Genomic DNA, 57,671 nt, shown 5'->3' with positions numbered 1-57,671 from the left:
TGTTTGTGAATGTCTCATCGTCGAAGATGGCGACCCAGCAGGAATTCGGATATTGTGTCCACAATAGCTCGTCTTTTTCGTAAGAGCTGCTGTTCGAACCTCCGGATTCGGTTTTTACCAAATCTTCGTTGCCCGGCAAGATCCATTTCCCGTTTCCGTCTTTTGTCCCGTACTGGCTTAACCCCATCGGTACGGCTACGCTATATATCTTGCTGTTGTGTTCCAAAATGCCTGCCAATGTTACATATTCTCCGTTGCCTAAGAAGTTTTCGGACAGGTAGGCTTCGTTCTTCGTGTCGTTGTCCGTTTTTGTCTCGGCGGCAACATCCAAAAGGGACACTAAGAATGACTGGGGAACGTAGCCGTTCTCGTCTGCCCATTCCGTCGGGCCGTCACCCGAAGAGAGGGTCATGATATACTTGTCGTAGATGCCGTGGGTCGTAAATCGTTTGATCTTATAGCTTTGCGGGCGTGTTTCGAGTTCGCCGTCCGCGTTCAGGATATACGAGCGTGTGTCTCCGGCGTTTCCCTGATTGTAGGTCAAGCCATACAAATACTGGTCTTTATAGAAAACCCATTGTGTGGCTCCGTCATTCACGAGGCCGTTGTTCAATGTCGTGATGGTCCCATCGTCCACGCTTTCGGCAGTAAGCAGAACGTTGGTCGTATTTCCGGATGCCGTTGTAGAGGCTGGGATTACGAATGTGTTTTTTGTTTCGCCTTTCCCGCCATCGTCAGGTGTCGGGATATCGTTGTCACTACAGGAAGCAAACAGCCCACCCGTCAGCATGGCTGCGGCAATGCCAGTTAATAAATGATTCTTTTTCATCTTGCAATAAATGTATTTATATTTAGAAAATGTATATATATAGAAACCATGATCGTCGGTTACGTTAGTTCCCGAAATAGACTCTCACTTTGCCATAGAAGGCACGTCCTGCCCTTTGCAGGCTGAAGTTGTCGAACAGGTCTTCATTCGTGAAGTTGCGGCATTCGAACGACACGTTGTACCGTCCGTTCTGAAGGCTGTAGGAGAGAGCTAAATTGTGAGAGAACTGGTTCGGTACGACATAGTCGTTGTTTTTCGATCCGATAGCAGACGAATAGTACGTAAAGCTATGCAGGTATTGATTGTCGTAGGTCACGGTCAGCACATTGCCTTTTTTCCAGAGATTACGCCAGTAGAACGACAGGTCGGAATCCGCAAACCGGTAGGGAAGGTTCGGCATCCGTTCTCCGTAGGCCAGGTTTTGAGCGCTGCCGGTAATGGACGTCTTCATTCTGTCGCGGACGTCCATTTGAGTAAAGTTGCCGCCTGCGCTTATCCAGTTTGCGAAGTTGTAGCGGATGGACAAGCTGAAGCCTTTTGTCTCGACTTTACCGTAGTTGATATAGGTTGCTGCTTGCTTGCCGCCGCTCAGATCCGTGATGTTGCGCTGTATGTAATCTTTCGTGTTGCGGTAGACCACTCCGCCTTCCACATACAAGGTATGTTTCCCGAATGTCTTGTTGTAGCTCAGGTTGAAGTTCAGATTGTCGCTATTCTCCGGCCGGATGCTCAGTTCACCCATTTCCAGGTCTTCGTTGCCAAACATTTCTTCGATGGTCGGCAGGCGATAAGCCTTTTCGTAAGACAGCTTTGCTTGCAGGTCTGCCAGGATGAAGTAGGTTCCGGCTGCCCCGTATCCGAACGAGTTGGCTGAGCGTGTTTTGCGTACATATTCGTCCTGCGTGCTCGAAGTCGCCATCGGGCCTGCTACAAATTGGTTGTAGTATTTTCCGAAAGCGGAAAAGTTCCAGTGTTCGGACGGCATCAGCCGGTAGGAAAGGCCCGAAATGTTCTTACGGGTTTCTTTGGCGATGGCGCTTTTCATCTCTTCGGCTGCGAGCAGGGAGGTGTTGGAACGGTGGAAGGAGTTCAATACGTGGTTGAAGGTGAATGTGTGCATTTTGCCAACCCGGTAATTGAATGTCAGCGTGCCGTTCCAGTTGTTGTTGTCTGCCCGTGAATGCAGCCTTGACTGTTCGCCGGCGGAGTTCATCAGGTGTTTTTCCCCACGCCAGTTATATTCATAAGAAGATGTGTCCACGTTGGTCGTGAGGTTCTTATTGTAGTTAGCAGTCAGCACCATGTCCAGCCCTTTGGTGAACAGGTCTCGTTTGCCATATTCCAGCGAAGGCATCAGCGAGTGTCCTTTGCGGTGCTTTTGACCGTAAACGATCTCCTGGCGCACACCGGTCTGTATGTCCTGGTACATATTGGAATAGGTGAAACCCAGCAGCAGGCGGTCCGCCCATCTTTTGTCAACGACGCCCAGTTTGCCGATGACGGCTTCGTTGTGGTAGGTGTCGTTGAAACGTTTCACGCGTTCTTTCTTGCTTCTGTCGATGCTTCCGGTCTCGAAGTTTTCCACCGGAGCGTTCACGTAGTAATCATTGTCTGAATAGTTCTGGAAAGCATTGATCTCATATGTGAATCCGTTTTTGAACGTCTGCCCGAAGTTCACGTACGATTTGTGTGTGTTGAAAGAACCATAGGAATAGGAGGCATCCAAAAACCATCTGTTCCGTTTCTTTTTGGTGATGATGTTGATCACACCCCCGATCGCATCCGTGCCGAAGCCTACCGGGACCACGCCTTTGTAGATTTCGATGCGTTCGGCAAAGTTGACCGGGATGTTGTTCAGCCCGAACGAACTACCCACACCTTCCTGCGGCACGCCGTCGATAAATATTTTCACGTGCTTGCCACTGAAACCGTCCAGCGTAAGTTGCATGTCCGAACCGACGCCGCCCGATTCACGCACCTTCATCCCCGGCGCTTTAGCCAGTGCCTCGCTCAGGCTTCTGTTGGAGTTTTGCAATTCTTTCGTGTCGAGCGCTACGGCGTTGAATGCCGAACGCTTCAAACGGGTGATTCCGTTTGAAACAACGACCACTTCGTCCAGTTCCGTCGATTGCGGAGTAATGGTGATATTCAGTTTGGTTCTTTCTCCGCCGGTAAGTTTCACCGGTTTTTCGACTGTCTTGTAGCCGATGGCGGATACGACCAGCGTATAGTCGCCGGCCGGAGCTTTCAGATGGTAAATTCCTTGTTCGTCGGTTGTTCCGCCATACGTGGTCCCTTTCAAGTAGACCGTGGCGAAATCAACGGTTTCTTTTTCCGTAGATATGATCTTGCCTGAGATCGTCGCTCTGTCCTGTGCAGAAACGGATATTGCAAACAGGAGAAAGAACAGGCAGCTGATTTTTAGAATTGGCGCTTTCAATTTATAAGAATTTTGTATCGTTAGTAAAACGTTGCAAAGGTCTTTATAAAGAGAACGCGCATCAATCGCGGATTATAGGTAATTTTTTACCCTGTAATTGCTATTCTGGCAATGCCGCTAACTGTATGTAGGTATTTTTATCTTTAAGGAGAGGTTTGTCGAAACATGCTTGATAAATAGCGTTTATTGAAAAACGGTGTTTTGCTTGGATACGCCGTTATGGATCAGTTCTCTTTTTTAGGAGTGACAAAAGCCGTGTATAGCTGGAGTAAAGCTGAAATGGTCAGGCAGATCACCCATTCTTTCCGTCCGCTGAACATCAAGGTAGAAGCGAATATGCACAGCAATCCGGCAAATATATTGTAGCGATGCAGTCTGCGCTGGCGAAAATCCATATCCTTGGTAGGCATTGTCAGGTAACTGACCGCTATGCCGGCAGCCCCGACGGCAAACAGGTAAGGAGCCACAACCGGCAAGGCCAGATATAATCCCGCACCGGCGAGCAACAGCAGGGCGGAGATATTAAAAACGATTGTTCTTGCTTTTTCGTTCATTTATTTATTCTTAATAATGAATACATCTTCGTTTGGCTTTTTCATGAAATATTCTTCACGGGCAAAGCGTTCGAGGCCTTCCTTGTCCGTATGCAGGTCGTTCAGTTTTTTACTGTTGATTTCGATTTCCTTCTGATAATGTTTGATCTCTTTTTCCAGGCTGCGAATCTTTTCGTCATAGGTATAACGCTTGTACAGGCTGCTATCGCCCATTACAAAAGTCAAGGCGAAGAACACGATGGTTACCAGCCAGTAGGCATTGACCCTGGATAGATACTTGTTGTAAAAGTCTTTTATGCGTGACATAGGAACTCCATTTTTGCAAAGATAAATGAATTATTTTGTATATCTTTGTCTTGTTAATAAAAAAGCAAAGAATGGATAATTATATTGTATCGGCAAGGAAATACCGTCCTTCTACTTTTCGTAGCGTAGTAGGGCAGAAGTCCCTGACAACCACACTTAAAAATGCAATACAAAGTAACAAGCTGGCTCATGCCTACCTCTTTTGCGGTCCCCGTGGAGTGGGCAAGACTTCTTGTGCCCGTATCTTTGCCAAGACGATCAATTGCCTGAATCCGACTGCCGACGGGGAAGCCTGTAACGAATGCGAATCCTGCAAGGCTTTCAACGAGCAGCGTTCTTATAATATCCACGAGCTTGATGCTGCCTCCAATAACTCGGTCGACGACATCCGTTCCCTGATCGACCAGGTGCGCATTCCGCCTCCAATCGGAAAGTATAAGGTCTTTATTATCGACGAGGTGCATATGTTGAGTTCGGCGGCTTTCAATGCGTTTCTGAAAACGTTGGAGGAACCGCCCCATCATGCCTTGTTCATTCTCGCCACGACGGAGAAACACAAGGTGTTGCCGACCATCCTGTCCCGTTGCCAGATATATGACTTTTCGCGTATCTCGATTGCCGATATGGTGGAACATCTGGAATACGTTTCTTCTTGCGAAGGGGTGACGGCTGAACCCGAAGCCTTGAATGTGATTGCCCAGAAAGCGGATGGCGGTATGCGTGATGCGTTGTCCATCTTCGATCAGGTGGTCAGCTTCACGAATGGCAATATCACCTATCAGGCTGTTATCGATAACCTGAACGTCCTGGATTACGAGTATTATTTCCGACTGACGGAGGCTATGCTTTCCGGCAATGTCCGGTCTGCCATCCTGATCTTGAATGATATATTGAGCAAAGGATTTGACGGGCAGAATATCATAACCGGTTTGGCATCTCATTTTCGTGATCTGCTGGTATGCAAGGATGAGTCTACATTGATCTTGTTTGAGGTCGGAGCTTCTATCCGTGAACGCTATAAGGAAATGGCGAAGCGTTGTTCCGACGAATTGTTGTTCAAGGCGATCGAACTGGCAAACACATGTGACCTGAATTACCGGGCCAGCCGGAACAAACGCCTGTTGTTGGAGCTTACGCTTATCCAGCTTTGCCAGCTAAGCAATGCCGGACAACCGGCCGGTGATAAAAAAAAAGGGCTGATTGAACCGATCGCATCCAACGGGCCGGGCCAGGCTCCGGCTCAATCCGGACAGGGTGCCGCGGCTCAGGCGTCGTATACTGTACAATCCGCTCCCCCTTTGCAACGTCCGGTACAATCTCCACAGGAAATGACCGGCGCGACTCCGCGTCAGCAGGTCGTCTCCACCCATGTGCCGCCTTCTTCAACTCATATTCCGCAGGCTCCTCCGGCCTCGGCGCCTAAGAGAGTGGCGCGTCCGCCCCAGTTCGGTACATCCATTAAGGAGATAGGCATAGAGCATCCGAAAGCGCAAGCTGCGACGCAGACTGCTACCGGTGCGGTACAGGAAATGCAGAATCCTTTCAGCCAGGAAGCGTTGGTGCACTACTGGGACGCTTATGCGTCTGCGATTGATAAGAAGGTATATCTGAAAAATACGATGATCAATTGTAAGCCGGCCTTGCAGGATAATTATTATTTTGAAGTCTGTGTGCATAACCCCGGCCAGCAGGATGAGTTGACGAATAATTGTATCGATATATTGGGTTATCTGCGGGTGCGGTTGAAGAATACCCGTATTCAGATGCGTGTCCGTATAGATGAAACAAACCAGAAGCATTTGGCCTATACGTCGGCAGAAAAGTATGAACACTTGCTGAATATAAATCCGGTTTTGGCCAAGTTGAAGGATGAGTTCAATCTAACGCTCGACTAAATAGTTGAAAGTGGAAAGTTGAAAGGTGAAAGTTTGATTTATATTTCTTTTCACCTTTCACCTTTCAACTGAATTTACATTTCCCTGATCCAAATATTACGGAAGCTGATCGGTTCGCTGGGGTCTCCATGAGACTGCAAACGGATCGGGCCTGCACCATGTTTTTTGACTTTCGGGAAACCGATATATTCCGTAGTACCCAGGATAGTCGTATTGTTCTGCAATACGATACCGTTCTGAATGACCGTAACGCGTGGCGGAACACGATAAGTTCCGTCTTCCTTGAAGATAGGAGCGGAATAGATAATGTCGTAGACATTCCATTCACCCGGTTTACGCATGGCGTTTACCAGAGGAGGTGTTTGTTTGTAGACACTTCCGGTCTGTCCGTTTACATACGTTTCGTTGTTATAGCAATCCAAAATTTGAATTTCATACATATCTTGCAGGAAGATACCGCTGTTGCCACGAGCTTGGCTTGTACCGGTGATGTTTTTGGGTACGCACCATTCGATATGCAATTGGAAGTTCTCGAATTTTTGTTTTGTCAGGATGTCGCCTTTCTTCTTGTCCACAGTGAAAACACCGTCTTTTACGATCCATTCGGCCGGTCCGCCCTTAGCGCTTTGCCAAGCGGAAAGGTCTTTTCCGTCAAACAAGACGATGGCGTCGGAAGGAGCGCTGTTTGTTTTGATGTCACCCGGAGTAACTACTTTCGGTTGCGGAGTCCAGTATTCGGACATTCCCGGTTTCATTTTTTCCTGTTCAGGATACTGTTTTTGTGCGCTTGCACTGATACAGGCCGTACAAGCCAGAGCTACCAAGGCAGTCTTCATTGTAATGCTCTTGTTCATGGTCTAAATTGTTTTTATGTAGGTTTAAAATTTACTATTTGCAAAGGTAATGGATAAATTAAGACTATAAAATCGAAAATGGGAAATTAAGAAATAAAAAATAGATGCAAGTGTATTTTGTTTCCGGCGTTGTCGATCATATTTTCGACATTGCCGTGTATATTCTTGACATTGCCGAATATGTATTCGACGTTGTCGAGAATAAAATACACTTGCATCTAAATGCAAGTTAATGTGCTATGAGGAAAAAGGCAATGCGTGCCTTTTTTATTTCGTATGATGGTTGAAAAGCCGTTGTTCGGCCAACTCTTCATATTTAGTGCCCGGCCGGCCGTAGTTGCAGTACGGGTAAATGCTGATGCCGCCGCGCGGAGTGAAAACACCGGTTACTTCGATATATTTGGGGTCCATCAGGCGGATAAGGTCTTTCATGATGATGTTGACGCAATCCTCATGGAAGGCTCCGTGATTGCGGAAGCTGAACAAATATAATTTCAGGCTCTTGCTTTCCACCATTTTCACATCGGGGATATAGTCGATGTAGATGGTGGCAAAGTCCGGCTGCCCGGTGATCGGGCAGAGGCTTGTGAATTCCGGACAGTTGAAGCGCACCCAGTAGTCGTTTTCCTGATGCTTGTTTGTAAACGCTTCCAGTACCTCCGGTGCATAATCCTGCTTGTATACGGTTGAACCGCCTAACAGGTGCAGTTCGTTTTCTTCTTTTCTTGTATCCATGATGTCTTTTTGTTATTCTTGTAAAGGATGGTTTAGCGGCGTCTTTTTAAATATTTCTCCAACCCTTCGCGGCGCAGTTTACAGGCAGGGCAATGGCCGCAGCCTTCAGCCATGATGCCGTTGTAGCAGGTGAGGGTTTGGGTCCGTACGAGGTCGAATACGCCCAGTTCGTCGGACAGTTCCCACACTTCGCTTTTGTCCCGGTCCATTAGGGGCGTGTGGATCACAAACTGCTCGTCCATCGCCAGGTTCAGGGTGACGTTGAGGGAACGGACAAAGGTGTCGCGGCAATCGGGGTAACCGCTGAAATCGGCTTCCGATACGCCGGTTACCAGGTTGAAGATTCCTTTGCTGCGTGCCAGGATGGCGGCGAAGGTCAGGAATACCATGTTACGCCCCGGGACGAAGGTGTTCGGGTAGCTGTCTGCCGGTTTTTCCTGGTCCATTGAAATTTCGGTATTTGTCAGCGAACAGTTCGGATCGAGCTGGCTGATCAGCGACACGTCCAACAGTTGGAACGGGACGTGGGCGTCGGCTGCAATTTTTCGTGCAACCTCTATTTCCAGGGAATGTTTTTGCCCGTATGTAAAGCATACGGCCTCTACGCGAGAAAAGTGCTTCTTGGCCCAGAACAGGCAAGTCGTGGAGTCTTGTCCACCGGAGAAGCATACCAAAGCGGCTTCTTGATGTTTCATATCTTTCTTGTTTTTAATACGTGGTTTAGCAAGCACACGGAAAAGGAAACGTTCCTTTTCGGACGCAAAGATACCGTTTTAATTGACAATTGTCAATTGGTAATTGACAATTGGAATGAATAAATATTGCACAATATGTGTGATTTTGTGCGGCACATTTTGTTGAAAAATGTGCAATATTAGGGAAAAGTGTTTATCTTTGCGACCGTTTTGTAATCAAGAAAAGTAAAACATGAAGAAAAAAGTAGTATTAGGTGCGGCATTGATGATGATGCCTTTGGTTTCTTTCGCTGGTGGATATTTGACGAATACGAATCAGCATGCAGCCTTTTTAAGGTCACTTTCGCGAGGTGCTGCAATCGATATAGACGGTGCTTTGTCTAACCCGGCGGGTCTTTCTTTCTTGCCGACAGACGGTTTTCGCGTTGGGGTGAGTATTCAAAGTGCTTTCCAGACCCGGGATATCGATGCCTCTTTCGGTACATATAATGGTTTCGACCCGGTGAATAAAGTGCCGACAGTAAGCGCCTATAAAAAGTATTATAAAGGAAAGGCAGCCGCTCCTGTGATTCCGAGTGTTTTTGCGGCTTACAAAAAAGGAGATTGGACCATCTCCGGCTTCTTCGCCATTACGGGCGGGGGCGGCAAGGCTTCGTTTGACGATGGCCTGCCGATGTTCGAATCGGCTGCCATGGCCGGCATATTCCAGGAAAGCATGTTGAAGTATATAAAGACTGGCGGTCAAAGTCCCATCGTCACGCCGGATATGTATACTATCAACAGTGCGATGGACGGTAAGCAGTTTATTTATTCTCTGCAACTTGGCTTGGGATATAAAATCACGGATTGGCTTTCGGCCTTTGCCGGAGGTCGGATGAACTATTTCTCGGGAAACTATGACGGATATCTGGAAGCGAAGCTGAAGCAGAATCTGGGCGGATCGGAATTGATGGCGTTGGCTTTGGATTGCGATCAGACAGGTTGGGGGTTGACTCCGGTTCTGGGTATCGATGTTAAATACGGGAAATTCAATTTCGGGGCTAAATATGAATTTAAGACGAACCTGAATATTGAGAACAATACCAAGAAGCTGGATTATCCCGACAGTGCGGAAGACTTGATCGGCCCTTACAAGCACGGTGTGAACACGCCGAACGATATTCCTTCCATGCTTTCGGTCGCTGCTTCTTATCGGTTTTTACCCATGTTAAAAGCTTCTGTGGAGTACCATTTCTTTGATGACAAGAAAGCGGGCATGGCCGGTGGAAAGCAGAAAGAACTGGAAAGGGGTACGAATGAGTATCTGTTTGGAATAGAATGGGACGTGGTCAAGAGGCTGACCATTAGCGGCGGTGCCCAAATAACAGATTATGGTTTGTCTGATAGCTACCAAAGCGATGTCAGTTTCTCCTGCGATTCTTATTCATTGGGCTTCGGTGCCAAAGTGATGTTGAGTGAAAAAATGGCTTTGAACGTAGGTTATATGTGGACTACTTATCATGATTATACCAAGAAGATGGACAATTACTGCGGCACGGGACTTCCTGGACAGAATGTCTATAGCCGTACCAATAAAGTGTTTGGTTTAAGTTTGGATTACGCTTTCTAAACCTAAAAAACTGTATCAGCTTGAAAAGGGGAGTCGCCTGTTGTGCGGCTTCCCTTTTTTTGAATATGCTGTCATTCAAACGGACTGTATGGAACCCATTTGGTTATAGTCCGTAACCCTATTGGTTAATGCTCGTAACCCATAGGGTTAGCCACTGTAAAGCATAGCTTTGGTATCGGCATAAAAAAAGAGGGTGTGTTCATACACTCCCTCTTTTTTGAGTATTTGTCTTGCTTGTGTCGATTACAACTGGATCCAGCGAACGAAAGCGAAGTCCATGCGGTGAGGCAATTCTTTGTTTACAGGGTAAACGCGGAAGCCCATCTTGTGGAGGCCGGCTTCACTCGGTGTTGTTTTCAGTTCGAAGAACAGTTTGGAGCCTTCTTCTTTCATCAACTTGAACTGTTCTGTAGCCAGCAATTCCAACTGATGATTATCCGGATTCTCTTTCGTAACGACCATTTCGACACCTAACATGCCTTGCAGTTCGTGGCGGTCGATAACCAGATTGAACTTATATTCCTTGCCGACAACCGGGCCGTCGATAGCCAGATCCTGGCTGCATGTAAACGATTCCACCTGGAAGTTATCCCAATGTTCAGCCACTTCTTCTTTCCAAGCAGCGATTGATTTGGCTTCGGCAAAGCCGTTTTCGCGCAAGTGAGCGGAACGGGTTGCCAACTTGTTGTAGAAACGGTTGATATAGTCGTCCAACATACGTTTCATCGTATAGTCGGGAGCGATTTCGGACATTGAGTTCTTGATATACTGAATCCATTCGGGAGAGTAGCCCTTGCTGTTCTTTGCATAATAAGTCGGGATGATCTCTGTTTCCAGTATATGGTAGATAGTAGCGGCATCCAACTGGTCCTGATACTGCTGGTTTTCGTAAGTGCGCTTGTCGGTCAATGCCCAACCTGCACCCTGCTTGTAACCTTCGTACCACCATCCGTCCAATACGGAGAAGTTCAGGACACCGTTCATCTCTGCTTTTTCGCCGGATGTACCGGATGCTTCCAGAGGACGGGTCGGCGTGTTCAACCAAACATCGACACCTGCGATCAGGTGACGAGCCAGACGCATGTCGTAGTTTTCCAAGAAGATGATCTTTCCTAAGAATTCAGGACGGCGGGAGATTTCGACAATGTGCTTGATCAGGCCTTGTCCGCCACCATCGGCCGGGTGGGCTTTACCGGTGAATACGAACTGGATCGGATATTGTTCGTTGTTTACGATCTTGGCCAAACGATCCAAATCGGTGAACAGTAGGTGAGCACGTTTGTAAGTAGCAAAGCGGCGACCGAAACCGATCAGCAAGGCGTTCGGGTTGATCTTATCCAAGACGGAAACAACCTTTGCAGGATCTCCCTGGTTTTTCAACCAGTTTGTCTTGTATTGGCTCTTGATGTATGTGATCAGTTTGTTCTTCAGAGCTTTGCGGATGTTCCAGATGTCATCGTCCGCAACATTTTGGATTGCTTCCCAATATTTCTTGTTGGATTGATCTTTGAAGAACTTCTTGTCGAAATGTTCAGCAAAGAAACGTTTCCATTCGGTAGAAGCCCAGGTTGGCATGTGCACGCCGTTGGTGACATATCCTACATGCAGTTCATCGGGGAAGTAGCCTTTCCATACCGGAGCGAACATACGCTGGGATACTTTTCCGTGCAACCAGCTGACGCCGTTTGCTTCCTGGCAAGTGTTCAATGCGAATACGCTCATGGAGAACTTTTCGTTTGATCCCGGGTTTTCACGTCCCATGTCGATAAATTCCTGCCAACTGATACCCAATTTGCCGGGGAATTCGCCCATGTAACGACCGAACAGGCCTTCGTCGAAGTAGTCATGGCCTGCCGGAACCGGTGTGTGGACGGTGTACAAAGCAGAAGCGCGTACGACTTCCAGAGCCTGGTTGAATGACAAGCCGTCGTTCTGGATGAAGTCTACCAAACGCTGTGCGTTGATCAAAGCGGCGTGGCCTTCGTTGCAATGGTAAATCTGTTTCTTGATTCCTAATTTGTTCAGCATCAGGATACCACCGATACCCAACAGGTATTCCTGCTTCATACGGTTTTCCCAGTCACCGCCATACAGCTGATGAGTGATGGAACGATCCCATTCGCTGTTCTGAGGAATATCCGTGTCCATCAGATATAAAGGAACGCGACCTACGCTTACTTTCCAGATGTGCGCATAAACGGTACGGCCGGGGTAGGGAACTTCCAATACCATCGGTTCGCCGTTCGCCTGCATGACCTGTGTAAGGGGCAGCGCGTTGAAGTTTTGCGGTTCGTAATTGGCAATCTGTTGTCCGTCCATGGACAGAGACTGTGTGAAGTAACCGTAGCGATACAAGAAACCTACCGCTGTCAGGTCGATGTTGCTGTCGCTGGCTTCTTTCAGGTAGTCGCCTGCCAGCACGCCCAGACCGCCGGAATAGATTTTCAGCACGTTTGTCAAACCATATTCCATACTGAAATAAGCGACAGACGGTTTTGTCTGATCCGGTTTGACATTTACATAATCCTTGAATATCGAGTATACTGCTTTGATTTCGGCCATCAGGACGTCATCAGCCAGAATTTCCTCAATACGCTTGTAGGACAGGCTTTGGAGTAAAAGAACAGGGTTGCCTTCTGTCGAAGCCCAAAGTTCAGGATCGATCTTACCGAATAATTTTGCTCCTTCATGGTTCCATACCCACCATAGGTTTGTTGCCATTTCATATAACGGCTGTAATTGCTCGGGGAGCATAGAATGAGAATAAACATCTTTCCAAATCGGATTGTTTGCGTTATTCGCTTTGATTTTCATTATCGTGAAGTTTAAAATGTTTCAATTGTTATTTTAATATCGTATAATCTGTCTTTTTGCCTAAAACGTTGCAAAGATAGACATTATCTGTTTTATTATGAGCGTATTTTAATTATTTCTTTTGTTTGCATGCTCCAAGGCGATCTTGAAAGCCTCTTCGTAGTAGACAATGAATTTGCTCCATTCGGCTTTTGCCGCCAGGCGGAAACTGTGCTTCTGGATCTCTTCCGCTTCCTTTTTATCCTTTCCGGTGAGCGTCAGGATCGCGGACGTGATGGCATCCGCTACTTCGAAATAATTAAAATCGTCGCGGTTCACGACGGCTACACCCTCGTTGATGTTGTTGCCTGTCACATGCTTCTTAGCCCATAGACCGAAACCGGCAAGGTTGGTGGTAATGGTCGGAATCCCGAATGCGATACTTTCCAGCGGAGTGTATCCCCAGGGTTCGTAGTAGGAAGGATAGACGGTCGCATCCATACCGATCAGCAGATCGTAGTAGGGTTTGTCGAGGATGCCGTCGTGTCCGTCCAGGTAGCAAGGTACAAAAATGATTTTCAGTTTGTCGGCCGCCGAATTGGTGAAACCGGCGTGGGTGATGTAGTTCAGCACCTTGTCCTGTTCCATCAGGTTCAGCCAGTGTGTGACGAATGGCATTTGCATAGGAGAAGTGGTGCGGATATTCTTGTCAATGACTTCTTTCAGGTCAGCGCGTGCATCGCGCACCCAAGCGGGAACCATGATGAAGGCGACAACTTCGCGCTGAAGCCGGCCGGAGGTGCGTACCCGGTTCATCGCTTCGATAAAGACATCGATCCCTTTGTTGCGGTATTCGTAGCGGCCACTGGTGGAGACCAGGAATGCATCCGGTGAGATGGGGCATCCGAGCAGTTTCTCTGCTACATTGAGCAGGGCGCGACGGGCTGCCGTACGCTTCTTGTCGTATTCCTTGCCGGCCGGGACGAAGTTGGGTTCGAAGCCGTTCGGCGTGACGATGTCCGGAGCTTTGTCTAACAATTGTTTACACTCGCGAGCCGTGATGTCACTCACAGTCGTGAAGCAGTCCACATGCAAGGCGGTCTGTTTTTCCAGCGAATGCTTTGCCTCCATATTCAGTTCCCTTGCCATCTGGTCGCCGTTATAACCGTCCATGTAGGCATAGAGGGCCTTGTTGTTTCCGGCGATAGAGCGGCCGATGGAAGTGGCATGTGTCGTGAAGAGCGTTGCGATGGCCGGTATTTGTTTCTGGATGTAAAGTGCACCCATTCCTAACATCCATTCGTTGAACAGGGCGGCGACTTTTTTATTTTCCAGCTTGTAAAAATGATAGAAACTTTCGATAACCTTGCCTACCGCGTAAGCGAAGATGCAAGATTCGTCATAGTCACCGTATGCATGGATCGAGTCCACACGGAAACTTTCCCACATCGAGTAGAAAAAAGAATCTCTTTCTTTGAAGAAAGGCTTGAAATCAACCAAGATAACAGGCGGTGTCCCCGGAACATTCCATCGGCCTACTTTTACTTTTAGATTATCAGTGGTCTTCGCATGAGTTTTCCAGTCAGTAAACAGAACATCATCTTCAATAAAGTCGGGAGCGTTTGTGTTAGCCCACACATCGGGTCCTATAAAGATCAGTTTATCTTTAAAAGACTGTTGTAACGTATGTGCTTTCGTTGAAAGGACGGTGTAGATGCCACCTACTTTGTTACATACTTCCCAACTGCTCTCGAAAAGATATTCTGGCGTTGTTGTTGTATTATCCATAAACGATTTTGTTTATAATCAGATATTTTGAGGGGCAAAGATATGAATTTTTATCTTTTTTTCAACTATAGAGCTTGTTTAATGAATGAATTATGTAGATTTGTAGATATTTTAATGTAAACGATTATGGCAAAAAGAAGAATTTTAAAGAAAGACATCAGCTACGTGGCTGGCGATTTGTTTTCAGAAACATTGTTTTGCAAGCTGTATCTCCCTGGTGTCGATTCGGAGAAAGCCGATGTGGTGATGGCGAGAATACTCGATATGCAGGACGAATTTATTCGCCGTGCCAACTGTCCGGACGGAAAAGAAAACAAAAAACGGGTGAAAGAATATTACCGCAAATTACGTGCGGACCTGCAAACGGAAGTAAACGCAATCGCAACTGAAATCGGAGAGTTGAGCAAATAGAAAGTAAAGAATGAAGAAAACTATAAGTAAGGCACTTCTTCGCCTGGCCGGTTGGAAACTGGGACCGGTGGTCGAAGATGTGCCTAAATGTGTGATATGCGTAGCGCCGCATACCAGTAACTGGGATTTTATCGTAGGAAAACTGTTTTATACCTCAATCGGCCGTAACGCTGGTTTCTTGATAAAAAAGGAATGGTTCTTTTTCCCGTTGAACTTGTTGTTTGATTGGTTGGGCGGCGTGCCTGTGGATCGCCATAAACGGACCTCGGTGACAGACCAGATGGTGGATCAGTTCAACCGGCGGGAAGAATTTCAGTTGGCCGTGACTCCCGAAGGTACACGCAAACGGGTGGAAGACTGGAAAAAGGGGTTTTACTATATCGCACAAAAAGCTAACGTGCCTATCCTGATGGCCTATTTCGACTACAAAAAGAAAGAAGCTGGTTTTAAAGGAGTATTCTATCCTACGGGCAATGCGGATAAAGATATCCGTGAGATCCGTGAGCATTACAGAGGTGTGACAGCTTGTCATCCGGAAAACTTTGTTCAAATTTAATATTATGGCAGACAATTTGCGTATCAGTATGGTCCAGTCCCATATTATTTGGGAGGACAGAGATGAAAACCTGGGTTATTATGGAGAACTGCTCCGGCGGGTCAGCGGCAAGACGGACATAGCCATTTTGCCGGAAACGTTTACGACGGGTTTCTCTATGGAAGTGGAAAAACTGGCCGACACGATGGACGGCCCCACTATCCCTACCATAAAAGGATGGGCGAAGAAATATAAGCTTGCTGTGGCAGGCAGTTTCATCGCTAAAGAAGACGGGAAATATTTTAACCGCGCTTTTTTCATCACGCCTGAAGGTGAGACTTATTTGTATGACAAACGGCATTTATTCCGGATGGCGGGCGAAGACCGGCATTTCACCGCCGGAGATAAACGGACGATCGTACGGTATAAGGACTGGAATATCTGTTTGCAAGTCTGCTATGATCTTCGTTTCCCGGTTTGGAGCCGTAACGTGGACAACGAATACGATCTGCTGATCTATGTCGCCAACTGGCCCGAAGCGCGTAAGAAAGTTTGGAAGACGCTGCTCCAGGCGCGTGCATTGGAGAACATGGCGTATGTCTGCGGGGTGAATCGTGTGGGGATCGACGGCAAAGGTTTCGTCTATCGGGGCGACTCCATGATCTTCTCTCCTAAAGGCAAAAAGCTGGCAGATGCCGGCAAGCGCGAAGAGGTCACCCGCACGTGTACGCTTACCCGCGCCGACCTGGAAGATCTGAGAACAAAATTCCCCGCATGGAAGGACGCAGATCTGTTTGATATCAAAGTCAAGCCGTAATGAAACCTCGGTAAACAGGCTGCAAAACCTGATTATCCATCAGGATTTTTCCAAAAAACAAGACTGTCCCAATGACAGGACTCTATTCAGACCGTATGGAGTCCTATCATTGGGACAGTCTCTTATCAGCCGGTCGGCCTGGCTATATCCCGTATCGGGTATGGACCATATCCCAATAACGTAATTTATAAAAGTCATTGATAATACGAAAGAATCATGCCAAAATGCAGGTGTGATGTGAAAGGCCATTCAACAGATACCCCATCTTCTGATAAAGGAATGTTTAGAGAAAACCACATGCGATTATTTTTTCTTCTGTAGTTCTTAGGGAACAGTGGCATTTATTAGATAAAAAATTAACAATCACTCAGGCTTTTGTCGTTTGTGATCGCAAACATACACTCAATGGATACCCATCCAGTATTTCCTCTTCAATTAGGCGATTTAGGAGTAGTTGTTTCGGAGACGCTTACGATTTTTTCATTGACTGATGTTTTATTATATTGTCGTTATTAATAAATACCTTTGTGTGGAAATATAAATCAAGGAAAATGGAAGATATTGTAAATAAGCGTTGTGGTTGGGCCGGAACTGACGGCTTGTATGTGAAATATCACGATGAGGAATGGGGGAGATTGGTTACCGAAGACAAAACCCTATTCGAATTTCTTGTACTGGAAAGTGCGCAGGCAGGATTGGCCTGGATTACGATTCTTCGTAAACGAGAAGGATATAGAAAGGCATTTTAAATTTCGATGTAGAGAAAGTGGCCGCAATGACCTCGGACGATATCGACCGGCTGATGCTTTTTGATGGGATCGTTAGGAATCGGATGAAGATTGCATCCACGATCACAAATGCCAGATGCTTCATTGCGATTCAGAAGGAATTTGGTAGTTTCTATCATTATATGTTATCGTTTTTTCCCGGACAGAAGCCGATTGTAAATAATTTTAAATCGTTAAAAGAAATTCCTGTAACGACTCCGGAGTCGGATGCGATGAGCAAGGATATGAAGAAACGAGGATTTAAGTTCTTTGGCTCTACTATCTGCTATGCTCACATGCAGGCGACAGGGTTTGTAAATGATCACTTGGAAGGCTGTCTTTGCAAGGAGAAGATTCTTACGGATGGACCTGTTTAGCCAATTTTTTGAGGCGGTAATAGCCTTTATGAAGCGACATCTGGTCCCGGATCACGATCCTATTTTTCCTGTCTTGATAAGAAAAAAAAGACAATTTATTAAGTGATATAGTTGTTAGTCCGATTAATAGTGTTATCTTTGAGTCAGAGTTTGAGTTACGTATTATTAGCGTATAGTTCTTCTTTATTATTAAGTAGGCCTCTCCATTAATTTTCCTCCTCATTCCCTATTAGTATTTATTAAAAACGAAATTTTAAATGAACATTTACATTACAGGCTTAAATTATAGCATTAATGATGCTGATTTAAATGATCTATTTGCAGAGTATGGAGAAATTACGTCTGCAAAAGTTATCATGGACAGAGAAACAGGAAGATCCAGAGGATTTGGTTTTGTCGAAATGATAAACGAAGAAGATGGCCAAAAAGCGATCGATGCTCTTAATGGAGCTGAATTTGAAAAAAAAGTAATCTCGGTAAGCGTTGCTCGTCCTCGTACCGAAAAACCTTCAAACGGCGGATACCACGGAAGAGGCGGGTATAATAATTCCAGACGTTATTAATCTCCTGATATATGGAGGTGTGCCACCTGCGTTCCATTTCCGGTTTTGGCACACCTTCATCGCTCTCCTATAGCTTTAGTTAGCTTCTGCTCTTCAGTGTAATAGTAAGAATTTTTTTATCCGACGTTTCCATATTTCGGAAATATCCTGGTATTCCACTCTGCATACATGATAGATTGATTATTAATATAAATAAATATAGATAGATGGCAAAATCCATAACATACAATAAACGAGAAAACGAAAAAAAGAAACAAGCTCGACGAGCAGAAAAACAAAAAAAGAAGGAAGACAGAAAGCTTCTTGGCAAAGCAAATGGTTTTGATGATATGATAGCTTATGTAGATGAAAATGGGGTAATAACATCAACTCCTCCCGAATTGAATCCTAATCGGGAAGAAATTAAGCAGGAAGAAATTCTCATCTCAACCCCTAAAAAAGAGGGTATAGAAATACCTACCGTATTGAAAGGGCGGGTTGATTATTTTAATAGATCGAAAGGTTATGGTTTTATCAAAGACCTTGATAATACTGAAAAGTATTTTTTTCATGTCAGCAACAATACGCTGACCGATATTTCGGAAAGTGACATCGTTACCTTTGAGCTTGAACGAGGTCTGAGAGGCATGAATGCAATTAATATTCGTGTTGAGAACGAATCTTGATGATATTGGAAACCCGGGAAAACATTTTTCGGGTCATGATTTTATTATTCAAGAAGCTCACGATGTAGCCTGTGATACAGGCTGCTATCAGAGAGCCTTCTCTGACTCCTTCGATCCGTTGCGTGAAGATCAGTGATAAGACAATAGCGACTGTTACTAAGGTGAAATCGAAAACGACCTTGAATTTGCCGAACTCTTTGTTGTAACGGCGGGCGGCATAGTTGACGAATCCTTCTGCACTCATCATCGCAACCTGGGGCTTGATCTCTAATACTACCCCGATAGACTGGATGAAGCAGCCGAACAACAACAGCACAATCGACATGATATAATTGGAAGGGTGCAGATCTTCAGTGAGCGCCATATTGAAGTCGATGAATGCGGAAAATATGAACGAGAAAGGTATTTGTAGTAAAATAGATATCTGATCCTGACGGCTTTTCGTTCCCCGGATCAACCAAAACTGTCCCAATATCAGCAATACGTTAAGAATAAAAGTACAGGTTCCTAAAGAAAGAGGACTGTTGAGGCTTAACACATAATTCACGCTTGAAATAGGAGTGGTTCCTAAAGCGGAATGTATAATCAAGACGATTCCTGCAGCTAAAAAATATAATCCAATGACAAAGACCAAATATTTTTTTAAAATTGTTTTTATATCCATATCTCCCGACAACATTTAGTGTCACTTTCTTGCTTGGAACAATATAAGTGTATGCAAAGATCGCTATTTTTTTCGTGAAGGGATTCCGAATTAGTATAAAAAAACGTTATCCATCGAGGCGATTGTTACTATTTGTCAGATGGTAGTTTGGAAATATTTTGTACTTTTGGGCGGTTAAAAATAAGTTCTATGTTTGAAGGTTTTGATTTTCAGCAAACTATTAGCGCGTTTATTGTGCTGTTTGCAGTGATTGATATTATTGGCTCCATTCCAGTTATTATCAATTTGAAAGAAAAAGGGAAGGATGTGAACGCTATGAAGGCGACGGTTATCTCTTTCTTGCTGATGATCGGGTTCTTTTATGCAGGCGATGTTCTGCTACGGCTTTTTCATGTAGATATCGAATCGTTTGCGGTGGCAGGTTCGTTTGTCATTTTTCTGTTGTCACTGGAAATGATTCTCGATATAGAAATTTTTAAAAATCAAGGACCGATAAAAGAAGCGACGCTGGTTCCGCTGGTCTTTCCACTACTGGCCGGCGCCGGTTCGTTTACCACATTATTGTCTTTGAGGGCGGAGTATGCCAGTGTCAATATCGTGATTGCTTTAATATTGAATATGATATGGGTCTATTTTGTCGTTCGTATGACTGCCCGTATCGAACGTTTTTTCGGAAAAGGCGGTATCTATATTATCCGAAAGTTTTTCGGTATTATTTTATTGGCGATATCGGTCCGCTTGTTTACCGTTAATATCAATCTTCTGATAGAAGCTCTGCAAGGACATTGAAAAGAGGATTTTACAAAGCTTTCTTTTCACTTTCCGTCTGTCCTTAGTTTTTGTTGGTGGCAGGTGAATAGCTGTAGTCGCCTTCATGCTGATGAGGCATTAGTTCGACGGGTTTTACAGCGATTTTGTTTCCTTTTTTAGTGATTATCAGGCATTGGTTATTAAGTTTTCGTTCTTGCAGGTCGAATACCAGATTCGGATTGAAGTGTTGTCCGTTTACCCGTACTTCGAAATGAAGGTGTTCGGTCGTTGCTCTTCCTGTTCGTCCGGTCAGTGCGATCGGTTGTCCGGCTTTTACATAATCTCCCGGTTTAACCAGATTCTTCGAATTATGGCTGTAGACTGTTTCCAATCCGTTGTAGTGGCGTACGACAATCACATTTCCGTATGCATAATAAGGTTTAGCTAAACGGACGATTCCATCGAATGCTGATATGATTGTGTCATGGGCGTGGGTTTTCAAGTCCACACCCGAATGATGTTTTCTGCGTCCGGCATATAAGGAGATTACTTTAGCGCCGGGTAAAGGAAAGGCATAGTCTTCTTTTTGTATCAGACCTAAATCGATAAGCATCGTGTTTTCTTCGGCCATCAGGAGTGGATCCGTTACAGCGATATCATTTTTTTCTCTGCTGGAGAAATTTTCCGTTATCTGTTTACGGGGAGATGTTTGTTTGTTCAGTTTGGGTTCTTCCGGAAACAGAAAAGCGAAATCTGTGTTGGGAAGAGGGATGTCCAGTGTCGGCAGGATCAGAATTGAATCCTGTTGTGAGGCTGGTTGTGTTTGGGCTGTCCACAAAGAATGGCATGCGCTTAACACGATTAATAGAATGATTGACAGTATGCAGTAGTGCGTTTTAGACATTTTATGAAATTATTATAGCACTACAAAAGTAGGGAAAAAAAGTGAAATAGGAGAGACGTAAAATAAAAAAGGCGCCCGAAAATGAATCGAACGCCTTTTAATTGTCAAACTATTTGGATTACTTGTCTACTTGAATAAAGAACGGGCAATACCCAGTTCTAGACCACGCAATTCAGCCAAACTACGCAAACGACCGATACAGGAGTAACCGGGATTGGTTTTTTTGTGCAAATCATCGATCATCTGATGACCATGATCCGGACGCATGGCGATTGAGCAACCGCGTTCTTGCTCGATTTCGAGGAGAGCTTTCATAACTTCATAAACATTCACATCGCCTTCCAGCAGATTTGCTTCGAAGAAGTTTCCGGCTTCATCACGTTTAGTACTGCGTATGTGGACGAAGTCGATACGGTCACCGAAACGCTTCATCATACCGGCCAGGTCGTTGTCTGCACGAACACCGAATGAACCGGTGCAGAGACATAAGCCGTTACTTTTGTTTGGTACGGCTTCGATCAGCTTACGAAAATCTTCTTCTGTGCTCAAGATACGAGGTAAACCTAAGATCGAGTAAGGAGGATCGTCCGGATGGATAACCATACGTGCACCAACTTCGTCAGCAACCGGGGTGATTTCTTTCAAGAAATAGATCAAGTTTGCGCGGAGTCTTTCTGCATCGATGTCTTTGTAACGATCCAGTTCTGTACGGAATTGATCTAATGTGAAACTTTCCTCGGAGCCGGGTAGGCCGGCGATCATATTGCGTACCAGCAACGCTTTGTCATCTTCGCTCATTTCGTCAAGGCGAGTCTTTGCAATCGCTTTTTCTTCGTCTGTATATTCCTGTTCTGCAGCAGGGCGTTTCAGGATGTAGAGATCGAAAGCCATGAAAGCTGCACGTTCGAAGCGCAATGCTTTGGAGCCGTCCGGCATGGTATAGGCTAGGTTTGTACGGGTCCAGTCCAGAACCGGCATAAAGTTGTAAGTGATCACACGGATGTCGCACGCTGCCAGATTACGGATGCTTTCTTTATAGTTATCGATATATTTCTGAAAATCTCCGCTCTGTGTTTTTATATGTTCGTGTACAGGTACACTTTCCACTACGCTCCAGCGCAAGCCGGCAGCTTCAATCATATCCTTACGTTTTTGGATTTCTTCGATAGTCCATACTTCTCCGTTCGGGATATGGTGCAAAGCATTTACAATTCCGGTAGCTCCGGCCTGGCGGATATCGGAAAGACTAACGGGATCGTTCGGGCCGTACCAACGCCATGTTTGTTCACATAAATACATAATGTCTTGTTTTTAAAGTGGAATTAAATAGAGAATGCATCAAAACCACCATCTACGATTGCGATTGTTCCGGTTACGAATTTGGATGCGTCGCTGATCAGATACTGAATTGTTCCAAACAATTCATCCGGTGTGCCCAGACGTCTGAACGGCGTGTGTGCAATAACAGATTCGGCACGCGGAGTGTAAGATCCGTCCGGATTTGTCATCAAAGTGCGGTTCTGTTCCGTCAGGAAGAATCCAGGAGCGATCGCATTTACACGTAAACCTTCTCCGAATTTGATTGCCAGTTCGCCTGCCAGGTATTTAGTCAGGTTGGAGATAGCTGCTTTTGCGGCACCGTAACCGACAACGCGAGTAAGAGGACGCAAGGCAGATTCGGAAGAGAAGTTGACGATAGCGCCTTCTTTCTGCTTGGCCATTACATCTGCAAATACCATTGTCGGGAGAACTGTTCCGAACAGGTTCAGATCTACCACTTTGCGGAATGCATCGATGTTCAGGTCGAATATCGTACTGTCCGGTCCGATAGTCGCACCTGCCATATTTCCTCCGGCTGCATTCAGCAACGCGTCGATACGACCGTATTTGGCCAGGATATCTTTTTTGTTTTGTTCCAGAATTTCTTGGTTTAATACGTCAGTCAGGAAGAAGCTTGCTTCTCCGCCTTTAGCTTTGATGTCGGCTACGATTTGTTCACCAACTTCGGCAGCACGGTCGAGAATGACGATTTTAGCTCCTTCTTCAGCCAGGTGGCCGGCAATGCCTCTGCCCAGGATTCCGGCTCCGCCGGTAATAATGACAACTTTGTCTTTAACGCAAAATAAATTAGCCATAATTTTATTTTTTAGATTGTGATAATTTCATTGTTACTATCTCATTGTGCTCGCGCACACTTCGGGCACAAAAGTATAGTATTTATTTATCAAACAAAAAGAAAATCGGGAAAAAATATCTTTTTATGTTTTCAAATATAATTGTTATAGTATTTGATATTCTCTTTCATTAGAATATCGATCGGCATATAATTGATCTGTTCGACCTTTTCCTTGAGGACCAGATGACGGAACAATGCCCGTATGCAATTGAAACCCTGTACTTCCGGCCGTTGGGCGATCAGATGGGTGATGGAGCCGTTATTCAGATAAGTGATATTCGGGTCAATCACATCATAGCCGATCAACCTGAATCTCTCTCCTTTGTCGCGGAAGTATTTTCCAAGTAAATGGGCACGGGAATTGAATATGATACCGGCGCTCACCTCCTTATGTTCTTCCAGAAAAGCATTCAGGATATTATTGTTCTTTTCCGGTTCGTCTGCATGCAAATGAATGGAATAGATGCGTCCGTCGTAGTTTTTCTCGGTCAGATAAGTTCTGAAGCCTTCTTCCCGCTTCATGACCTGGGTTATTTGCATTTCCCCTTTGCGGAAAAAACGGAAAATTGCAATGTCTTCGGCCGGGTTGATTTGTTCGTATAACAGTCGTCCGGCAATATATCCGGAATCGTACGAGTTAGTTCCGTAATAGGCCACGCAATTGGTGTTTTCAATAAAGGCGTCTATCAGAACGTAAGGTATCTGTAACTGATCCAGTCGGGATGTCAGCTTGATGACGCTGTCGTGGAATTGTGTTGCGATTACAACCCCTTGGCAATTGGTTGCTTCAATCCGGGGAATGAGCTCATCGAAGCTACTTTTGTCGTATTGGTTGAAACATATGCGTTCGACTTCTACGTTGTAGCTGAAAAGTTCCTGTTCAGCTTTGTCTATTCCTTCGCAAAGCTTATCCCAATATTCGCCTTTTGCAAAAGAAGGAATTAGTGTGATGAAATGATAGTTCTTTTTTAGTGCAAGGGAACGAGCTATCAGATTCGGGTGATAGTCTATTTCTTTTAAAACTTTTTCTACTTTTTTCTGTGCCTCCTCGGATACTTTACCACGATTGTGTAATATGCGGTCGACAGTTCCAGTCGAAACGCCGGACATCTCTGCAATGTCTTTGATTCTATATGTTTTTCCCATAGGTTGGAAAGCTATACAGCCCGCAGAATTTTTATTTTTGCGGGCTGTTGTCTGTTTTATTTATTTAATTTATTGTAGTTGTTGTACTTCCTCTTTAGAAATTGTATTTAATTTTCTGAACGTGTAGCACTGCATCATGTAGATAAGAGGGACTGCCACGAAAACTCCGACGAGGAACAGTATACAGCCGATAATCATGATGCCGATCATGACCAATGCCAAAAGGAGTAGAGGCATGGTTTGTCCTCGCGTCAACTCCCAGCTTTTTTGCAAGGATTCGATAATCCCGCAATCTTCTTCAACGATGAGAGCTGAGAAAAATTGCAAGCGGAGATATAGATAGATGCCTGGAATGATTAGAAACGCCAAGCCGATGCAGACTATGATACCGAACAAAATGCATGTAATGAAATACGTGATTATTTTGCGGGATTGTTGTCCATAAGCAGAAAATTGAGGTTCTTCTCCGTCAAGAGTCTGGAACAAATTCTTGATATACCCAAGCATGAAAGCGCATGAAATGAGCAGGCTGACTATATTGACAATGACTTGTCCGGTAATCGAACCTTGCGCCGGCATACCGAACAAGGAGACAATCATTGACAAGATGACAAATCCGATATACAGTCCTACCAGTACCCAAATCTGAGATTTTGTGTACTTCCAAGAAGTGCTGAACACTTCCGATATCATAAACTTTGGTTCCATATGAATTGATTATTTAGGTTATATAAGCCGTAAAATTAGAATAAATTATTGAATAAACAAATTTTTGTTTAAAAAAGTATGTTTCGAGTGTTTTTTCTGTCATGTTCAGTCAGATAGATCGGTCTGTATAAACAATTTTTTAGTATAAAAAGATTGTATAAACGAGAAAAGAACAATAAAAAGATTCTACATTTGTACTCTTTTATGAGGAATAGGCTACGAACCCATAAATTTTGAACAGCATCGTTATGGAATATTTACTATGGCGCAGTGGATCTCACCTGCTGCAATGTCTTTAACGGCCTTGCTAATGACTAAAAAAGAAATAGATAGAATATATATAAATAATGAATATGAATAAACAAATGTTGAGAACTACTATTACCCAATTAAGGCAAATAGCATTGTTTGCAGTAGGGGTATCTTTATTGACTGCTTGTGGAAACAGCCAAAGCGGTATGAAGTTAGGAGATAATGAATTTACTGTTCTTACTGTCAATTCGACAACGAGCGATCTGTCAACGTCCTATCCTGCTACGATCAGAGGAACGCAGGATATCGAGGTGCGTCCTCAGGTTTCAGGTTTTATTGTTAAGTTATGTGTGGATGAAGGAGCAACTGTACGTAAAGGGCAGGCTTTGTTCCAGATTGATCCTACCCAGTATGCAGCAGTGGTGGGACAGGCGAAAGCGGCAGTCGAGATGGCAAAAGCCAATGTTGCAACTCTGACGTTAACCGAAAAAAACAAAAAAGCTTTGTACGATCAGAAGATTATCAGTGATTTTGAGTACCAGACAGCAATCAATCAACTTATGTCTGCCAAGGCAAGTTTGGCACAAGCGGAGGCTTCTTTGGTAAGTGCGAATCAGAATCTGTCTTTCTGTACGGTGACAAGCCCGTCGAACGGTGTTGTCGGTACATTTCCATACCGTATCGGAAGTTTGGTCAGCCCTTCTGTATCACAACCGTTGACAACCGTATCTGAAATCAATGACGTGTATGTCTATTTCTCTATGACGGAGAAAGAGTTGTTGCGCCTGACAAGAGCCGGAGGCACTTTGAAGGAACAGTTGGAAAAGATGCCGGCAGTCCGTTTGCAGTTGTCTGACGGCACTACCTATCAGTCGGAAGGAAAGATCGATGCCGTTAGTGGCGTAATCGACCAGTCGACCGGGTCTGTCAGCATGCGTGCTGTTTTTCCGAATGACAAAAATATTCTGAGAAGCGGTGGTACAGGCAGTATTGTATTCCCGTACACGATGGATGGAATCATTATTGTCCCTCAGTCTGCTACTGTCGAAATTCAGGATAAGAAGTTTGTTTTCGTTTTGCAGGCGGATAATTCCGTGAAAAATACGGAGATTCAGATTTCCAATCTGGATGACGGAAAGAATTATCTGGTGACAAACGGTTTGAAATCCGGCGACAAAATTGTGATTGAAGGCGTACAGAACCTCCGTGACGGCCAGGTTATCGAGCCGATCACCCCGGAACAACAGAAAGCGAAATATGATCAAGCTTTGAAAGATCAGAACGAAGGTAATCTGAAAACCGCTTTTAATTAATAACTTCCATTTGTTCATTAACAAAGATAAAATATGAAATTAGATAGATTTATAAACCGCCCGGTGCTTTCAACGGTGATCTCCATCTTGATTGTCATACTGGGTATATTAGGCTTGCTGTCTTTGCCTATTACCCAATATCCGGATATCGCCCCTCCGACCGTTTCGGTGAGAGCTACTTATACGGGTGCAAACGCGCAAACAGTATTGAATAGTGTGATTGCGCCGTTGGAAGACCAGATCAACGGTGTGGAGAACATGATGTACATGACCTCTAATGCATCCAACAACGGATCTGCCGATATTTCCATTTATTTTAAGCAAGGAACCGATCCCGATATGGCTGCCGTAAACGTGCAGAACCGTGTTTCTATGGCGCAAGGTTTGCTGCCTGCCGAAGTAACCAAGATCGGTGTGACGACTCAGAAGCGTCAGAACTCCATGTTGGTCGTATTCTCACTCTATGATGCCGATGACCGTTACGACCAGCGATTTATCGAGAACTATGCCAAGATCAACTTGATCCCGGAAGTACAGCGTGTACCCGGTGTGGGGGATGCGAATGTGTTAGGAACCGACTATTCCATGCGTATCTGGTTGAAGCCGGATGTGATGGCACAGTATAAACTGGTTCCGAATGACGTCGCAGGTGTCTTGGCCGAGCAGAACGTGGAAGCCGCTCCGGGTTCGTTCGGAGAACAAGGAAATCAGAGTTTCCAGTATACGATTCGTTATAAGGGGCGTTTGCAGGAGGTAAACGAATTCGAAGACATGGTTGTAAAAGCCTTGCCGGATGGAGAAGTTCTCCGTATGAAAGATATTGCCAATATCGAATTAGGACGTCTGACTTATAGCTTTGTCAATAAAGTAAACGGTCATAATGCTGTAACCTGTATCGTTTATCAGATGGCAGGAACCAATGCGACGGAAACCATCAATAATATCCAGGACCTGCTGGAAGAAACAGAAAAGGTATTGCCTCCGGGCTTGAAGATAGATATCAGTATGAACGCCAACGATTTCTTGTATGCCTCTATTCACGAAGTGCTCAAAACGTTGATCGAAGCCTTCCTTTTGGTATTTATCGTTGTGTATATCTTTTTGCAGGATTTACGTTCAACTTTGATTCCGGCTATCGCGATTCCAGTTGCTTTGGTCGGTACGTTCTTCATGCTGTCGCTGATCGGCTTTAGTTTGAACTTGCTGACCCTTTGTGCTATGGTGCTTGCCATTGCGATTGTGGTCGATGATGCGATTGTGGTTGTCGAGGGTGTCCATGCCAAGCTGGATCAGGGATATAAATCGGCAAAACTGGCTTCTATCGATGCCATGAACGAGTTGGGTGGTGCTATCGTCTCCATCACGCTGGTCATGATGTCCGTATTTATCCCGGTAAGTTTCATGAGTGGTACGGCCGGTACTTTCTATCGCCAGTTCGGTTTGACGATGGCAATCGCGATCGGTTTGTCTGCATTGAACGCCTTGACGCTGAGTCCGGCTCTGTGTGCGATGTTCCTGAAGCCGCACACAGAAGGACATGAGAAGAAATCGACATTCGTTTCCCGTTTCCACACTTCTTTCAATGCCGCCTATGACTCTTTGCTGAATAGTTATAAAAAACGTGTCGTATTCTTTATTCAGAAAAAGTGGCTCTCGTTCGGTATCGTAGCCGGATGTATCGTCTTGCTCGTTGTTTTGATGAATGCCACTCCGACTGGTATGGTCCCGAATGAAGATACCGGTACGATCATGGGGGCGGTGACGTTGCCGCCGGGGACATCCCAGGAACGCACGATAGAAGTGATGAACAAGGTAGACAGTCTGATCGCGGCCGATCCGGCGGTCAAATCACGTACGGCCGTTATCGGTTTCAGCTTTATCGGTGGTCAAGGATCTTCTTACGGTTCATTCATTATCAAGCTGAAAGATTGGGAAGAACGTTCCATGATGCAAAGTTCGGATATCGTGTATGGCAGTTTGTTCATGCGTGCGCAAAAGATTGTGAAGGATGCGCAGGTGTTGTTCTTTACTCCGCCTATGATCCCGGGTTATTCCGCATCCAGCGATATCGAGTTGAACATGCAAGACAAGACCGGTGGAGATCTGGAAAAATTCTTTGACGTGACGAAGCAATATACAGCAGCTTTGACAGCCCGTCCTGAAATCAAATCGGCGCAGAGTACTTTTAACCCGAACTTCCCGCAGTATATGATTGATATCGATGCGGCAGCCTGTAAGAAAGTGGGTATCAGTCCGAGCGATATCCTGGCAACCATGCAAGGATATTATGGTGGTCTGTATGCCTCCAACTTCAACCGTTTCGGTAAGATGTACCGTGTGATGGTCCAGGCTGATCCGGCTTTGCGTACCAATCTGGAATCGTTGAAGAATATCAAAGTCCGCAATGGAAATGAAATGGCTCCGATTTCGCAGTTCGTATCTATTAAGAAAGTGTACGGCCCTGATATCATCAGCCGTTTCAATATGTATACATCCATCAAAGTGATGGTTGCCCCGGCAGACGGTTACACTAGCGGCCAGGCTTTGAAAGCGATCGAGGAAGTTGCCGGCACGACGCTTCCGACCGGCTTCGGATACGAGTTGGGAGGTATGGCTCGTGAAGAGGCTGAAACCAGTGGCAGCACGACCGGTTTGATCTTCCTGCTCTGTTTCATGTTTGTTTACTTGCTGCTGAGCGCCCAGTATGAAAGTTATATTCTGCCGTTGGCCGTATTGCTTTCCATTCCGTTCGGTTTGATGGGCAGCTTCTTGTTCGTACAGGGTTGGGCTGCTTTAGGCAATATCCCGGCTCTGAAGATGATCTTGGGAACGATGTCCAACAATATCTATATGCAGATCGCCTTGATCATGTTGGTTGGTCTGTTGGCGAAGAACGCTATCCTGATCGTAGAGTTTGCCCTTGACCGTCGCCGTATGGGTATGAGTATCACGTGGGCTGCCGTTTTAGGTGCCGCCGCCCGTTTGCGTCCTATCCTGATGACGTCATTGGCTATGGTTGTCGGTCTGTTGCCTATGATGTTTGCGTTCGGTGTAGGAGCTCATGGTAACCGTACTTTGGGTACTGCCGCTATCGGAGGTATGTTCATCGGTATGGTTTTCCAAATCTTTATCGTTCCGGTCCTGTTTGTGGTATTCCAATACCTGCAGGAGAAATTCAAACCTATCGAATGGGAAGATTTGGATAACAGCGATATGAATACGGAAATAGAACAGTACGCAAAAACAAAATAAGATATGACAATGAAGAAACAGATTATATATATGGTGTGTGCAACCGTTCTTTTGAGCAGTTGCCACATTTATAAAGCATATGACCGTCCGGATACGATCGAAACTTCCGGCATCTATCGTGATCCGGTATCTGCGACCGATACGTTGGTCGAAACAGATACAACCAATATGGGAAATTTGCCTTGGAAGGACGTTTTCCGTGATTCGAAATTGCAGGCCTTGATCGAAGAAGGGTTGGCGAATAATGTGGATATGCAAGCCGCTATCCTGCGGGTAGAGGAGGCTAAGTTATTGTTGACTTCCGCCCGCCTGTCTTTCCTTCCTTCGCTGAATTTAGCTCTCCAAGGTTCCGCTACGACGATCGGCAACTCTGACTACGCAAAGGCTTATACCTTGCCGGCTGTAGCCAGTTGGGAAGTGGATTTGTTCGGTAAGCTGTTGAATGCGAGCCGTGGGCAGAAAGCAGCTTACCGGCAGAGCCAGTATACACAGCAAGCGATACGTTCGCAGCTGATCGGGGGGATCGCCAATGCCTACTTCACTTTGTTGATGTTGGACCGCCAGGTGGAGATTACTTCCAAGACGGTGGATATCTACAAAGAGAACGTACGGGTTATGGAGGCAATGAAGGTCGCCGGTATGACAACAGAAGCTGCTGTTGTCCAGATGCGTGCCGTGTTCCATCAAGTGTCAGGTTCGTTGATCGAACTGAAACGCCAGGTACGCGAAGTGGAGAACTCTTTATCCGTATTGCTCGCGAAAGCTCCGCAACATATCGATCGCAGTACGCTTGAAGACCAGGTAATGCCGGAAGAGTTGATGGCCGGTGTCCCTTTGCAATTGTTGGAAAATCGTCCGGATGTGAAAGTGGCTGAAATGACATTGGCCAGTGCTTATTATACGACCAACAAGGCTCGTGCCGCCTTTTATCCGGGGCTCAATATTACGGCGACTGCCGGTTGGACGAACGGGTCTGGAATTACGATTTCCAATCCGGGACAATTTATGTTCCAGGCTTTGGCTTCGTTGGCACAGCCTATCTTTAACAATGGCAAGCTGGTGGCTAATCTAAAGATATCAAAAGCAGAAGAAGAGATTGCCAAGATGAAATACCAACAGACTATTCTGGAAGCGGGAAAGGAAGTGAGCAATGCTTTGCATCTCTATGATGCGACTAATAGGAAGCTTGTCCAGGATCAGGCCCAGATAGAAGAGTTGGAAAAGGCGGTTGCTTATACCAATGCCTTGTTCCAGTCTGGACAGTCCACTTATCTGGAAATTCTTTCTGCCCAGCAAAGCTTGCTCAGTGCGCAGTTGACGGAAGTTTCCGACAATGTTCAGCGTATGCAAGCTGTTATCAATTTGTATAGCGCCATAGGTGGCGGAAGAGAGTAAAAAGCAATTGTTAATTTAAAAAGAGATTATTATGATTAGTCCGTTAGCTTATGTAGATGCAAGCGCGAAATTGGGAGCGAACGTAACCGTCCATCCGTTTGCATACATTGATAAGAATGTGGAAATAGGTGATGACTGCGAGATCATGCCTTACGCCAGTATCATGAGTGGAACCCGTATGGGAAAGAGAAACTGTGTCTTCAATGGCGCCGTTATCGCTGCTGAGCCGCAGGATTTTAATTACAAAGGAGGCGATACGATTGTCGAAATCGGGGATGACAATGTGATCCGTGAAAATGTGGTGATTAATCGTGCGACCACCGCAGCCGGTAAAACATATATCGGCAATGGAAATTTCCTTCATGAAGGAGTTCATGTTTCTCACGACACGCATATCAGTAACCATAGCGTCTTCGGATACGGGAGCAAGATTTCCGGCAATTGTATGATTGAAGATTATGTGATTTTCGGGGGTAACGTATTGGTGAGCCAGGGATGCCGTGTCGGAACTTGGTCGATGACGCAGACCGGTTGCCGTTTCCGTAAGGACATTCCTCCTTATATCGTGGCAGCATTGGAACCTACGACCTATTACGGGGTGAACTCCTTTATCCTGTCTCATGAAGGTGTGAGCGAAAAGATAATCAAACATATCAGCCATGCTTACCGTATCATCTATCAAGGTAACGCCAGCATATTCGATGCCTTGCTGATGATTAAGGATCAGGTGCCGATGAGTGACGAGATCCAGCATATTATTGACTTTATCAATGCTTCAAAGTTGGGAATCATCAAATAAAATGTAACATGAAAAACTTATTTAAATCATTTGTGGTCCTTTTGGCAGTTATGGCAGCTGTTCCTTCTTTTGCGCAGAAAGCGAATAATACGCTGACAGAAAAAGAGAAGAAACAAGGGTGGACTTTGTTGTTTAACGGGAAAGATTTTACTGGTTGGAGACAATGCAACAATACCGAAATGGCTCCGAACTGGGTAATCGAAGATGAAGCGATGAAAGTCTTTACCGCTCCGGGTAAGAAACCTGGACATGGTGCAGGAGGCGATATCCTGTATAAGGAAAAGAAGTTCAAGAACTTTGAATTGTCTGTAGATTGGAAAACCAGTAAGATGGGAAATTCAGGTATTTTCTATTACGTGCGTGAAGTTCCGGGCAAACCGATCTATTATGCTGCTCCCGAAGTGCAGGTCTTGGATAATGTGGATGCTACCGACAATAAGTTGGCAAATCACCTTGCCGGTTCTTTGTATGATATGCTCCCGGCCGATCCGAAGACGGTGAAACCTGCCGGAGAATGGAATACGATCGTGATCAAAGTAAAGGATGGCAAAGTAACGCATACCCAGAACGGTAAAAAGGTTGTTCAGTATACCTTGTGGAGTAAAGAATGGGATGATATGGTTGCTAACAGCAAGTTCAAGGATTTCCAGGGTTTCCAGGAAGGCATTTCCCATGAAGGGTATATCGGTTTGCAGGATCATGGTTATCCTATCTGGTTCCGCAATATCAAGATTCGGGAATTGAAGTAAATTATAGTTTAAATGTGATAATGCAAATTGCCGTCACCTTGGTATGCAATATTTTCATCGTTAATATTTTAATGGGTGAATGGTAGTGGTAAAAGTGGCTTCACCGCTTACCGTTTGCCTTCATCAGAAATCAAGTCGACTTCGGAAGATTTTATTTTAAGTGACAATGGGCATGCTCTGTTGCCAAACAGCTTGGTCATAGACCTTTCGCTCTTAGTCGAAAAGCAAAAGAGTGGCCTTCTTGTTCTCAAAATCAGGGCGAGACAGGGTGAGGGTAGATTTTTGAGGTGAAGGCAGTCCGGATGTCTGCCTTCACTCCTGTGTGATATGATAATCAAAAGGTGTCATGGGGGGTGAAGCTGAATTGGAAATCCATGTTTAAGAAAGTGTATAAAAGAAAGAGGATAGCCCCGAAGGACTATCCTCTTTCTATATTATCAAACCTTTTTTCGATTATTAAAGAGCTCCGACTTCTTTCAAAGCTTCGTTTGTTTTGTGAACGGCTGCTGCGCTCTTGGCGAAGAGTTCTTTTTCTTCAGCTGTCAATTCCAGTTCGACGATCTTTTCGATACCGTTCTTACCAAGGATAACAGGGACACCGATGCAAAGATCAGACTCTCCATATTCACCTTCCAGATAAACAGAACAAGGAACCATCTTCTTCTGGTTGTGGATGATAGATTCAACAACATAAGCTCCTGCTGCACCCGGTGCATACCAAGCGGAAGTACCTAACAACTTAGTCAATGTAGCGCCGCCGACCATAGTAGAAGCGACAACTTCCTGCAATTTTTCAGTGCTCAACAGCTTGCTGACGGGAGTACCTTTGTAAGTAGCCAGACGAGCTAACGGAATCATAGTCGTGTCGCCGTGACCACCGATTACCATGCCTTCGACTTCGTTGGCGTTGCAACCTAAAGCCTGAGACAGGAAGTATTTGAAACGAGAGCTATCCAATGCACCGCCCATACCGATGATACGGTTTTTCGGCAGACCCAAAGACTTCAATGACAGGTAAGTCATTGTATCCATCGGGTTGGAGATTACTACCAGGATTGCATTCGGAGAATATTTCAGGATGTTCTGAGCCACGCTCTTAACGATACCAGCGTTAACACCGATCAGTTCTTCACGAGTCATACCCGGTTTACGGGGAATACCGGAAGTGATGACAACAACGTCTGAGTTAGCTGTTTTTTCGTAGTCGTTTGTGCAACCTGTAACTGTCGTATCGAAACCAAGCAGTTGAGCAGTCTGCATCATATCCATTGCTTTACCTTCGGAAACACCTTCCTTAACGTCAAGCATTACAACTTCGTCTGCCACTTCATTGAAGGCAAGAACATTTGCACAAGTAGCACCTACATTACCGGCGCCAACAACTGTTACTTTAGACATAATAATAAGTTTTATATGTTTTACTTATAATGATACTTCTATCTTTCTAAAAAGTGAGACAAAGGTACAACCTATTACGAAATAAAGAAATATTTCCGTATATATTTTGTGTCTACCTTTATTAAATATCACTAATGGATTTATGATTTGTCTCACTCCACATAAAGAACCAATCCCTTCAAATATTCCCCTTCCGGGTGATAAATGTTGACCGGATGGTCAGCCGGTTGTGTCAGTTGGTGCAGGATGCGTACGCTACGTCCGGACTGGGCGGCGGCGCTGAACACGGCCAGGCGGAAGTTCTCCTTGCTTACCACCTGCGAGCAGGAGAAGGTGAACAGGATACCTCCCGGCTTGATCTTTTCGAAAGCGATGGCGTTCAGTTTGCGGTAACCCTGTAAAGCGTTGCGCAACACATTCTTATGTTTGGCGAAAGCGGGTGGGTCCAGGATGATCAGGTCGTAGTTGTTTCCCATCTTTTCGAGATATTTGAAAGCATCTTCCGCATAAGCCTCGTGGCGCGGATCGCCCGGAAAGTTCAGTTCCACGTTCTTGTTGGTCAGCGAGATCGCTTTGGCTGAGCTGTCGACTGAGTGAACGACTTTGGCTCCTCCGCGCATGGCGTAGAACGAGAATCCGCCGGTATAGCAGAACATGTTCAGTACGGAACGCCCTTTGGCATAGCGTTCCAGCAACGAGCGGTTTTCGCGTTGGTCAACAAAGAACCCCGTCTTTTGTCCCTTTTGCCAGTCGACACAGAATTTCAAGCCGTTTTCAAGGGCGATGTCTTCCACTTCGCCACCGTACAGGTAGCCGTTTTCGCTGCCTAAGTTGGCCTTATAAGGCAAGGTCGCTTCCGATTTGTAATAGATGTTCTGTAAAGAATCTCCCAACACGGCTTTCAGGGCCTCGGCAATCTGGTGACGGGCGTAGTGCATGCCGACAGAATGAGCCTGCATGACGGCGGTGTGGGCATACATGTCGATGACCAGTCCCGGCAGATTATCTCCTTCGCCGTGCACCAACCGGTATGTGTTGTTGTTCTCTACTCCGGCAAGCATCAGTGCCTGACGCAGTTCGTAAGCCATGCGGATGCGTTCTTCCCAGAATGCGGTCTCGATCGTGACCGGTTTGAAAGATAAGATGCGTACGGCAATACTGCCTATCTGATAATGTCCGATACCCAGGAAACGCCCGTTTGTGCCGTAAACTTCTACCAAGTCGCCTTCTTCAGGTTCGCCTTCGATCGTCTGGATAGCGCCGGAGAATACCCACGGATGGAAACGCAACAGCGATTCCTCTTTTTTCGGTTTGAGAAATACTTTACACTCCTTCATTATATCTGTTTCAATTGATTGTATATTTTCAGGCAGGCCCATGCGTCGAGGGCTGCATATTTTTTCTGTGCGTCGCTGAGGACATCGGCCTCCCAGTTGCTTAGACGCTGTCCTTTCGATATCTTCTTGTTGAAGAGGATGGCGTATATCTTTTGCAGGCTGGCGTCTTCGATGCCGAATTGCCCGACATAATTCTGCAAGTCCAGGAAGTTAGCGGGCTGTATATCCTTGCGTCTTCGCATTGCCCCGAAATCGTCGCGCAGCGAAAGGCCTATTTTCAGTACCTTTTCGTTTGCCAGAAATTCTTCGAGCACATCCGGAATGTCGATCCGGTTCAGGCGGAACAGGAAACAAGCCTCATCAGTCGAAATCTGCATAAGCGATATTTTGAAGCGTTGCCCCTTTTTGAAGCTTGGGCGGGTTTCCGTGTCAAACCCGACAGACTGGAACTCGGAGAGGTAGCTGATTGCTTTCTCCGCATCCTTCAATGTGTCGATCACGATGATTCGTCCGGTAAATTCCTCTAAGGGAAGTTCGGATATTGCCTCTTTTGTTATCGAATGTGTATATTGTTGTATCATTCTTCTTCCTCTTCTTCGGTTTCTAAAAGCTCTTCTTCGCTGTATCTCACGGCATGGAGTGCTTTTAATGCGTTCAATAATTGTTGTCCCCAGAACTCGCGGAAGTTTCTGCGGCACAAAACGATTGCCTCGAGCATCACATCTTCGTTGCCCTGGCGGAACAGGGAGATGAAATTACCCGTATCCTGATAAACGTCGGCCAGATTCTCCGAGATAAAAGCAGCTATCGGCGTGTCGCTATATTGCATGTCCGGATGGAACGTATCGAGGTAGGAGTCTTTCTCTCCGAGCAGTCCGGCAATCCGGTTGCGGATCGATTCGTACATGCCTTCCGTGACAGTCAGCTCCGGTTCTGCATCTTCATCCTCTTCCGCTTCGGGTAAAAGGGTGGCTTTCAGATAAAGCAAAGGCAATATCTTGACAGCCTTATCCAAAAAGTCGAAAAGACCGCTATTACCGGCATTCTCGACAAACGTACAAAATTCCAGTGCAACAGTAACAAATTCCAGTGTGTTGCGTTCGTATATCGGGTTATTCTCTTTTTCCATGCTAATTATCTTAGTAGATATCTTGCGTTTATAACTTGCAAAAGTAACAAATATATTTCGATAGTTTGGGCATGTCTGTGTCTTTTTCGGATTTTTAGAAACATGGAGGCGGATTTTGTGTACATTTGCGGTGAAAAAGACAACGGTCTGATTTTTGATGAAACATTCTATTTGTACATATATTATTTTGTCTTTGCTTTTCACGTTTATGCCGTGTGGCAAAGTTGTCGCTGAAGAATCTGAACGTCAACCTGATTCGATTGAGATCTTAAAAAGGAATGCTCGGAAAAGCGAGCTGCCCGAAGATTGGGAAAAAGTAATCGAAATGGCAAATGCCAGGCATGACACGGCTGATCTGGGATTGGCTTACGTCTCTTATTTTCAGTCTTTGAACAATATGAACCGTGACGAAGGTTTTATGACGGATGTATATCCGGCCTTGACTTTCCTTTCCGATACGAAGCAGTACGACTATTATTTTGCTTTGTACAATATGCTTGTAAATCGGTTGTTTTCGCATCGTTTCTATCAAAAAGCGCAGGATGAGGCGGCAGATATGTATTTGCAGGCAAAAAAACTGCAACAACCTCTCGGTATGGCGATGGCACTCAGGGTACAGGGGCAAATCTATTATAAACTTAACTTGTATGACAAAGCATACGCGTCTTTGCAAGAGGGACGGGAAATATGCCCTTCCTATCAGGAGAACCTGAACACGTTCATGACGGCTCAAAGTTTGTGCGAATGGTTGATTATGACTTGCATAAAGACGGAAGCATTCGAGGAGTTGTTACCGCTTGCCGATCACTACGGAGACATGCTGGCCTACTGGAATGAAAAAGGTTGGTATGATCCGAGCGGGCATTGTCCGGTCACTTATCATTCTTTACGTTCCATCGCATTTCTGAAGGTTGACCGTGTGTCGGAGGCGCAGGATTGTCTTGAAAAGGCTCGGGAATATATGCGTCCGGAGTTCCCTGCCCGGGCGTATGAGCATTTTTATGAAGCTTGTTATATGTATATGTATGAAAAAGGAGAATATAAGGAGGCGATTGCCCAAGTCGATACGTTGATGGAAACGCATCGGGATTACTTCCCTTTCTTATTGGACGATATGTTGGTCAAGGCGGAACTGTTGTCGTTGGACGGGCAGTCTCATGAAAGCATCAGGCTTTACAGAAATTATATTTCGGCAAGCGACTCGATCGCCAAGATAGATATCGCCCGTCAGATAGAGGAGCTCCGCATACAGCATCAGGTAGAAAAGATGGAACAGGAAAACCGGCAAAAAACGAGATATCTGCAATTGTCTCTTGTCATTATCATGCTGATTGCTCTTCTTTTCTCTTTATCGGTCCTTTATGCGAAGAAACTGAATATCAAAAATCGCGTGCTTGTGGACCAGTTGGAAGAGCATGACAAGTGGGTAAGCAACTTTTTGCCGTTATCGGAAAAACGGAAGGAACAGTCTGTCGAGGATGTATCGGCCGAAGTCATGCGGCAACTAAACCTGTACATGACGAACGAACGTCCTTATCGGAATCCGGCTTTGGATAGGAAAGAACTTGCCAAGGCGCTTCTGGTCAGCGAACGAATATTGGCAAACTCTATACGGGAAAAGAACGGACAGACCGTGTTGGAATATATCACCATGTTTCGACTCGAAAATGCCAGACGTCTTCTTGCCTTGGAAGAATCGGTTACAGTAAAGGAAATTGCGGAACAGTGTGGATTTGGGACGTTGCGAACCTTTCAACGTTCTTTCAGGGACAAATACGGCATGCCTCCTTCCCAATACCGGAATATTGCCATTGGTAAGTAAAAGTATTGAAAATCACATATTTTACTGATGAATACAAATTTGTCATATCCTGTGATCTGAATTGTCGCTATCTTTCGTTGCTATTTTTGGATCAGCCTGAATACTTTTGTCAGGAAATTCTTAATGTGCTTATATGGGAAAGATGAGTCGATTGTTGTTTTTGTTCGGAATATTCAGTGTGTTGTTTTCCGCTTGCCAGGAGGATGGGCCTCAACCCGTGCTTCCCGAAGGTGAGGACTTCTACGAAGGTCCCCAAAAGCTGATCACTCTTCAACAAGAGACGGAAGATTTCCATTATGCAAAGTTTGTCTGTGCCATCAGTACGGAAGATGGCACCGTTATTTCACGGCAAGGAGAACATCTGCGTCTGGATGGCAAATCTATTCTTACGTTCGATGTCGGATTGAAGGCAGGCATTTATCGTTTGCTTTATCTGAAGGCTCCGGTGACGACAGTCGGGTCGGACACGACTTGGTGCGAATACGGATTGGGATGCCGGGTGGAAATATCGGAAACAGATACGGTAAAGGTTCTTGATTTCTATAGTAAGGCAATGAAATTGTCCGGTAGCGGGACAGAGGATGATCCTTTTATCATATCCAGTTCCGATCATTTGAAACGAATTCGGAACGTGGCGAACGATCAGGCCAAGAACAATCTTCTGTTGGTCAAAACTCATTTTCTGCAAACGGCAGACATAGACATGGACAAGGCATCGTGGGACAGTGACCACGAGTTTGGATGGCTTGCGATCGGCAATCTGCCGAACAATCCCTTTCGCGGTATTTATGACGGAAACGGTTATGCGATCAGAAATCTTTGGGCTAAACGAGAAAATTCGGCCGGTATTGCTTTGTTTGGTTATACGGAGAAGGCCGTCTTCAAAAATATCAGGATGGAAAATCCTCGTATGGAGGGCAATTTTGCGGTCGGATCGATAGTCGGAGGTGCCGTATCGGCAGGAGACAGCCGTGACAAGACTGCGCTTTTCAGTTGTATGACCAGTGGAGGATATGTCATGGCTAGCAAAGGAAGTGTCGGTGCCGGCGGGCTGGTCGGAGAAGTAGACACGTATGGAATGATCTTGCTGGATAGTTGCGTTAACGTGAGTACTGCGGTGTCCGGAGCATACGGCATAGGAGGTTTGTTGGGAGCCGGCTCGCTGTATTCACAATCTTATCTGCAACAGTGTGAGAACCATGCGGCTGTGACTTCCGACTATACCGGCGCCGGCGGATTGGTTGGTTCGGCAGATTCCCTTTTTGTTTTGGGATGCATGAATACCGGTGATGTTACGGGAGCGAAAGCCTATGACGGAGCGGATGAAGCCAATGGAGGTTTTGGCACCGGAGGTATTGCCGGAGGAACGGGAATGTCTTATATTTACGCCAGTACCAATAAAGGAAATATCAACGGCTATATCGGTGTGGGAGGAATCATCGGAAGTACCCGGTTGGGAACCGAGGACCTTCTTTTCAATAATACGTTGGTGAAATCATGCCGGAACACCGGCTGTGTCGGTGGAGAATCGGCGATAGGCGGCATTTGCGGTGAAGCCCAGTTCGGTGGTTATGCCGTATATAACACAGGTGATGTAGTCGCTTATGCGTGTGATTCGTATGTAGGTGGTATCGTCGGCAATTCGTCGGTCGCCGTGGTTCATAATGCGTTGAATGCAGGAAAAGTGTCCGGACAAAACGTGGAGAGTGCCGGAGGTGTGGTCGGCAAGACAACTTGGGGTGCCATCTTCGCCACGCAGAATTTCGGAGATATGGACGTGAAGGCCCATTATGCAGGCGGTATTGTCGGGTTGGCAGGCAACTATACGATGGTCAATTATTGCTGTAATGCAGGTTTTGTATTGAACCGAGGAGAAGGGCCGACCGGAGGTTTGATCGGTGAGATTGGCGACCCGAAAGAATGGTCGGCAATGAACATCGTGAGTTGTGTCTTGGGCAGTGTCGAGTGTGTGTTGGGAATCTTAGGACCCGTCATAGCTGTGACAGGAGGTGCGTTGGAAAAGGCGACTTCGACGGCTGGAAAAGCATTTGGCAAACTGGTTCATGTTTTGCATATCGCGGAGACAGGATTAGACTGGGCGCTCATGGTCACCGATAAGGTGTTGCTTCGGGTTGGCATTGCCGAGATGTTGACAGAGAAGGAAACGGAACTTTTGCAAGTATCTCTCGATGCGAAAGTGACCGAGATCGATGCGTCTGTCAAAACGGACATGGAAAGTTTGCGGAAAGGATTCAGTTTGGCTTCCGGTTTGTTGCCTTCCGGTTTGAATGCTGGGATAGCACCTGTCTACATGGATAACTTGGGTAAGGTGCTGACTTTCTATGAAGCCTCGGACGATAATAATTCCATAATTAATTATAATATAAACAAGAAGAGGGAAGAGCGATATGACAAGATCGAAGAGAGCAAGCATATACAAGAGATCGTGCAAAAAGTAATAGCTGGAACTTGTATTTGTGTGGCAGCCACGGCCGCAGTTGCTTCCGGATTTGTTACTGCCGGAACTTCGACTGCCATCGCTCTTACGGCCCTCGGATCCGTCGCTACCATTATCGGAGGGACGAACGCTGTCATAGAAGGGGCGACGGATTATCAAAACAATGCAGTCATCGTCTCGCAATGTGTCAATATGGGAAAAGTGAAAGCTGACGATTCCGATCGTGTCGGAGGAATAGCCGGCCACTTGCAACAATATTGCCTTATCAAAGACTGCCTCAATGCCGGATCTTACGAAGGCGATTCCGGCAAGAACGGAGGAATTGTCGGTCGAGGCGATTCCAGATACGAAATAGACCGGTGTTTAAGCGTCGGTAGCGGATGGGGCGATCCTATGGATCACAGCAGTGGAGATTTTCCGGATAAATCCGGACTCTATTATTACGATGTGCTCTATCCGTCGTTAGATGATAATAACTTTAACCATATGAAGGCACTTTCCGTTGAAGAATTGAAAAATCCGGAAAGTTATGAGGACTGGGATATCAACGGTACCGCTTCCGTTTGGCATGTGACGGAAAGTACCGGATATTTCCCGGTCCCTTACCACTCGGAAATGGAAGAAGCGATTGAAGAAGAAAATTGATAATGTATAGGGCGTGTAGAGAGTATGAAGAAAACAAATATTCATGTGATCGGACTGTTTATGGTCTTGGTTGCTTTTTGGGGGACAAGTTGTGGTGACGATGAGTTGTACAGGTCGAACGGATTGGGCTCCAGTTTGAAGGAAAGCGACAATTTCAAGTTGAGTACGTTTACTTTGGAAAAGGGAGTTTGGGATGTCCCCGATACGACCGGACAAATCAAGATATATTTACAGTCCCATACGGATAATTCCACGCGGGAATATGATGTCGATGTGCAGAATAACGGATCGGATTTTTCTTTCTGTATCTATATCCCGAAGGATGAACGGATACCGGATAGCGATTACGACCTGACGGCATTTTTCATGAACGGGATACGATTGGGAACTAAGTTGAAAGTCACTTTCCGGGATGAAATGCTACATGGAGTTTTGGCCTCTGTTGTCGAATATTCTTTGAAAGGCGAGGGCACGTCTGATGATCCTTATCTGATCGGTTCGAAAGAAGATTTCGATACTTTTGAATATGATTTGAGCCGGGATTCCATCGAACATGCTGCCGGCCGTTATTTTCGTCAGACTACCGATTTCGAGGTTCCGCCTCGTAGCGACGTTTACGAAGGACGCTATTATGCCGGCTATTTGTTTGCCGGGTCGTATGATGGTTCCGGACATTGTGTTATGCTTCCGTATATCGGCTCGCAGGAAGATGATGACAATTCGATCGGGCTTTTCAAAGTTTTATGCAAGGGTGCAGAGATCAAGAACCTTGTTGTTAAACCTCGTATGCAGGGAATCAAATCCAAAGGCGGGGCATTGGCCGGCGTTTCGCAGGATTCCGTGTCGATAACGAATGTGACCGTCGACGGGAGCATTACGGGATGCGGCGATTGTATAGGCGGCTTTATTGGATATGCGACCGGTAGTTTGATTATCAAGGACTGTCGTCTTTTTGCAGAAATCAATGGCAAAAACAAGATCGGTGGACTGGTTGGTTGTATGGAGAACGGCTTGTTGACGGTGAACGGCTTTTCCAATTTGAGGGAAGATTACTCTCCGTATCTTTTTACGGTCAATGCGCAAGAGTGGAGTGCTGGTGGCATAGCCGGGGCGATCGTGAATGGCGGTTGCCAGTTGAACGATATCACCTTTCAGCATTCTATTTCCGAGGAAGACATCAATCTAAAAGTCATCTATGCCGGTTCCGGACAGGCAGGAGGCATCGCCGGGGATGTGAAGATCAGCCGCCCAAGTTCTTTGCGTGGGGTTAAGATATTAGCTCCTGTCCGGTCTGAACAGAATGAAGTGGGAGGATTGATGGGCAAGGTCGATTTGTCGGCCGATCTGGACGTCCAAGTTTGTACTGTCGGCTCTTTGGTGAAAGGAAAGGAGTCTATTGGAGGATTCTTTGGAACACTCCATAGCAATAACCACTTGGTGTTGGACGGAAGAGATAAAGCAAACCGTGTCGTGCAGGTAGACAATGGCTATATCGCCATCGAAGGCATAAAATATGTCGGAGGCATGTTTGGTTATCTGGAAGGCGATATTCAGGCGAAATCTGTCAGTCTGATAAATGCCGATGTTACTGCTGGCGAGCATTTTGGAGGAGGCGTTGCCGGAAAGCAATATAAAAACACGCTGGAAGGAGCAGCCTTTTCGCTTGATGCGAATATGCGCGTACAGGGTGCCGATGCTATTGGTGGATTAGTCGGTTTTGCAGAATGGAGTACTATAAAGGGATATTTGTCGGATGATATAAGTTTCTCTTCTTTACCGGCTGCCGATGGTTTTAGAAGTAATTTCGCCGGGACGGTTTCTTCCGGGCGGAAAGGAAATGACGGTGAAGGCGGCGATGGTACTTCCATGGGCGGAATCGTCGGATATGCTTTGGATACCTATCTGGAGGGACTATGTGCGACGGGAAAGGTTTTCGGACGTGAAAAGGTCGGTGGGATTGTCGGGCATCTGCGCAATAAAACTCGCGGACATGTCAGAAATTGTGTCGGTAATACGGCTGCAGTTAAAAATTCACAAGGTGTTCATACCGGTGGCATCATTGGACGGTTGAGTGTGGCGGCCGGTTCGTATGACCATCTGGTCAATTACGGAAATGTGGAGGGTGGCAATCTTACCGGTGGAATTGTCGGTTATATAGAATTTGAGAGTTCGCCTTCCGATTTCAAGTTGGACTATGCCGTGAATATAGGGAACATCAGTGGCGGGCAAGTGGTCGGCGGTTGTGTCGGTTTTTTGGTTCATGATAAGAGCATCCAACATACCATTTCCAATTCTGCCAATTATGGAAAGATCGTCAATTCGGGAGATAACGGGAACATCGGTGGCATCATCGGGCAAGGAGACGCTTCTCGCATGGCTGTCATGTATTGTGCCAACCACGGCGAGATAGCCGGCGGAAACGGTGCTTCTAAAGTCGGTGGCATCGCCGGAAGGTTAGGAAAAGATCCGGGAGGAGCCGGTTTTACGATCGGAGAAAACATGGAAATGGGTTATTGTTGTAACCGGGGAGCAATCTCGTCCGGCAACAACGACTCGCATGTCGGAGGGCTTTTGGGCTATCAGGAAGAAGGTAACGATTATGATGATCAACATTGGATGACTCATGATTGCTACAATACAGGGACTGTCACTTCCGACCAACACGATGACAATGGCGGTATTATCGGTTGTGTAGACCACTACGCCGAAGTGGTCAGATGCATCAATATCGGCGATGTATTACACGGTAACGGAGTGGTCGGAACACACCACGGGAGTATCTGGCACCATCATAACCTGTACTATCTGAAAGAATCCGGCGATGGCTGGTGTGCCGACTCTTTCACGGAGAACAAAAAGAAAGAGAAGAACACGTTCAGCGGTTTCAATTTCGATAACGATTGGGCCATAGATGATAACGACACGATGAACGACGGGTTCCCTTATTTGAGAAAGTGCCCGTTCCAGTCTATTTATAAATGAAATTTTCCATGAAACAAAAAAGAATGAAATCACTCTTTTTCACCGTATTTTTGTATACGGCTTTTATCGCTTGTTCCGATGAGGGCGGTAAGGATGAGAACGGAACAGTCAATCCGAAAGAACAGTGGAGTGCCACATTGAAAGGTGATGGCGAGGTTTTGGGAGCCTATCCAGATTTGTTCAGCAATTATTGGGAATATACGTATGATATGACCGATTATCCGGATGTGGCTCTACGGATAAAAGGGCAATATCCTCACGCCCGCTATTTCAGTTTCTCGTTTTATAATGATGAAACAGGCTCTGCCATTGGTGGTATCAATGATTATGAGATGACATCGGACCCGGGCGATGATAATCCCTTTGTGGTGACATCGTCGAAGGACAATTATTTCACTCTATACGTCGTTCCGGCTTCCATGGAAGAGTCGAAGATCGCGAAGCTTCCTTCGAAGAACGTTCGCAAAGTGACAGCAGGTGTCAGACGGCTTGCTATTTGCATCCGGCATTATCTTGGAACGGATGTTAACGGAGTAAAAGATGAATATGGAGGAGTCGAGTTGCCTCTGATAACAGGTGTGGATATACATTCGCTGAAAGAAATGCCAGCTCCAGAACGCACCCGGTCGAATATCGATAAAGTGACAGGCAAAACCTTTACCCAAAAGTCTGACGACAATCGCGACGTTCCGTTTTTCTTAGCTCCGCGAAGCGAATATTACCCGAACAACTCAACCAGCTATCTTTATGGACGTACTCGCCTGAAAACTGATTCTGTGTTGATATTCAGTTTTATTCCGGTTCCGATTCCTCAGAAAGTGGAAGAATATGAAAATGCCAAGGCCCGTTATTGGTCTATCTGCCTTGGTTCTGCGTCCAACACTCGTTCTTACTACTCCGTCTATGACAAGGAAGCAAACGTAGAGGAAGGCGAAAAAACGACTTTTATCATCTGCCGGAAGCAAAATCCCAGATTGGAGGAAATAAAAGTAAAAATCGAAGCCTTGAATAAATTAGGTGGACATTGGAACCTCTTTGTTTGGGATAGCGAGAAAATCGATATAGATGGAAAACCACTCGGCGATGTCTTTACCATCATGTATCGTAACATCTTGCCGGACAAAGACTGGGAACATTCCATCGCCCGGATGACACCCACGAATTATGCCGATGCGGAAGGCGAACCGGTGGATAAAGTGACGGAGCCGGAAAAACAATTAGCACATAAAATGCTGAAAGATTACGGGCCATACGGGTTCAAGTATGCCACAAGTGATTTTCTGAGTAATGATTTCCATGTAAAACAGTAGTTCCCGACCGGGTAAAAATCAAACGAACCTTAAGAATTTGGGAAAGTCTTGTTGCGTTTCTCATGTAAAACTTGAATTATTCTATGTATATTTGCCAGTTGTAAATTTGAATGTATAATGGCTAAAAAGACGACTGCAAAGCAAAATACAAATAACGGGGAAAGCAGATTTAAAGGAATTCGGAACTTTTTTACCAGTGAGCGGACCCGTTTTATTACAGGATTGATTATTTCCATTGTTACCATATATGTCGGTCTTGCATTGATTTCGTTCTTCTTTACGGGAGGAGCGGATCAGAGTAAGATCGAGAACATCCCTTTGTCGGACTTGGTGGTCAACCGAGGGGCGGTAGAAAACTGGACGGGAGTGCGCGGGGCTTTCCTTGCCGATTTGCTGATGAACCGATGGTTTGGGATTTCTTCATTCCTGATCTTGTTTTTCCTCGGTTCGGTCGGGGCAAAGCTGATGAACCTGAGCCGCGTGTCGCTGCTGAAACGCTTTCTGTTCAGTGCGGCTATGCTGATATGGGGATCATTGTTCTTTGCTTTTGTCTTTATCCGCGGATATGAAGATACATTTATTTATTTGGGTGGTCAACACGGATATTATTTGTCAGAGGTGATGATGAATAACATCGGGATACCGGGCACGATCCTGCTGCTGGTCGGTCTGTTCCTGATTATCGCGATTTTCACCAGCAAACAGACCATCCCGTTCTTGCAAAAACTCTTTTCTTTCGGATGGTTGAAGAACCGTTTGAAATGCGAAAAGAGCGAAGTCCCGGAAATGGAGGATACTCCGGAAGTAGAGGAAGTTCGTCAACCTGTAGCCTCTTGCGAGACAAAGAATGAAGTTATCGGGCCGAACGAATATATTTTCGATACGGAAGCCGAAATGCGGAGAAACGAGGAAGAAAAAAATATACCGGAAGAAAAAGAACAGCAGGAAGAGAAGGTAATGCCGGAAGAGAAAAAGGCTTCAAAGAAGAATAATTTTGAATATGAAATAGCCCGTGAAGAAGATCCGGCTGTCAAAGCAGTTACTAATGACGGTCCTGTCTTCGAAGTGGAAGTACCAGAAGACGAAGTAACTAGCGATCTGTCTCAAATGGGTAAATATGATCCGCGTCTGGACTTGTCCCACTATGTGTTCCCGACACTCGACCTGCTGAAATTTTACGATTCGGGTAATGTCGAAGTGAATCGCGAAGAATTGGAAGAGAACCAGCAGATGATCAAGCAGACGCTGGAAGATTTCGGTATCAATATCGCCTCGATCAAAGCAACGGTCGGACCGACGGTTACGCTTTACGAGATCGTCCCGGAAGCAGGTGTGCGTATTTCTAAGATCAAGAACCTGGAAGACGACATCGCTTTGAGTCTTTCCGCCTTGCAGATCCGTATCATCGCTCCGATGCCGGGTAAGGGAACGATCGGGATCGAGGTCCCGAACAACAAGCCTCAGACCGTTTCGATGCAATCGGTGGTCGCTTCGCGCAAATTCCAGGAATGCACGTATGACCTGCCGGTGGCGATTGGAAAGACGATTGTCAACGAGGTATTCATGTTCGATTTATGCAAGACTCCCCACCTGTTGGTGGCCGGTGCGACCGGACAAGGTAAATCAGTCGGCTTGAACGCGATAATCACCTCCCTGCTGTATAAGAAGCATCCGGCCGAATTGAAGTTCGTGATGGTCGATCCCAAACAGGTGGAATTTAGCATTTACTCGAAGATAGAACGTCATTATCTGGCGAAATTGCCGAATGCTGACAAACCGATCGTGACGGAGCCGGGTGATGCGGTAGCGACTTTGAACTCCTTGGTGATCGAGATGGAAAACCGCTATAAGTTGCTGGTGGAGGCTTCGGCACGTAATATAAAGGAATATAATGAAAAGTTCATTTCCCGCCGTCTGAATCCGGAGAAAGGACATCGGTTCCTGCCTTATATCGTGGCAATCGTCGATGAGTTTGCCGATCTGATCGCGACTTCGGGCAAAGAGATAGAGTTGCCGATTTCGCGTATTGCGGCCAAGGCTCGTGCGGTCGGTATCCATATGATTCTGGCAACCCAGCGTCCGGATACGAAAGTGATCACCGGTACGATCAAGAGTAACTTTCCAAGCCGTATAGCATTTAAGGTGATGTCGCAGATCGACTCCCGTACAATTTTGGATACTCCGGGTGCCAACCGTCTGATCGGTAAGGGCGATATGCTGATCCTGATTACTGGAAGCAGCGAACCGACGCGTGTCCAGTGCGCGTTTGTTGACACGCCAGAAGTGGAAGATATTGTGAACTATATCGGTGCGCAAGTGGCTTATCCGACGGCATACCTGTTGCCGGAATATGTAGGTGAAGGTAGCGAATCTTCACCCACCGGAACAGTCGACCTGTCGGACCGCGACCCGTTGTTCGACGAAGCTGCCCGTCTGATCGTGATTCAGCAGCAGGGCTCGACTTCACTTATCCAACGGAAATTCGCAATCGGCTACAACCGTGCCGGCCGTCTGATGGACCAGTTGGAAGCAGCGGGTATCGTTGGTCCTTTCGAAGGCAGCAAAGCTCGCCAGGTCTTGATCCAGGACGAATACAGCCTGGAACAATTATTGAATTCATTGAAATAAGATATAAATGGTGATTTCCCGTAGGAGCGGGGTTCTACGGAAAAATCATCACTATGATAATAAAGAATAGAATGAAAAGAGAAAATAAAATAAAAATTTGCTGTATTTGGGTTGCTGTCTTCTTGTGTCTTTGGGTTACGCCCGGTGTGAGGGTGTTGGGGCAGAACGTTGCTTCCATCTTGGATAAGGCCGCTTCCGCTTATGAGGAGTCTGACGGCTTGACAGTTTATTTCACGATGCAGACACGCTCGGATGTGCAGAAAGTGTCGGAAAGCTTTGACGGCACAGTCGATATCAAAGGCGATAAATTCGTACTGAAGACTCCGGACATGATCACTTGGTTCGACGGAACGACGCAATGGTCGTTTGTCGAACGCAACGCAGAAGTAAACGTCTCCATCCCGACTGGCGAGGAGTTGCAGGTTACGAATCCGGCCCTGTTGCTCCGTTCTTATAAAAAAGGTTTTACCGCCCAATATAAGGGTGAAAGCACGGCTCCGAACGGTAAAGCAGCCTACGACATCGAGCTGGTTCCCAAAAAGAAAAGCGATATCGTTCGGGTGGAACTCCAGATAGAAAAATTCTCTGCTCTTCCGGTCTCGATTGCTGTTTTTTCGAAGAACGGGATCAACAGTACGATCCGTATCAGTAAAATAAAAACGGGAGTAAACCAACCGGACGGCTTTTTTGTTTTTAAAGAAAAGGACTATCCTGATGCTGAAATAATAGATTTGAGGTGATTTATGAATTATAATTATTATCGACGCATAAATCATAATTCATAAATTATCAATCATAACTCATAAATCATAAAATGATGAATACAACTCAGAATGAAAAAGTTCGTTGCCTGATTATCGGTTCGGGACCGGCCGGTTATACTGCGGCTATCTATGCTTCGCGTGCAAATCTGTCGCCTGTCCTTTACGAAGGCATTCAGCCAGGCGGGCAACTTACGACTACGACCGAAGTCGAGAATTTTCCCGGTTATCCCGAAGGAGTTACCGGTATGGAACTGATGGAAGACTTGAAACAGCAGGCTGCCCGTTTCGGTGCGGATATCCGTGTCGGTATTGCGACTGAAACAGACTTGTCTGCCGCTCCCTATAAAGTGACGATCGACGGCGAGAAAGTGATCGAGACGGAAACACTGATCATCTCGACCGGGGCGACTGCCAAATATTTAGGACTGCCGGATGAGCAGAAATATGCCGGAATGGGCGTGTCGGCTTGTGCAACCTGCGACGGTTTCTTCTATCGCAAAAAAGTCGTGGCTGTTGTCGGAGGTGGCGATACGGCTTGTGAAGAGGCGCTCTATCTGTCCAGCTTGGCGAAACAGGTATATCTGATTGTCCGTAAACCCTATTTGCGAGCATCGAAGGTCATGCAGGAGCGTGTCCAGAACACTCCGAATATCACGGTCTTGTTCGAACATAACACGATTGGACTTTTCGGTGAAAACGGTGTTGAAGGCGCACATTTGGTAAAACGGATGGGCGAACCGGACGAAGAAAAAATGGATATCGCAATCGACGGTTTCTTCTTGGCTATCGGACATACTCCGAACTCCAAGATATTCAAACCTTGGATCGAAACAGACGAGGTTGGCTACATCAAGACGGTTCCAGGTACGCCGAAAACAAGAGTACCCGGTGTATTTGCTGCCGGAGACGTAGCTGACCCACATTATCGTCAAGCCATTACAGCCGCCGGTAGCGGTTGCGCGGCTGCAATCGAGGCGGAACGCTATTTGTCAGAAATAGGTAAATAAATATATTTATATATTATGAAACACTTGAAATTCACTCTTTCTTTACTTTTATGTGTGTTGATGGTGGTTCCTGTGTCTGCAAAGAAAAAGACAAAGGTGATTGCTCATCGCGGTTATTGGAAAACGGAAGGTTCCGCTCAAAACTCTATTCGTTCGTTGGAGCGGGCGAATGAAATCAAAGTCTATGGTTCCGAGTTCGACGTGCATCTGACATCAGATAATGTCCCGGTTGTGTTTCATGACCGTAAAATAAATGGAATGGAGATTCAGACGACTCCTTATGCGGAGCTGAAAGACCTGAAACTTCCGAATGGAGAAACGCTTCCGACATTGGAGCAATATCTTGATAGAGCGAAGAAGCTGAAGAAAACCAAACTGATCTTCGAATTAAAATCCCATGCAACTCCTCAGCGAGATCGGGAAGCGGCAAAGATTGCCGTCGACTTGGTAAACGGCAAGAAATTGGCAAAGCGTACCGAATATATCGCTTTCAGCCTGGAAGCCGCCAAAGAACTGCATCGCCTGTCCCCGAAGACTCCGGTCTATTACCTAAACGGCGACTTGTCTCCGAAGCAATTGAAAGAACTCGGTTTTGCTGGTTTCGACTATCATTATAAGGTCATGCAGAAACACCCTGAATGGTTTGCCGAAGCAAAAGATTTGAAGCTGAAAATCAATGTCTGGACAGTCGATGATCCTCAGGTGATGAAAGAGATGATCGAGAGTGGTGTAGACTTTCTGACTACCGACTATCCCGAAGAAGCGCAAAAAGCCGTACATTTGTACCGCTGAATAAATGTGTGAGATGAGAAAGTATTGCTTGTCGTTATTGCTCCTGCTGTTAATATCTGTTTCGAATGCGGTCGAACCTCCCAAATATGAAATTCGAGGTGTGTGGCTGACAACCGTCTATGGCCTGGACTGGCCGCATAAGCCGGCAACGACAGAGGCGGGTCGGATGGTGCAGCAACGCGACGTCTGCGATATTCTGGACCGTTTGCAGGATGCGAATTTCAATACTGTTTTTTTGCAAGTCCGTTTGCGCGGCGACGTCATCTGGCGTTCGGCCATCGAACCGGCAAGCAAGACTTTCTCCGGAAAATACGGAACGATGCCGGGCTATGATCCGCTTGCTTTCGTGATCGACGAGTGCCACAAACGCGGGATGGAATGTCACGCCTGGTTCGTCACTTTCCCGCTGGGAACAGACAAGAATGTGAAAGAGCAAGGAAAACTCTCCGTTGTCAAGCGCCAGCCGAAACTATGCAAGCGTCATAACGGTGAATGGTATCTGGATCCCGGCGTTCCCGAAACTTCCGATTATGTTTTATCTTTGGTGAAGGAGCTGGTGAATGGATACGATATCGACGGTATCCATTTCGATTATATCCGCTATCCGGAACAGGCAAAATCTTTCCCCGATAAAGCCCAATATACTAAATACGGCAAGAAACGCCCGTTGGCAGAATGGCGCCGGGAGAACATCAATAAGATGGTTTACCGCATCTACGACTGGGTGAAATCTGTAAAACCCTGGGTACAGGTCAGCAGTTCGCCGCTCGGTAAATATAGCCGCATCGAACGTGTCCCTAACGCCGGATGGACGGCTTACGAAAGCGTCTTTCAAGATCCGGAGCGGTGGATGCAGGACGGAAAGCAGGATATGATCGTCCCGATGATGTATTACCTGCATGATAACTTTTTCCCCTTTGTCGACAATTGGGTCGATAACTGCAACGGACGCTTTGTGGTTCCAGGATTGGGTGCATACCGGATGTTGAAAGAAGAGGCGGACTGGGCCGTCAACGATATAACGGATCAGATCGACTATAGCCGTTATTACGGAGGAGCCGGCTGCACGTTTTTCCGTTGCGCGAATATCCTCGACAATACGAAAGGGCTGTACGACGAATTGAAAGATAAATATTATAGATATCCGGCGCAGCTTCCGCCTCTGTCCTGGTTGGACGATACGGTTCCCGCCGCTCCGGAAGAAATATGGGTGGAAAAAGAAGGAAGCGAATTGAAACTCTCCTGGCAGAAACCGGATTCGGAAAAAGACGTGTTGACTTATACCGTCTATTATTCTCGGGTAGATTCGATCGATCCGGCATCCGCCCGGAATATCCTGATGACAGGAATCCGGGATACTTCCATCTATCTGCCTGTCGATACGGCTTCGGAGCAGGGATATACATTTTCCGTTTCGTCTTCCACCCGCTACCATATCGAAAGTCCGCTATCGAAAGAAACCTATTATTATCTATCCAGATATACTAAATAATATTAACGGTTTGAAAGGGTACCTTGGAATACTATATCTTTGCAACGGATGAAAAAGAGTGTGACATATCTGTTTGTCGTATTCCTGGCGACACTTGTGTTTTATGGAGGTGCCGGTGTCAGTCTGGTGACCTACTGTTGCGGGGATTGCCAGACGGAAGGTGTCGCGGCTTTGGTGGAAAACAAATGCTGTGAGAAGCATACGCATGCCCGGTGTGTAAGTGAAGATGGTTGCGGCTGCGATGTCGAGTATGTCAGTTTCGACTGGAATGTTTTTCACGATCATCAGTTCAACTTGCAGCCTGTGGCAATCGATTTGATTTCGTATATCAGTTCATTTTTATCACTTGTCCCTGTCCTTTATATAAATGAGGCGGGGAAAATCGACCAGGGATCTCCTCCCGGATTCGATGCAGGAACATACCTTTCCTTTTTGACAGTCCTTCTGATTTAGTCTTTGTCGGCGTGTCTCTCTTTTTGAGGAATCGCCTTTACCCCGTTTTTGCAATCGGGTTGCATTGCCGATGCCTTATTTTTGTCCGAAAATAAGGACATGCAATCGTATCCTTATGCATGTGGATGATCTAAGTCTGGATAACAAAAAAGAAATTTATGATGAAACAACTCTATCTTACAATTTTATTATTTCTTATAGTGATTCCGGTTTCTGCCGAGAAACTGGTGAAAGGACATGTTTGGGACGAACAAGATGAACCGATAGTCGGAGCGAACATCTATTGGGAAGGTTCCCGGCAAGGCACGACCTCCGATGCCGACGGTTATTTCGAGCTGGAGATGAAAGAAAACGCGGAAAATCTGGTCGTCAGCTATATCGGGTATACCACGTCGGTTGTCAGGGTCGAGGACACAAGCAAACCGCTGCGTATCGTGTTGGTTGGCGAAGTCGCTTTGCAGGAAGTCGTGGTCAGCGAACGCAGAATAGGGACGATCGCATCACGCACCAGCGTGTTGCAGACCCAGAAGATCACCTATGACGAGATTTGCCGGGCGGCATGCTGCAATCTGGCGGAGAGCTTCGAGACAAACCCGTCTGTCGATGTCTCCTACTCGGATGCTGCGACCGGTGCCCGCCAGATCAAACTGTTGGGACTTGCCGGAACCTATGTTCAGATGCTGACGGAGAATTACCCGAACTTCCGGGGAGCCGCCTCTTTGTATGGTCTGGACTACGTGCCCGGCGCCTGGATGGAAAGTATCCAGGTGTCGAAAGGAACGTCTTCGGTCAAGAACGGCTACGAAGCATTGGCCGGACAAATCAACGTCGAATTTAAGAAACCGCCTACGGCCGATATTTTTTCCGTCAACCTCTTCGGTAGCGATGCTGGTCGCTATGAAGGGAATGCCGATGTCTCCTGGCATATAAACGACAAGGTGTCGACCGGTTTGCTGGTACATTATTCCAATGACAAGATGCAGCACGACGGTAACGACGACGGCTTTCTGGACACACCCCTGAAAGAGCAGGTGAACCTAATGAACCGCTGGTATCATAAGTTGGATCACTATGTCGCCCAGTATGGCGTGCGCTATCTGCACGAGAACCGTACGGGCGGACAGGCTTCGATGCATCACTACTTTGCCGATCCCTACCGCGTGCGCCTGCAGACGAACCGCGCAGAGCTGTTCACTAAACAGGCCTATATAATCGACAAGGAAAAGGTGGAAAGTGTGGCGTTGATCCTTTCCGGTTCTTATCACGAGCAGAGATCCATGTATGACCGGACGCCTTACAATGTGTACCAGAACAATGTGTACGCCAGTTTGCTCTACGAAAAGGAATTCTCTCCGGCGCATAGCTTGAGCACGGGCTTGAGTCTGAACTACGACAGCTTTGACGAAAACTTGACGCTCGACGGCGTGCGGACACCTTACGACCGCACCGAAGTTGTTCCCGGGGCTTATGCGCAATATACATACAATCTGAATGACAAGTTTATCCTTCTGGCAGGATTGCGGGCAGATTACAGCTCGCTGTACGACTTCTTTGTGACACCCCGCCTGCACGTAAAATATAATCCTTTCGACTGGTTTCATGTGCGTTTTTCGGCAGGAAAAGGATTTCGGACGGCAAATGTGTTGGCCGAAAACAATTTCCTCCTGTCCAGTAGCCGCAAAATGAATATAGCTGCCGATTTGGATCAGGAAGAGGCTTGGAATACAGGTGTGAACCTTTCGTTTTACATCCCGCTGTTTGGAAAAGAACTGACTCTGAATGGCGAGTGGTACTATACGGATTTCCAGAAACAGGTGGTTGTGGATATGGACAGCGATCCGCATGCAGTCCGTTTCTACAATCTGGAAGACGGCCGTTCTTATTCCAACAGTTTCCAGGTGGAGGCAACCTATCCGTTCTTTCGGGGGGTTTCCCTGACAGCCGCCTACCGCTACACGGACGCGAAAACGGACTACCGGAATGTGGAGGGTGTCACCCGCCGGCTGAAAAAGCCGTTGGTCAGCGACTACAAGGGTTTGCTGACCGCCTCTTATCAGACTCCACTGAAGAAATGGCAGTTCGATCTCACCGGGCAGTTCAACGGAGGCGGGAGGATGCCGACACCGGATGCCGTAACCCCCTTGTGGAAGCCCGATTTTAAGGCCTATACGGTAGTGAATGCCCAGATCACGAAATATTTCCGCCGTTGGTCTGTTTATATCGGGGCGGAAAATCTTTTCGACTATAAACAGCCGCATCCGATCATCGACGCCGAAAACCCGCGCGGAGATAATTTTGACGGCTCAATGGTCTGGGGACCTGTCCACGGCCGGAAGATTTATGCCGGACTGCGTTTCAATATCAGTCGGGATTGATATGTGCCAATGTGCTAATGTACCAATAGGCTAACGAGGTGACTTGTTTAAGTTTATTTTTTAATTTTTAAATTTTGATATAATCATGAGTCGTTTATTAATTGTTTTAATCTGTGCCGTGTTTACTTTTTCTACGGCCTACGCGCAAGATGCGAAAAAGAAAAAGGAAACAGTGACTTTCTTTGTCGAAGGGATGGATTGCGCAAACTGCGTCAAGAAGATCGAGAAGAACATTGCTTTCGAGAAAGGTGTGACCGATCTCAAGTGTGACCTGAACACCCGGACGGCTGTCGTAACCTATCGTGCCGATAAAACTTCCAAAACGAAGTTGGCTTCCGCCTTCAAGAAAATAGGGATGGAAGCGACTCCGGTGGACAACGGAGCCGGATGTTCGGTTGACCCTGCCAAAAAGAAGAAGTAGAAGGTAATTTCTCTTTCCTTATCCAATTATTTGGCGGAATACCGTATCTTTGTGCGTTTTCAAGTAAATTTTTTTATTCGGAATGCAGCGTTTCGGATAATCAGAACATCATAATAAATGTATGGCCCTGGAAAGGGCGTGAAGGCACACACTAAATGACGGAGAAACAACTGATAGAGGGTTGTAAGAATGGGGAAAGGCTGGCTCAGAAGGAGCTATACGAAACGTATTCCCGCAAAATGATGGGAGTTTGCCTGCGTTATGTGAGCGACAGGGAAACTGCCCGTGATTTGTTGCAGGACGGTTTTGTAAAAGTCTTCACCAGTATGGACTCTTATTCGGGACTTGGGTCGTTTGAAGGGTGGATGCGCAAGATCTTTGTCAATTGTGCGTTGGAGTACTTACGTAGATCGGATGTTTTGCGTGAGGCTGCTGATCTGGATAACACGGCGGAATTGGTCCATCCAGACAGCTCGGTCATATCCGATATGTCGGCAAGCGAGTTGATGAAGCTGGTGCAAGAGCTTCCCGCCGGTTTTCGGGCAGTGTTCAACCTGTTCGCGATAGAAGGCTATTCGCATAAGGAGATCAGCGAGATGATGAATATAACGGAGAGTACGTCGCGGTCGCAGTTTACACGTGCCAAACAATTATTGCAACGCAAGATTAATGAATTGTATTGAGTAAAAAAAGGAAATGAAGGATAAGGAAAGAGACATATTTGACGATTTGTGCCGTTCGAAGCTGCAAGACTTTGAAGCGGATACGATGCCGGGCGATTGGGAGGCGATAGCTGATCGCTTGGAGGTAAAGAAGTCGGTCTCTTTCCGGCAGACTTTACGCTATTGGGTAGCCGCTGCCGTCGTCTCTCTGTTGGTTGTGACCGGCGGTGTCTATGTCTTCAATCGCGATCGGGAGCATCTGCCTGTAGCCGAAACGATCCAGAAGGAAACCGAAGCTGTGGAGACGCAGTTGGCGGAACAGGCCCAGTTGCCGGTCGCTCCGGCTGTTGCTGTTTCCACACCGGTTAGGCAGGTAGTAAAACACACCGTTGCACAAGTTGTGGCCACTACAGCATTCCGGTCGGATATAACGGAAGGAGGCGTTGTCCTTTCGTCCAAGGAAGAAGACGATGACAACAATACTATCACTGCAGTCCCTTCGGAAGCAACCGAGGCGACCAAGTCAACCGAAGTAACCGAGATAGCAGAGACGACCGAGGTGGCAGTGCCGGTCGGAACAGCAGAAAAAAAGAGACAGGTAAAAAAATGGAGTTTCGGGATGGGAGGCGGAAGCGTGAGTGCTGGAACATCCAATTCTTTAAATGCTTATGTCTTGAAAAACACGATGATGGCAGATCAGGCGTTGTCTCAATTGAATTCCCCCTATTTCAACAGCCAGTCTCCGAAAACGAATGTTCGGCATAAAACACCGGTCTCGATCGGATTGGGCGTCGGCTATTCTTTGAATGACCGTTTTTCCCTCCAATCAGGTTTGAACTACACATTCCTTTCATCCGAATGGGAGACTGGAGCCGTATATCGTGGCGAAGCGAAACAGAAGTTACATTTTCTCGGAATCCCTCTTTCTCTCTCCTATAAGATAGCAGAATGGAAACGTATTCAGTTCTATGCTGCGGCGGGTGGTATGACCGAGGTTAATGTCTCCGGTAAGCAGAATGCCAAGATATTTGTGGAAAACAATGAAATCCGTCACGAGAAGAAGCATATCCGTATGAAAGAATGGATGTGGTCAGTGAACGCGCGTGCCGGCGCGAGCTATCCGCTATTTCGTTTCTTAAGTGTCTATGCGGAGGTGGGAGCCGGCTATTATTTCGATAATGGAAGCGATATCGAGACGATCCGTTCCGAGAAACCGTTTAATGTGAATTTGCAAGCGGGTTTCCGTTTCGGTTTT

The 57,671-nt window shown here is 46.2% G+C and carries 46 protein-coding genes and 1 pseudogene (2 of these 47 only partly in view); 28 read left to right on the top strand and 19 right to left on the bottom strand.

Annotated elements, in window-relative coordinates; genetic code table 11:
- The 4 genes from BQ9893_RS06585 to BQ9893_RS06570 form a co-directional block, all read right to left on the bottom strand.
- Positions 1-829, bottom strand: the 5' portion of a protein-coding gene (locus tag BQ9893_RS06585; protein ID WP_075965272.1) for a DUF4374 domain-containing protein. Its footprint begins 575 nt before the window's first position; only the first 829 of its 1,404 coding nucleotides appear in the window; the start codon lies at positions 827-829; its stop codon lies beyond the left edge, outside the window.
- Between the two features lie 64 nt (positions 830-893).
- Positions 894-3,269 (bottom strand): TonB-dependent receptor, encoded by a 2,376-nt coding sequence (locus BQ9893_RS06580; protein ID WP_075965271.1) that lies wholly within the window; start codon positions 3,267-3,269, stop codon positions 894-896.
- 224 nt (positions 3,270-3,493) lie between these two features.
- Positions 3,494-3,823 (bottom strand): hypothetical protein, encoded by a 330-nt coding sequence (locus BQ9893_RS06575; protein ID WP_075965270.1) that lies wholly within the window; start codon positions 3,821-3,823, stop codon positions 3,494-3,496.
- On the bottom strand, positions 3,824-4,129 hold the full coding sequence (locus BQ9893_RS06570) for an FtsB family cell division protein (RefSeq protein WP_075965269.1): 306 nt from the start codon (positions 4,127-4,129) through the stop codon (positions 3,824-3,826).
- Positions 4,130-4,200: 71 nt separating this feature from the next.
- Here BQ9893_RS06570 and BQ9893_RS06565 point away from each other — a divergent pair, with 71 nt between their 5' ends.
- A complete protein-coding gene (locus BQ9893_RS06565) occupies positions 4,201-6,024 on the top strand; it encodes a DNA polymerase III subunit gamma/tau (RefSeq protein ID WP_075965268.1) in 1,824 nt (607 codons plus the stop codon).
- Positions 6,025-6,098: 74 nt separating this feature from the next.
- Here BQ9893_RS06565 and BQ9893_RS06560 read toward each other — a convergent pair whose 3' ends face one another.
- The 3 genes from BQ9893_RS06560 to queC all read right to left on the bottom strand — a co-directional run bounded on the left by BQ9893_RS06560 (position 6,099) and on the right by queC (position 8,308).
- Complete coding sequence (locus BQ9893_RS06560; protein ID WP_075965267.1) at positions 6,099-6,878, bottom strand: 3-keto-disaccharide hydrolase; 780 nt, start codon at positions 6,876-6,878, stop codon at positions 6,099-6,101.
- A gap of 267 nt (positions 6,879-7,145) precedes the next feature.
- Positions 7,146-7,613: a preQ(1) synthase gene (queF, locus tag BQ9893_RS06555; RefSeq protein WP_075965266.1), complete on the bottom strand. Its 468-nt coding sequence runs from the start codon at positions 7,611-7,613 to the stop codon at positions 7,146-7,148.
- Positions 7,614-7,645: 32 nt separating this feature from the next.
- Positions 7,646-8,308 (bottom strand): 7-cyano-7-deazaguanine synthase QueC, encoded by a 663-nt coding sequence (queC, locus tag BQ9893_RS06550; protein WP_075965265.1) that lies wholly within the window; start codon positions 8,306-8,308, stop codon positions 7,646-7,648.
- Positions 8,309-8,540: 232 nt separating this feature from the next.
- On the opposite strand from queC, the gene BQ9893_RS06545 reads away from it, so the two are divergent.
- Complete coding sequence (locus BQ9893_RS06545; RefSeq protein WP_075965264.1) at positions 8,541-9,917, top strand: OmpP1/FadL family transporter; 1,377 nt, start codon at positions 8,541-8,543, stop codon at positions 9,915-9,917.
- A gap of 243 nt (positions 9,918-10,160) precedes the next feature.
- Here the strand turns inward: BQ9893_RS06545 and glgP are convergent, their stop codons facing one another.
- Positions 10,161-12,731 (bottom strand): alpha-glucan family phosphorylase, encoded by a 2,571-nt coding sequence (glgP, locus tag BQ9893_RS06540; RefSeq protein WP_075965263.1) that lies wholly within the window; start codon positions 12,729-12,731, stop codon positions 10,161-10,163.
- A 108-nt stretch (positions 12,732-12,839) separates the two neighbouring features.
- On the bottom strand, positions 12,840-14,498 hold the full coding sequence (locus BQ9893_RS06535; RefSeq protein WP_075965262.1) for a glycosyltransferase: 1,659 nt from the start codon (positions 14,496-14,498) through the stop codon (positions 12,840-12,842).
- Between the two features lie 126 nt (positions 14,499-14,624).
- Here BQ9893_RS06535 and BQ9893_RS06530 point away from each other — a divergent pair, with 126 nt between their 5' ends.
- From BQ9893_RS06530 to BQ9893_RS06505, 6 genes and pseudogenes are all read left to right on the top strand, one after another.
- The gene (locus tag BQ9893_RS06530) at positions 14,625-14,909 is read left to right on the top strand and encodes a hypothetical protein (protein ID WP_075965261.1); all 285 of its coding nucleotides are present in this window, start codon (positions 14,625-14,627) and stop codon (positions 14,907-14,909) included.
- A gap of 10 nt (positions 14,910-14,919) precedes the next feature.
- Complete coding sequence (locus BQ9893_RS06525; protein WP_075965260.1) at positions 14,920-15,465, top strand: lysophospholipid acyltransferase family protein; 546 nt, start codon at positions 14,920-14,922, stop codon at positions 15,463-15,465.
- Between the two features lie 4 nt (positions 15,466-15,469).
- Positions 15,470-16,261: an amidohydrolase gene (locus BQ9893_RS06520; RefSeq protein WP_075965447.1), complete on the top strand. Its 792-nt coding sequence runs from the start codon at positions 15,470-15,472 to the stop codon at positions 16,259-16,261.
- A 551-nt stretch (positions 16,262-16,812) separates the two neighbouring features.
- Positions 16,813-17,405: pseudogene (locus tag BQ9893_RS06515) on the top strand (DNA-3-methyladenine glycosylase I).
- 257 nt (positions 17,406-17,662) lie between these two features.
- Positions 17,663-17,968, top strand: coding sequence for an RNA recognition motif domain-containing protein (locus tag BQ9893_RS06510; protein ID WP_075965259.1), 306 nt, complete (start codon positions 17,663-17,665; stop codon positions 17,966-17,968).
- Positions 17,969-18,174: 206 nt separating this feature from the next.
- The gene (locus tag BQ9893_RS06505) at positions 18,175-18,633 is read left to right on the top strand and encodes a cold-shock protein (RefSeq protein WP_075965258.1); all 459 of its coding nucleotides are present in this window, start codon (positions 18,175-18,177) and stop codon (positions 18,631-18,633) included.
- Here the strand turns inward: BQ9893_RS06505 and BQ9893_RS06500 are convergent.
- Entirely contained in the window at positions 18,605-19,297 is a 693-nt protein-coding gene (locus tag BQ9893_RS06500) for a YczE/YyaS/YitT family protein (protein WP_075965446.1), read from the bottom strand. The two genes, BQ9893_RS06505 and BQ9893_RS06500, sit on opposite strands and share 29 nt — an antisense overlap.
- 189 nt (positions 19,298-19,486) lie before the next feature.
- Here BQ9893_RS06500 and BQ9893_RS06495 point away from each other — a divergent pair, with 189 nt between their 5' ends.
- Positions 19,487-20,086, top strand: a complete 600-nt coding sequence (locus BQ9893_RS06495) for a MarC family protein (RefSeq protein ID WP_075965257.1) — start codon at positions 19,487-19,489, stop codon at positions 20,084-20,086.
- A 43-nt stretch (positions 20,087-20,129) separates the two neighbouring features.
- Here the strand turns inward: BQ9893_RS06495 and BQ9893_RS06490 are convergent, their stop codons facing one another.
- The 5 genes from BQ9893_RS06490 to BQ9893_RS06470 form a co-directional block, all read right to left on the bottom strand.
- Entirely contained in the window at positions 20,130-20,951 is an 822-nt protein-coding gene (locus BQ9893_RS06490; protein ID WP_075965256.1) for a M23 family metallopeptidase, read from the bottom strand.
- A 126-nt stretch (positions 20,952-21,077) separates the two neighbouring features.
- Positions 21,078-22,250 carry a mannonate dehydratase gene (gene uxuA / locus BQ9893_RS06485; protein WP_075965255.1) on the bottom strand — a complete coding sequence of 391 codons (1,173 nt, stop codon included), beginning with the start codon at positions 22,248-22,250 and terminating at the stop codon, positions 21,078-21,080.
- 23 nt (positions 22,251-22,273) lie between these two features.
- Complete coding sequence (locus tag BQ9893_RS06480) at positions 22,274-23,086, bottom strand: SDR family oxidoreductase (RefSeq protein ID WP_075965254.1); 813 nt, start codon at positions 23,084-23,086, stop codon at positions 22,274-22,276.
- Between the two features lie 131 nt (positions 23,087-23,217).
- On the bottom strand, positions 23,218-24,273 hold the full coding sequence (locus BQ9893_RS06475; RefSeq protein ID WP_075965253.1) for a LacI family DNA-binding transcriptional regulator: 1,056 nt from the start codon (positions 24,271-24,273) through the stop codon (positions 23,218-23,220).
- Between the two features lie 69 nt (positions 24,274-24,342).
- Positions 24,343-24,981, bottom strand: coding sequence for a DUF7847 domain-containing protein (locus BQ9893_RS06470; RefSeq protein WP_075965252.1), 639 nt, complete (start codon positions 24,979-24,981; stop codon positions 24,343-24,345).
- 353 nt (positions 24,982-25,334) lie between these two features.
- Here BQ9893_RS06470 and BQ9893_RS06465 point away from each other — a divergent pair, with 353 nt between their 5' ends.
- Genes BQ9893_RS06465 through BQ9893_RS06445 form a run of 5 tightly spaced genes read left to right on the top strand, consistent with a single transcriptional unit; the run spans position 25,335 to position 32,741 of the window.
- Complete coding sequence (locus BQ9893_RS06465; RefSeq protein WP_075965445.1) at positions 25,335-26,546, top strand: efflux RND transporter periplasmic adaptor subunit; 1,212 nt, start codon at positions 25,335-25,337, stop codon at positions 26,544-26,546.
- A gap of 33 nt (positions 26,547-26,579) precedes the next feature.
- On the top strand, positions 26,580-29,798 hold the full coding sequence (locus BQ9893_RS06460; protein ID WP_075965251.1) for an efflux RND transporter permease subunit: 3,219 nt from the start codon (positions 26,580-26,582) through the stop codon (positions 29,796-29,798).
- A 3-nt stretch (positions 29,799-29,801) separates the two neighbouring features.
- On the top strand, positions 29,802-31,193 hold the full coding sequence (locus BQ9893_RS06455) for a TolC family protein (RefSeq protein ID WP_081415381.1): 1,392 nt from the start codon (positions 29,802-29,804) through the stop codon (positions 31,191-31,193).
- 31 nt (positions 31,194-31,224) lie between these two features.
- Positions 31,225-31,992, top strand: a complete 768-nt coding sequence (gene lpxA / locus BQ9893_RS06450; protein WP_075965250.1) for an acyl-ACP--UDP-N-acetylglucosamine O-acyltransferase — start codon at positions 31,225-31,227, stop codon at positions 31,990-31,992.
- A gap of 8 nt (positions 31,993-32,000) precedes the next feature.
- Positions 32,001-32,741, top strand: a complete 741-nt coding sequence (locus BQ9893_RS06445) for a 3-keto-disaccharide hydrolase (RefSeq protein ID WP_075965249.1) — start codon at positions 32,001-32,003, stop codon at positions 32,739-32,741.
- A 456-nt stretch (positions 32,742-33,197) separates the two neighbouring features.
- On the opposite strand, the gene mdh is transcribed toward BQ9893_RS06445, so the two are convergent.
- From mdh to BQ9893_RS06425, 4 genes are all read right to left on the bottom strand, one after another.
- The gene (mdh, locus tag BQ9893_RS06440; protein WP_075965248.1) at positions 33,198-34,139 is read right to left on the bottom strand and encodes a malate dehydrogenase; all 942 of its coding nucleotides are present in this window, start codon (positions 34,137-34,139) and stop codon (positions 33,198-33,200) included.
- Between the two features lie 152 nt (positions 34,140-34,291).
- A complete protein-coding gene (locus tag BQ9893_RS06435) occupies positions 34,292-35,476 on the bottom strand; it encodes a class I SAM-dependent rRNA methyltransferase (RefSeq protein ID WP_075965247.1) in 1,185 nt (394 codons plus the stop codon).
- Entirely contained in the window at positions 35,476-36,057 is a 582-nt protein-coding gene (locus BQ9893_RS06430; protein WP_075965246.1) for a 3'-5' exonuclease, read from the bottom strand. The genes BQ9893_RS06435 and BQ9893_RS06430 overlap by 1 nt, the downstream gene beginning before the upstream one ends.
- The gene (locus BQ9893_RS06425) at positions 36,054-36,605 is read right to left on the bottom strand and encodes a DUF5063 domain-containing protein (RefSeq protein ID WP_075965245.1); all 552 of its coding nucleotides are present in this window, start codon (positions 36,603-36,605) and stop codon (positions 36,054-36,056) included. Before BQ9893_RS06425 ends, BQ9893_RS06430 begins: the two co-directional genes overlap by 4 nt.
- A 157-nt stretch (positions 36,606-36,762) precedes the next feature.
- Between BQ9893_RS06425 and BQ9893_RS06420 the strand changes: the two genes are divergently transcribed.
- The 14 genes from BQ9893_RS06420 to BQ9893_RS06355 form a co-directional block, all read left to right on the top strand.
- The gene (locus tag BQ9893_RS06420; RefSeq protein WP_075965244.1) at positions 36,763-38,427 is read left to right on the top strand and encodes a helix-turn-helix domain-containing protein; all 1,665 of its coding nucleotides are present in this window, start codon (positions 36,763-36,765) and stop codon (positions 38,425-38,427) included.
- A 133-nt stretch (positions 38,428-38,560) separates the two neighbouring features.
- Positions 38,561-41,530, top strand: coding sequence for a hypothetical protein (locus tag BQ9893_RS06415; protein ID WP_139322569.1), 2,970 nt, complete (start codon positions 38,561-38,563; stop codon positions 41,528-41,530).
- A gap of 24 nt (positions 41,531-41,554) precedes the next feature.
- Positions 41,555-44,512, top strand: a complete 2,958-nt coding sequence (locus BQ9893_RS06410) for a hypothetical protein (protein WP_075965242.1) — start codon at positions 41,555-41,557, stop codon at positions 44,510-44,512.
- Between the two features lie 8 nt (positions 44,513-44,520).
- Positions 44,521-45,822: a hypothetical protein gene (locus BQ9893_RS22010; RefSeq protein ID WP_139322568.1), complete on the top strand. Its 1,302-nt coding sequence runs from the start codon at positions 44,521-44,523 to the stop codon at positions 45,820-45,822.
- 117 nt (positions 45,823-45,939) lie between these two features.
- Positions 45,940-48,450 (top strand): FtsK/SpoIIIE family DNA translocase, encoded by a 2,511-nt coding sequence (locus BQ9893_RS06400; protein WP_075965241.1) that lies wholly within the window; start codon positions 45,940-45,942, stop codon positions 48,448-48,450.
- Positions 48,451-48,521: 71 nt separating this feature from the next.
- Positions 48,522-49,190, top strand: coding sequence for an outer membrane lipoprotein periplasmic chaperone LolA1 (locus BQ9893_RS06395; protein ID WP_075965240.1), 669 nt, complete (start codon positions 48,522-48,524; stop codon positions 49,188-49,190).
- Between the two features lie 77 nt (positions 49,191-49,267).
- Complete coding sequence (gene trxB, locus BQ9893_RS06390; RefSeq protein WP_075965442.1) at positions 49,268-50,221, top strand: thioredoxin-disulfide reductase; 954 nt, start codon at positions 49,268-49,270, stop codon at positions 50,219-50,221.
- Positions 50,222-50,236: 15 nt separating this feature from the next.
- Positions 50,237-51,013, top strand: a complete 777-nt coding sequence (locus BQ9893_RS06385) for a glycerophosphodiester phosphodiesterase (RefSeq protein ID WP_075965239.1) — start codon at positions 50,237-50,239, stop codon at positions 51,011-51,013.
- Between the two features lie 13 nt (positions 51,014-51,026).
- Positions 51,027-52,505, top strand: coding sequence for a glycoside hydrolase family 10-like protein (locus tag BQ9893_RS06380; protein WP_075965238.1), 1,479 nt, complete (start codon positions 51,027-51,029; stop codon positions 52,503-52,505).
- 48 nt (positions 52,506-52,553) lie between these two features.
- On the top strand, positions 52,554-52,958 hold the full coding sequence (locus BQ9893_RS06375; RefSeq protein ID WP_075965237.1) for a hypothetical protein: 405 nt from the start codon (positions 52,554-52,556) through the stop codon (positions 52,956-52,958).
- 158 nt (positions 52,959-53,116) lie between these two features.
- The gene (locus BQ9893_RS06370; RefSeq protein ID WP_081415379.1) at positions 53,117-55,333 is read left to right on the top strand and encodes a TonB-dependent receptor; all 2,217 of its coding nucleotides are present in this window, start codon (positions 53,117-53,119) and stop codon (positions 55,331-55,333) included.
- An 85-nt stretch (positions 55,334-55,418) separates the two neighbouring features.
- Entirely contained in the window at positions 55,419-55,754 is a 336-nt protein-coding gene (locus BQ9893_RS06365; RefSeq protein WP_075965236.1) for a cation transporter, read from the top strand.
- A gap of 155 nt (positions 55,755-55,909) precedes the next feature.
- The gene (locus BQ9893_RS06360; protein ID WP_075965235.1) at positions 55,910-56,437 is read left to right on the top strand and encodes an RNA polymerase sigma factor; all 528 of its coding nucleotides are present in this window, start codon (positions 55,910-55,912) and stop codon (positions 56,435-56,437) included.
- A gap of 13 nt (positions 56,438-56,450) precedes the next feature.
- A protein-coding gene (locus tag BQ9893_RS06355) for a porin family protein (RefSeq protein ID WP_075965234.1) crosses the window boundary here: on the top strand, positions 56,451-57,671 show its 5' portion. 3 nt of this gene lie beyond the right edge of the window; 1,221 of the gene's 1,224 nt are visible here — the first part of the coding sequence; its start codon is at positions 56,451-56,453; the stop codon falls past the right edge of the window.

The sequence above is a fragment of the Parabacteroides massiliensis genome, assembly GCF_900155425.1.
Lineage (GTDB): Bacteria > Bacteroidota > Bacteroidia > Bacteroidales > Tannerellaceae > Parabacteroides > Parabacteroides massiliensis.
Note: the sequence above shows the minus strand (reverse complement) of the source record. Positions and strands in the feature narration are given on the sequence as shown.

Coding starts and splice junctions, on each gene's coding strand:
- BQ9893_RS06430 (WP_075965246.1), bottom strand. CDS start 36,057: ATGATACAACAATATACACATTCGATAACAAAAGAGGCAATATCCGAA.
- BQ9893_RS06520 (WP_075965447.1), top strand. CDS start 15,470: ATGGCAGACAATTTGCGTATCAGTATGGTCCAGTCCCATATTATTTGG.
- BQ9893_RS06415 (WP_139322569.1), top strand. CDS start 38,561: ATGGGAAAGATGAGTCGATTGTTGTTTTTGTTCGGAATATTCAGTGTG.
- BQ9893_RS06460 (WP_075965251.1), top strand. CDS start 26,580: ATGAAATTAGATAGATTTATAAACCGCCCGGTGCTTTCAACGGTGATC.
- BQ9893_RS06505 (WP_075965258.1), top strand. CDS start 18,175: ATGGCAAAATCCATAACATACAATAAACGAGAAAACGAAAAAAAGAAA.
- BQ9893_RS06435 (WP_075965247.1), bottom strand. CDS start 35,476: ATGAAGGAGTGTAAAGTATTTCTCAAACCGAAAAAAGAGGAATCGCTG.
- BQ9893_RS06560 (WP_075965267.1), bottom strand. CDS start 6,878: ATGAACAAGAGCATTACAATGAAGACTGCCTTGGTAGCTCTGGCTTGT.
- BQ9893_RS06455 (WP_081415381.1), top strand. CDS start 29,802: ATGACAATGAAGAAACAGATTATATATATGGTGTGTGCAACCGTTCTT.
- BQ9893_RS06400 (WP_075965241.1), top strand. CDS start 45,940: ATGGCTAAAAAGACGACTGCAAAGCAAAATACAAATAACGGGGAAAGC.
- trxB (WP_075965442.1), top strand. CDS start 49,268: ATGAATACAACTCAGAATGAAAAAGTTCGTTGCCTGATTATCGGTTCG.
- BQ9893_RS06565 (WP_075965268.1), top strand. CDS start 4,201: ATGGATAATTATATTGTATCGGCAAGGAAATACCGTCCTTCTACTTTT.
- BQ9893_RS06500 (WP_075965446.1), bottom strand. CDS start 19,297: ATGGATATAAAAACAATTTTAAAAAAATATTTGGTCTTTGTCATTGGA.
- BQ9893_RS06490 (WP_075965256.1), bottom strand. CDS start 20,951: ATGTCTAAAACGCACTACTGCATACTGTCAATCATTCTATTAATCGTG.
- BQ9893_RS06525 (WP_075965260.1), top strand. CDS start 14,920: ATGAAGAAAACTATAAGTAAGGCACTTCTTCGCCTGGCCGGTTGGAAA.
- BQ9893_RS06575 (WP_075965270.1), bottom strand. CDS start 3,823: ATGAACGAAAAAGCAAGAACAATCGTTTTTAATATCTCCGCCCTGCTG.
- BQ9893_RS06535 (WP_075965262.1), bottom strand. CDS start 14,498: ATGGATAATACAACAACAACGCCAGAATATCTTTTCGAGAGCAGTTGG.
- queF (WP_075965266.1), bottom strand. CDS start 7,613: ATGGATACAAGAAAAGAAGAAAACGAACTGCACCTGTTAGGCGGTTCA.
- BQ9893_RS06495 (WP_075965257.1), top strand. CDS start 19,487: ATGTTTGAAGGTTTTGATTTTCAGCAAACTATTAGCGCGTTTATTGTG.
- BQ9893_RS06385 (WP_075965239.1), top strand. CDS start 50,237: ATGAAACACTTGAAATTCACTCTTTCTTTACTTTTATGTGTGTTGATG.
- BQ9893_RS22010 (WP_139322568.1), top strand. CDS start 44,521: ATGAAACAAAAAAGAATGAAATCACTCTTTTTCACCGTATTTTTGTAT.
- BQ9893_RS06410 (WP_075965242.1), top strand. CDS start 41,555: ATGAAGAAAACAAATATTCATGTGATCGGACTGTTTATGGTCTTGGTT.
- BQ9893_RS06470 (WP_075965252.1), bottom strand. CDS start 24,981: ATGGAACCAAAGTTTATGATATCGGAAGTGTTCAGCACTTCTTGGAAG.
- BQ9893_RS06380 (WP_075965238.1), top strand. CDS start 51,027: ATGAGAAAGTATTGCTTGTCGTTATTGCTCCTGCTGTTAATATCTGTT.
- BQ9893_RS06570 (WP_075965269.1), bottom strand. CDS start 4,129: ATGTCACGCATAAAAGACTTTTACAACAAGTATCTATCCAGGGTCAAT.
- BQ9893_RS06475 (WP_075965253.1), bottom strand. CDS start 24,273: ATGGGAAAAACATATAGAATCAAAGACATTGCAGAGATGTCCGGCGTT.
- BQ9893_RS06445 (WP_075965249.1), top strand. CDS start 32,001: ATGAAAAACTTATTTAAATCATTTGTGGTCCTTTTGGCAGTTATGGCA.
- BQ9893_RS06370 (WP_081415379.1), top strand. CDS start 53,117: ATGATGAAACAACTCTATCTTACAATTTTATTATTTCTTATAGTGATT.
- queC (WP_075965265.1), bottom strand. CDS start 8,308: ATGAAACATCAAGAAGCCGCTTTGGTATGCTTCTCCGGTGGACAAGAC.
- BQ9893_RS06480 (WP_075965254.1), bottom strand. CDS start 23,086: ATGGCTAATTTATTTTGCGTTAAAGACAAAGTTGTCATTATTACCGGC.
- BQ9893_RS06530 (WP_075965261.1), top strand. CDS start 14,625: ATGGCAAAAAGAAGAATTTTAAAGAAAGACATCAGCTACGTGGCTGGC.
- BQ9893_RS06425 (WP_075965245.1), bottom strand. CDS start 36,605: ATGGAAAAAGAGAATAACCCGATATACGAACGCAACACACTGGAATTT.
- BQ9893_RS06545 (WP_075965264.1), top strand. CDS start 8,541: ATGAAGAAAAAAGTAGTATTAGGTGCGGCATTGATGATGATGCCTTTG.
- BQ9893_RS06465 (WP_075965445.1), top strand. CDS start 25,335: ATGAATAAACAAATGTTGAGAACTACTATTACCCAATTAAGGCAAATA.
- lpxA (WP_075965250.1), top strand. CDS start 31,225: ATGATTAGTCCGTTAGCTTATGTAGATGCAAGCGCGAAATTGGGAGCG.
- uxuA (WP_075965255.1), bottom strand. CDS start 22,250: ATGTATTTATGTGAACAAACATGGCGTTGGTACGGCCCGAACGATCCC.
- BQ9893_RS06420 (WP_075965244.1), top strand. CDS start 36,763: ATGAAACATTCTATTTGTACATATATTATTTTGTCTTTGCTTTTCACG.
- BQ9893_RS06375 (WP_075965237.1), top strand. CDS start 52,554: ATGAAAAAGAGTGTGACATATCTGTTTGTCGTATTCCTGGCGACACTT.
- BQ9893_RS06395 (WP_075965240.1), top strand. CDS start 48,522: ATGAAAAGAGAAAATAAAATAAAAATTTGCTGTATTTGGGTTGCTGTC.
- glgP (WP_075965263.1), bottom strand. CDS start 12,731: ATGAAAATCAAAGCGAATAACGCAAACAATCCGATTTGGAAAGATGTT.
- BQ9893_RS06510 (WP_075965259.1), top strand. CDS start 17,663: ATGAACATTTACATTACAGGCTTAAATTATAGCATTAATGATGCTGAT.
- BQ9893_RS06365 (WP_075965236.1), top strand. CDS start 55,419: ATGAGTCGTTTATTAATTGTTTTAATCTGTGCCGTGTTTACTTTTTCT.
- mdh (WP_075965248.1), bottom strand. CDS start 34,139: ATGTCTAAAGTAACAGTTGTTGGCGCCGGTAATGTAGGTGCTACTTGT.
- BQ9893_RS06360 (WP_075965235.1), top strand. CDS start 55,910: ATGACGGAGAAACAACTGATAGAGGGTTGTAAGAATGGGGAAAGGCTG.